Origin of the sequence: Corynebacterium sp. 212_CJEI (genome assembly GCF_001055915.1) — a bacterium.
Lineage (GTDB): Bacteria > Actinomycetota > Actinomycetes > Mycobacteriales > Mycobacteriaceae > Corynebacterium > Corynebacterium jeikeium_D.
Genome location: NZ_JVPT01000065.1, coordinates 1 through 57,671, shown reverse-complemented (window position 1 = coordinate 57,671; position 57,671 = coordinate 1). Strand labels below are relative to the sequence as shown.

The following is a 57,671-nucleotide window of genomic DNA, read 5'->3' as shown; positions in this document are numbered from 1 at the left end:
CGGCATCAACGTTACCGGCCTTGCCCTTGTTGGTGAAGGTGAACTTCGCCTTGTCGACGTCCTTGGACTCGCCATCCCAGCCTTCGACATCGATGAAGACGGTCTCGCCGAGACCAACCTCACCGTAGAGAATCTTCTCGGAGAGCTGATCCTCAATCTCGCGCTGGATCGTGCGACGCAGCGGACGGGCACCGAGCACTGGATCAAAGCCACGCTTGGCCAGCAGGTTCTTGGCGCGGTCGGAAATCTCCATGGTGATGCGCTTCTCGTCGAGCTGGTCGCTGACGCGGGCCAGCATGAGGTCGACCATCTGGACAATCTCAGCCTGGCTCAGCTGCCTGAAGACCACAATCTCGTCGATACGGTTCAGGAACTCCGGACGGAAGTGCTTCTTCAGCTCGTCGTGGACCTTGTCCTTCATCCGCTCGTACTTGCCATCTTCATCGGCCTCGCCGACACCCGAGAAGCCCATACCAACAGCCTTGGAAATGTCGCTGGTACCCAGGTTCGAGGTGAAGATCAGAACCGTGTTCTTGAAGTCCACCACTCGACCCTGCGAGTCAGTCAGACGACCGTCTTCCAGGACCTGCAGCAAGGTGTTGTAAATCTCCTTGTGGGCCTTCTCAATCTCGTCGAAAAGCACGACGGAGAACGGCTTGCGGCGCACCTTCTCGGTGAGCTGGCCGCCCTCTTCGTAGCCGACGTATCCGGGAGGAGCACCGAAGAGACGAGAAGCAGTGAAGCGGTCGTGGAACTCACCCATATCAATCTGAATGAGTGCGTCTTCCTCACCAAAGAGGAACTCGGCCAGAGCCTTCGACAGCTCGGTCTTACCAACACCGGACGGACCAGCGAAGATGAACGAACCGGACGGACGCTTCGGGTCCTTCAGGCCAGCACGGGTACGACGAATAGCGCGGGAGACAGCACTGACAGCCTCTTCCTGACCGATGATGCGCTTGTGCAGCTCATCCTCCATGCGCAGCAGACGCGAGGACTCTTCCTCGGTGAGCTTGAACACCGGAATGCCAGTCCAGGAAGCCAGGACCTCCGCAATCTGTTCCTCGCCAATCTCAGCGATGGTGTCGGACTCGCCCGCACGCCACTTCTTCTCGCGCTCGCGGCGCTCTTCGCCCAGCTTGCGCTCCTTGTCGCGCAGACCAGCTGCCTTCTCGAAGTCCTGCTCGTCGATGGCGGCTTCCTTCTGGCGGCGCACATCGGCAATCTTGGAGTCAATCTCCTGCAGGTCAGCCGGGGCAGTCATGCGCTTGATGCGCATACGAGCACCGGCCTCGTCAATAAGGTCAACAGCCTTATCCGGCAGGAAGCGGTCGTTGATGTAACGATCCGAGAGGGTAGCTGCCGCAACCAGCGCCTTGTCCGAGATGGATACGCGGTGGTGAGCCTCGTACTTATCGCGAACACCACGCAGAATCTCGATAGTGAGATCCACGCTCGGCTCCGGCACGTTCACCGGCTGGAAACGACGCTCGAGAGCGGCGTCCTTCTCGATGTGCTTACGGTACTCATCCAAAGTGGTAGCACCGATGGTCTGCAGCTCACCGCGAGCCAGCTTCGGCTTCAGAATCGAGGCTGCATCAATTGCGCCCTCGGCGGCACCGGCACCAACCAGCGTGTGAATCTCGTCAATAAACAGGATGATGTCACCGCGCTGGTTAATCTCCTTGAGCACCTTCTTCAGACGCTCCTCGAAGTCACCGCGGTAACGGGAACCCGCAACCAGCGAGCCCAGGTCGAGAGAGTAAAGCTGCTTATCCTTCAGCGTCTCCGGCACACGACCGTTGACAATGTCCAGTGCAAGCCCCTCCACGACGGCGGTCTTACCAACACCAGGCTCACCAATCAGCACAGGGTTGTTCTTGGTGCGACGAGAAAGAACCTGCATAATGCGCTCGATTTCTTTCTCGCGGCCAATAACCGGATCCAGCTTGCCCTCACGTGCAGCAACGGTCAGGTTACGACCGAACTGATCAAGCACCAGCGAACCCGACTGGTGGTTACCCTCCTGCACACGAGCGCCGGAAGTAGCACCGACCGGACGCTGCTCCGGAGAACCATCGGACTCATCGCCCTGGAAACCGCTGAGCAGCTGAATAACCTGCTGACGTACGCGCGGCAGGTCAGCGCCGAGCTTAACCAGGACCTGAGCAGCAACACCTTCGCCCTCACGAATCAGGCCGAGCAGCAGGTGCTCAGTACCGATGTACTTGTGACCCAGCTGCAGAGCCTCGCGCAGAGAGTACTCCAGCACCTTCTTTGCACGCGGGGTAAACGGCACGTGACCGCTCGGCGGCTGGGAGCCACGACCAATAATGTCGACTACCTCAGAGCGCACAGCATCCAGGGAAATACCCATGGACTCCAGCGCCTTGGCAGCTACACCGTCGCCTTCACTAATCAGGCCGAGCAGGATGTGCTCCGTGCCGATGTAATTGTGATTGAGCTCGCGTGCCTCATCCTGTGCCAGGACGACAACGCGACGTGCTCGGTCCGTAAACCTCTCGAACATCACTGCCCTTTCAAGTGTCTATTTTTGCCGTAATTCAATAAAGGTTGTTTCACCTAGCTTAAACGCGACGCGACACAGATTAATCCCTATAGCCGTACGCCAGTAGCGAACAGCCTGGTCGAGAGAGGTATCACTGCTCGTACGGCAGCAAAAGCTCCCGGCGGCAATGCCACCGGGAGGAAACGAATGTTGGAATGAATTACTCCTGCGCGTTAAGCCAAACGCCAGACAAGAAGGAGTATTTGCACGGGATATCAGTCAGTCTCCATAATCTCCCACTCATACGGAGTCACTTCACCGCGCACCTCGTGGTACGGAGAACTGAAGTACAGGGTGCCATTCTTATTCAGGACCACGATCCCGTGGAAGCTGTACTTCTTCCCTTCCTTCAGTCGGAATGGCGGGCGCGAGGCATCCCAATTTCCACCGCTCATTCCGGCTTCCCAACTTCCAGATGCATCCTCGAGATCAAAGGTGACCAGATTGTGGGCGTTCTTCTTGTTACCCCACTTAGCTGTGGTCTGGCAGCGGAACATGTCCTGATTTACCGACCCACCACAGACTACGGTTTCTCCGTCTGTGGAATAGCTGACATAGTCACGGTTGATCTTGGGGTAGTTCGTAGCTGCATCGGCGACGGACGGATTGACAACAGCAAGCGCAGTGGCGGCAGTGATTGCGGCGGCTACAGCGGAAATCTTCTTGGTGAACATGATCTCAGATTAAAAACTCTCGGACACAAAAGAAACGGGAGTTCTCCCCGGGGAGTTCTCCCCTAGCTAAACCATGCTGGACTGCCCAAATCTGGACAGTGGTGCCATCAAACGCACCACGATTTATCCGCTTATGTCACCGGCACAATGCAGTCAGAGAGCGATGCTGTCCAAAGCAGCACGGTCAGAGCGCATGGCAGTCTGTGACGCACCGAGAATGGATTTATATCAATGGCTTTCAAACTATTCAGCTTCCGAAAGACCTTCCGCCCCACCCGCAACTCCCGGGTTACGCTATCGCGTTCTGGCCTCGGATATTCCTATCGCATGGGGCCCGTTCGGTGGACGAAGAATGCCCGTGGCGGCCGAACCACTACTGTGAACACGCCAATTAAAGGATTGACTTATCGCAAGTACCGTCGTTAAGCGAGCAGTTTCAAGTCGTCTGCAGTGACCAATCGTGCTTCGATTGCAGCGACAACTACCAGCTGCAGACGGCTCTTTTGATTAACCCGTTGCCACTCCTTGCTTGAGACCAGCCCCTTGCTCAAAGCGGATTCAAAAAGTGCGGTGCGGTAATGCTCGACTGCCTTTGCGGTCTTGCCTCCCAGCTTTCGGCCGGCCTCGGCATCGGTGCATGAAACCATAATGGTGTCGATTCGGCCGCGCAGATAATCCTCCGCATATGCAGCGATCAGAGCACGCTGGCGCTCCGGCAGCTCCCCAACCGAGATGGTTTCAGTCCCGTCAGTTGGCAGCACGACCTTCGCATCGGCGTGCTCAATATCCTGTTTAATCTGAATTTCGTACTGGTCATCCTTGACGGAAAAGCGGATGAAATACTCCGGGTAGCTCAAATCAAAACGCTGTTGCGGAGCCAGCCGGAATGACCGCGACACCTCCGGAATGTGCACCATTGCAGTCACGTGCTCGCAGTTATTGAGCAGAAACCACATTCCGGATTCCGCATACACATACATTGCTATGCGGTGCATGTAGCGGTTATCTTCGCCCACTTTGAGGTCGGCGTCACGCCCGATGGTCAATCCCTCACTCGGATTGGCAACAATCGCATCCCCACACAAATTATCAACCACAAGTGTTGGGAGCGATGTCACGTTGACCAGGCCTTTCTCTCGCACCACCAGCCACCAACCGCGAATCAGGAACCCTACCCAACGCTCCTGGGGGAATCGCCCAACGACGGCTGAAGTGACTGGCATTCATGATAGTTATCCGAAATATAACAAATATTCTCGGCGTTATCGCTTAATTCGTCGTGGTTTGCATTGCCCACGCCGCCACCGTGTCATAGGCAGCAGGACAAGGATCGCCTTCACTCAAAACGACAAATACCGGACGAAGCACTTCGGGACTGGATGGCGCAGAACTTTCCGCCGGCTGAACCAAGCAGTAATTAATCGGCCGTGTTGCCTCGGAACCTTCGCTGTTCACAGCTTGAAATGAGCCTGACGTTTGTAGGACATCCAGCCGGCGACCATCGGGCTCCATTCGCAGTTTCACCACTTCAGAGCCAGCTGGTTCAGCCACTGACCGGTTCTTGCTCACGGCATCCAGAATTTCACCCCGCCATTTGTCATTTTCAGCCTCTGCAATCGGCTTCTTCTCATCAATACCGTGGCGAAATGGCAGCAAGAATTCATCTGCCGAAGCAAACTGCGTCGCGTGATATGCAGCACCGTTGAATGTTCCCATCCGCTGAATCCCCTGCCAGCTCTTCTCACCGATGGGGACGTCGCTTAACGACGTAAGGGTCCATCGGTCACCCACCGGAATCCGAGGCCCCTTCGCCAAATCGGGAGCGCGAAGTCGCATCGGTTCCGCAGAACCTCCGATAGCTACTGGCTGTGCCAAGTGCTTGGCACTAAAGAGACCGCCATCTCCAATGCCGCTACGTTCGGCAACAACAATGCCACCACCAATAAGGCCTAGACATGCCACTACGGAGAACGCTGCAAGGGCTTTCTTCCGGTTCTTCGGATTGCGAACCTCGACGGCACCACCATTTAGCGCAGCAATGAGATCGCTAATAAACGCATTGCAGGATTCGTAGCGTTCATCGGCGTCAACCGCCAACGCCTTGGCGAAGACCGAATCAACTACCGCACCGAGGTTGGTAACCGGTCGCTTACCGCAGTGCAATTGCCGCGCACTGGCCGCGTCAGTAGCTGGAAATGCCTTATATCCCTGCAACAGCTCGAATATCGTGCACGCAAACGCATACTCGTCACTAGCTGCACTAATGCAACCCTTAGTGAAGATCTCTGGCGCCATGTAGGGCAATGAGCCGGCAACACGATTGGTCACGCCAACACTGTCGATTTCAGTGGCGGTTGATACACCGAAATCCACAAGCGTCGCGCTTAACACAAGCCCCGACGAATCTCGCTCTACGACGATATTTGATGGTTTTACATCACCATGAATCACCGCTGGTTCGTGCTTTGCTAGCCGATCTAGCGCGGTAGCAATCTCCACACCAATCGACATGACCTCGCTCTTATCGAAAGTGCGCGGCGGATATTCGGCCAGTTCAGCGCCCAACGAATTACCGCTAATAAGAGTCATGGTGAACCAAAGCAGGTTCCCGGCTCGCCCGCCATCGAACACGGTCACAACGTTGGGAACGTGAACAGTGGCTGCGATAGAAACCTCGTTCTGGAACAGTGCCTCCATTCGCTTAGAAGCACTGGCCTCTTCCGGCAGTGGGACGATTTTCAGTGCTTCGTTTCGGCCCAGCTTGGGATTTCGTACTCGAAAAACAGTCCCCATATTGCCGGCACCGATGAGAGCTTCAACCTCGTAGCCCTCAAAAATATCGCCTACCTGGGGAAGATTAGTCATCGGTTCCGTTGCCCAGACCCATCGAGATTACCCACCATAATCTGAATCCCAGACTCAGAGCGGCAATCATAATTAGGCGAAACTTCTTGGCATTCCATCGTCAGTGGCTGACCGTCATACTCAATCTCGATTGTCGTCTGCTTTGGCAGTGTTCCTTGCTCTTGCCGCTGTTTACTGAGCGCCCGCACTACCTCGTAATATGCTTCACAGTCCATATCGGAGCCCTGGTTTGACCAGGCACTCTGCAGCATCGGGCACGTCGGATCAACGGTCGACGCTAAGACCTCTGGGTCTACGAACCGATCGTCGGCAGGCGGTGCGATTGTAGTCGAGGTTGGTTCCTGATCATCGCCCACATAGTAGGACGGCGAGACTTCCACTTCGGTGCTTTCAGTGGTTTCAAACAACCCGTCGGCGTTATCCTGCTGGTTAGAGCGGAAATTTAGGATCCAGACCACCATTGCCAGGATGACGACAACCAGAATGGCGAGCACGAACAGCAGAATCTTCCGATTTCGACCATCAGTATCGGAATTTGCACCGCTGTCAATGTCATCGACGCCCGGGATTAGAGTGCGATCGTCGGTCATCAGTTATCTCCTTGGCTGACAGAAACCTTCATCATCGTCGTGCGAGCAGCCGAAATCTCTTCCTCATTCATCACACCAATGCGCACGTGGGATTCGATTGAGCGACCCGATGGAACGTGAGTGCCTTCCACGGTAATCATGCCGTCTGCTGCTACAAAGAACTTAACCTGAATTGGCTGACCCTTGGGCAACGGCGGGATACCTGTCAGCATAGATTCCGATCCACTAATGATGTCATTGAGAGCGACATCTTCGGATGGAACGTCACTGGCCTGCTGATACAGCGTCAAATCTACTTCCTCTTGGCCATCAGCTACGGTCGAATACTCCCGGACCACCGGCTCAGACAGGGGAATCATGTCATTCTGGTTGACCAGATAGTCGATGTACGGGTTGTTCAGATGATCGACAACTCGAATGCCAATCGACTTTGGCAATACATTTGCCACCTTCTTCTCCGACAGCGCGGCTAGCTGCCCGGCGTCAATCCCTGTCTCAGCCGCGATCTGCGCAATTGACTGCTGTTGGACAGCAGGGCTGGACTCAGCATTAACCACTCCCCCGAGCTTGCTGATCATCGCAGCAAGGGCAGCACCCTTAGCAACGGCTAGATCAGGCTCAACCAACAGTGGCTTCTTACCCGTCAGACGCTCCACCAGTTTGGTTACGGCGGTCATTCGCGAAGATCCACCCACCAGGATGACCTCATCAATTGTCAGTCCCGGCTCCTTTTCCTTTGCCGTCTCCAATACACGGGTCAAAGGAATCTCCGTCTGCTCGAGCAATGGCGCCGTGACACGCTCCAAGTCTTCGCGGGTAACGGCAATCTTGGCGCGGGAACCAGAGTCACTGGCAAGTCGCACAGTGGCGCTTTCCGCATTACTCAGCGCCTCTTTACAGTTCACCGTCTGCTCATGCAACTTAGCGACGAAGGTCTCATCGTTTTCCGCCTCCTCGTCACCAGTCTGCTCAATGAATTTATCCAGGATAAATTCACCAAGCGCCTTATCCCAGTCAGCACCGCCCAGTCGAGCATCACCGTCGGTGGCAATAACCCGGAAGGTGTTGTCAATCCCCTGCACAATCGTGGCATCGAATGTACCGCCTCCGAGGTCATACACCAGCAAGGTCTTGTCCTTTAGAGGCTGCTTGGAGTCGTAGTAGAGGGCCGCAGCAACCGGTTCTGCTACCAGCTCCAACACATTGAAATTAGCAATCTGCCCTGCGTTGCGAGTTGCCTCGCGCTCCTTCGCACCAAAATATGCCGGCACAGTAATAACTGCCGAAATCTCGTCGTCAGCTGCTTCGTCTGGAACCAACGAGCGCAAAATCAATGAAGAAATCTCCTCCGGGGTATACGCCTTCCCGCTGAAATTCCATTTCTTATCGGTGCCGATGCTCCGCTTCACCAGCTCGATGACGTCATTGGGGCTGAAGAGCTTCTCTTCACGTGCCAGCTTTCCGACAACGGTATTGGCCTTCGATTCAAACCACACCACACTTGGTGTCGACAGATCTCCGTCGAGGTTTTCTTGAATGACAGGAACACCCAGTGAGTCCACGTAGGAAATTGCGCTATTGGATGTGCCCAGATCGATGCCGTAAATACGTTCAGCCATGATTTTTCTCCTTATTCTGAAATCTGTTGGATTCTTGACTTCTTTTGCCGTGTCAGCGCTCTAGTTGTGTGCTGGCCGGACTCGAGCTGTGCTCTGTTCAGACTCGAGTTTTGGCCTAGTTGCCGCTGTGCCGGTACACCGTGACCGGCGCCTTGGCCACCACAATTGGACTGGTAGAACTGGTGAAGGTGTAGTAGTGCGAGATTCGTCGTGATGGCGCCAGCGTGCGGTGCAGCGCGGGGTTATCCGAATCCGCGAATTTGGTACGACGGTGAATTGAAGAATCAAAGGCATCGCCCACCTTCGCCTCTGTAATTGCCACTCCCATGGACTGAAGCGCATCTGCGATCGAGTCCTGCAGGAAATCCAGGGTCGAATACAGGTCACTGCCATCAGTTTCGGTAGTTTCTTCGAGCCGCGAAAGGTCAGCGCAAATCCCGTCATGGATGGCCGCCAACTTTTCCGCCAGCGGCATCAACTGGGCGTACCAACGACGATCAGTCAGCGCTTCCAACTCTTCACTTTGAGAGCGCAATACTGCGTTCATTGTGTCCAGCCGTGTTTGAATCAAATCCAACTGCTTTACGACGTTCCCGGCCGCAACACCTGCGGTACTTTCAGCATCCGTTTCTGGGAGCTCTTCCACTGTCGCGGGAGGAAAATCCTGCTGGGCTGGAACTCCTTCCGCGGTGTCTTCATCATGGCCAAACTCGGCACCACCAAATTCAACACCGTCAAATTCGACGTTCTCAACCTTGGACCATGCAGCTTCGTCGGTGTCTAGTTTTGGATCTCCGGAATACTCGACCGGCTCCTGACCTGTGGTATCACCATTGTCGACCGTGCCCCGGGGGCCGAAGGACTCATCAAAATTCGGCAGCGGGGCGAAATTATGCGCTCCACCGAAGTCAACCTCCGGATACTTAGGATCTCGTTCCTGATACTCATCAACACGACCGTCTGAATGTTTAACCGACCTTTTATTTTCATCCTTTTTGTTATTAAAGAACCCCATTTTTATATTCCTTCCCCTTAGCGAATAGATAGGCAATCGACACAAATGTAATGATAAATATAGAAAATAGAACCCATCCTAATTCATAGAAATTATCATTTATAACCCCCATGGCAATGAAATATACGATTCCAAAAACAGCAATCCATCGTTTTGCCACTCGCTTCTTTACCAACGCCCACAAGATACCGACAAAAATAGCCAGAACCGGTACAGCAATAAATCCATTACCCTCCTGCATGAACTGCACTATTAAACCGAGCACAACAAATGGAGAAAGAAATCGTAATAACTCCTTGGCAATCGCATCCCCTTCACCGGCATGGGGCGTCTTAAAATCCGATTTTCCCCTTCCGGTATCAGCCTTCAAGACATCGTCTCGATTGACGTTTTGAAGGACGCGATTCTCAATTGTCGAATCGGAACTAGAACAGTAGGCTCCCTCAGCAATTTGCAATTCTTTACGAAGTCTCGTTGGGTCCAGCGACGATTCGTCGTTAAGCAGACCGAAAGTATGTCGAGTCACTAAATCCGCTGGATCATCGACTGCTTGCAACCTTCGAATAAGACCGGTGCGGGTTTCAGCCTCTGGCGAGCCGGTACGAAAACTCGCACCGATGGATTTAGTTGCACTCTTCAGCATGTCGCTATCGATCGGTTTGCCGTCAATAAAGCCTTCGGACTGTTCACGAAAACCGTTCGCAATGACATCTGCAATCGACCGAATGTCGGTATTTGCACTACTGGCCTCATCAAAGGCCGCCCAGACTCGTTTCTCCGCGTTGTTCGTCGGACCAGTCTCAATTTCCTGGCTATCTTCAACGTCGACGTATTCACGGAGCTCCATGCGGTTAGACGTTGGAACCAATATCCGATCAAAGAACTCTTCAAGCCCGTGCTCGGTAATCGCTTTTCCGCTGCCCTTTGCATACGGCTTCAAGAACCCCTCTTTAACTGCCTTCATCTGCACATCAGTGAAGAAGTACTGAGGACGCTGTACTCGTTTGAGAACAAGTCGAAAAGAAACACCGAACTTCTTTCGCACTGCGTCGACAAAATCTTCGGTGTGCAGCTCATCGATAATGTCCAGTGCGCGCTGGGACTGCTTACCGAAGAACAACAGGTCTCGAATTAAACGGACACGCGCTTCCCAAAAATCCGAGGAAGAGGCATCTCCGCCCATGGGAATGTCAGCAATCAGCTGAGCTAACTTGGCGCCCGTTGGCACTGCGCCTGGTGAAAATAGATTTCCAGCTAGGTTGTCTCGAACTGCGGGATTCAGACTCACATCTGCTCCTGAATCTCACTGATGCGAACACGCTGTTCTGGAGATAGGCCTGTCATAAACCGCCTGGCGGGATCTACTGCGATAAGCCATCCGGGGTCTACATGCTCCGGCAACAGTCGAATCATTGCCCTAGCAGGGCGTCCCGAATCAAGCGCGGAGACAGTTGTCAGAGTCTCTCCGTTGACGTTGGTGTCCTCTCGTTCTTCAAGCTCATAGGCAGTGCCGTACGTGGAAAGCGCCTGCTTCATCTCTTCAAACGCCGCGGCAGTGTTGTAGTCGAATGCGGCGCGAGCGTAGATGTATTCCACTAGGACTACGAGAGCGAAAAGGATTAATGCTTCGAGCGAAATAAGGACGCTTTTAGACATAAGCGATGCTGCGGTGACTGCCAGCACCGTGATAATGAGGCCGGGAATCCAACTAGTCTGATTTCGCAAGAACCACATCGCAAACCCCATGGCGAATGGAATCAACATCGCCGTATCTGGATATGGCCCACTATTGGTGGATTCCAAAATTCCGCCAATTATGAATCCGGCGATAATGAGTACGACTCGAAACATCCAGGGTGCCCACCAAACAAAAAATGGCGGAATGATACGACCTTCTTGATCTACACCAACACGGTTTGGAATAATTCCTTGATCCTCCAAATCACCGCGCCAACCTTTAGTACGATCTGGAACACCCTTCACAATATCTGTGGTTTTTGAGAAGTAGCTTTTGGCCACATCTTTCAGCTGTTGGAGGTTCATTAAACGGTTCTTTCCCTCAATCTTTTGTCCAACGATTAATTCGCTGAACCCGACAGGATTTAGTTAAACCTGCACGGGTAGTGAAAGTCACCGGGAGAACTCCCGTACCGCTTCTGAGGCCTCCGCTATAGCGTCGTCAAGCAGATGAAGAAAACGCTTATTCGGCGCTTAACTCGGAGGTTTTTAACGCCCATGACATCCCAGTTTCATTCAAAGCACGTTTTAGCTGTGGCAGCCGCCGCTGCTACCCTGACTCTGGTTGGCTGCTCAGGTATGCCCACTAACAACGCTGTCCCGGAGTCCCCCGCGGTGGTGACAGTTACAGAAACGTCCCCTGCTTCTGATGCACAATCCGAAACTCCTAGCTCGATTGAGAGCTCGACCGGGTCGGAAGAGCCAGAGCAGGAATATGCCAACAGTTCGCAGGATAAGAATTCTCCCAACAGCGAACTTTCAGACTCGGATGCCGACTCCGGTGCAGTAACGCTGAATAGCTCGATGGAGCTGACCAAAATTGGCGGCATGGAGCCCGGCAGTGCCAAGCGCCAAAACGTCAAGATTGACGCAACTGCTCACCAGAAAGAATTGGGCGGCTTCGACACTGCTCGGATCACGCTTCCCTTCGAGGGGGCCAATAGCCTGTTGACCTATCCCCTGGTTGATGGCGAAGCAAACGCGAGGTTGCTGTGGAATTTCAGCCAGTCTGGTGGTACGGAAACCTGTGAAAACAAGGTGGATGTCTACGATTCTGAGGGCAAACCGACTGCAAGTGCCAGCGCAGGTGTGACTGGACAACATACTCCTTGCCAGATCGTTCGCCGGTTTGGGGAGAAGGCCTACGCAACATTTACAGAACCCGGTGAATACATCGTTGCTGTGACAGCTCAGCAGCCAGGATTCGAACCAATCACAATCGCACAGAAGGTGAAGGTAGTCGGTTAAAAATGAACGCTCACGAACCCATCGATCCGTGGAATAGCAACCAGTCGGGCACTTCCGAGAAAGTGTCGGAGAGAGCTTCCGGCACTAAGTCCGGAAAGAGTAAACCTTTGACGCTGCCGCTCATCCTCGGCGCAGTCGGAGTGATTGTTGCCGGCGCGGCGGGGTTTGCCATGGGCGGTAAGAATGCTGAGTCCGAACTTGCAAGCGCGAGTGAAGAGATTTACTCGTTTCAACAGCAGGCAGAGGAGCGGGAAAGCGAGCTGCAAGCAAAGATTGATGAGCTGGAAGAAGCAAACTCGGAATTGGAAGACAAGAACACCAATTCCGACCAGGCCTCCATAGCCTCCTATTACTACAAAATGGCGCTCAGCTGGCTTAACGTCTGTGATGCTGGCGACTACATGCCGGAAGAGACTCACGCTGTGCCGACTAGCGTGAAGGACTTAGGTATTGGCTGTGGCTACAACTTTGAAGATTCCAATGGAACAATTCTCATTCTTGTTGGTGGAGCAGACGAAGACGCCCAGTCTCGTGCATCTACCATTAACGACCAGGACGGATACCTAGAAACCATCCGAACCGGGCATATACAGCTCAATGTGTGGGTATCCAATTCTGGCCCGTGGGATGATGCCGAACAACTGTCAACAGATATCGCCGACAATGTCAGCCATGCCGCTAAGCAGAATATGGCACAGGACACCGCAGGACAATAAATAGCGTCCCTGCCATAAACGCCCATGAACCCCCGCTCACTAGTGAGCGGGGGTTCATGGGTTACGTGGGGGGCCGATGATTCACAAAATCTACGGTGCCGATTAGAAAACTAATTGTTCACGCGGTCATCGTCATCGTCGTCATCAAAGTCATCGTGATCATCGTCGTCCATGCCATCGTCACGGTCATCATCCGTGTCATCAATGTCATCGCGATCATCGTCCAGCTCCTCAGTCGACGTCACCATAGTGGTCTGGACTGGAGTCGTATCGGATAGGTTCGCCCTTCGCCACCGAGTCGAGAGCGCAACTGGATAAGAACAGGTTTCAGGAGCTTTCCCCAAAAGAATCAGATCCAAACCAGAACCCCTCCCCGGCTAAGGTCAGCACCCATTGAGCTGCGAAAGAGAACTGATACTTGACTATCTTCACTGGTCACGCCACATATCTTCACAACTATTCGTTTCTGATAAAAAAATTTTGCAAAAAGCTACGCAAAAGTGACCTAGGACACTTATTCTTACTGTAAAAGAAACTAAATCGGCAGTCCTACCGATGAGGTTTCGCCTGATTAGGCCTCTCCGAAGACCACAGGACATGAACCACGGAAGATGAGTGACTATGACATCTAATCCACAGACCTCGATTCTCAATAAGGTGCGCAAAGCTTCGCGAGCTACCTCGGACCTCGTTCTCGGACTCGCACCGGTGACTCAGGCTGGCGTCCTCGGCTCGATGGGGCCCGGCGCGGCTGGTAAGGCATTAAGTTCCATCTACCGCTGGGACTTCCTGCCAGCTGGTCTCCTCGGCATTGCAGCCGGCCGCGATCCGCACCACACTGCGATTATTGATGATGGCGGCTCGCTGACCTACGAGGAGCTGCACGAGCGCTCCACTGCCCTGGCGCGAGCACTCCGTCACGGCGATATTCAGCAGCGCGACCGCATCGGTGTGCTGGCTCGCAACCACCGCGGTTTCATTATGGCTCTGTGTGCCCACGGTCGTCTCGGCACCGACCTGGTGCTGCTCAATACCGGCGCCTCCGCCGAGCAGACTCTGGCCGTAATTCGTGAACAGAAGATTGACTTCCTGTTCATTGATGAGGAATTCACTCACATGCTGCCGGAGGACTTCGATGAGTGCCCGGTCGCCGTGTCGTGGTTTGAAAACTACGGTGACACCTCCTGCGTTCGCGAGGGCTGGACCTCCATGCAGGAGATGCTGAAGACAGCACCGCCGGCAAAGTGGCCGACCGCCGAGCTGCCAACCCGCCCGCGCCGTGGCCGCGTTATTATTCTGACTTCCGGAACCACCGGCACTCCAAAGGGTGCCAAGCGTCCGGAGCCGCGCAGCTGGATGCCGGCATCTTCCATCATGAGCCGAATTCCTCTGCGTCAGCGTCGCCCGGCTTACCTTGCGGCTCCGCTGTTCCACACCTGGGGATTCGCGACTGCGCAGCTGTGCATCGCACTGCGTTCCACCATGATTATGCGCCGCAAGTTCGATCCAGCCGACAGCCTGCGCATTATCGAGCAGCACTCTCCGCACACCATCTTCCTGGTGCCGACCATGCTGCAGCGCATGATTGAGATTCTCCCGGACAACTACGACATCGGCGCGACATCGCTAAAGGTCATCGCATCCTGCGGTTCGGCTATTCCAGAGGGAATTGTCACCAAGACCCTCGAGCGCTTCGGGCCGGTTCTCTACAACCAGTACGGTTCCACGGAGGTCAGCTGGGCAACCATTGCTAACCCGGATGAGCTCAAGGCAAACCCAACCACAGCTGGTCGCGCACCGCTGGGCACTCGTGTCCAGATTCTCGACGAAGACGGCAACCGCGTCGCCGACGGCGAGACCGGTCGAATCTTCGTCGGCAACAACATGTTGTACGAGGGCTACACCCGCCCGGGCGCGGACAAGCAGGTCATTGACGGCATGGTCTGTACCGGTGACCTGGGTCGCATGGAAAACGGCTTGCTCTACATCTCCGGTCGCGAGGACGACATGATTGTCTCCGGTGGCGAGAACGTCTTCCCACGCCAGACCGAAGATGCACTCAGCCAGCTCGAGGGTATCCGCGAGTGCGCAGTCGCAGGTGTCCCGGATGAGCGCTTCGGTCAGGCCCTGGTCGCCTGGGTTGTCCGCGACGACTCCCCTGAGGGCCGCGCCCTGACCAATGAGCAGATTCGCACATACGTCAAGCAGCGCCTCAGCCGATTCGCCGTTCCGCGCGAGACCGTGTTCCTCGATGAACTGCCACGCAACGCAGTCGGCAAGGTGGTTCCTCGCCACCTGCCGAAGCCGTGGGAGAATGTCACCGAGGAGAAGGTGGCTTAGGGCGCAGGGACCGTCGTAAAGCGAACGGCAGACACGAAAAGGACGCGGTAAAAACTTCCGTTATGGAAGTTACCGCGTCCTTTTTGCGTGTCCTAGGAAGAACTAGAGCTGATTAGCCAGCGTTCAAAACACCGTAGTCCGTGACGGGCTCACGGAAAATCTCTTCGCCGTCCTGGGTCACGGTTACCGCATTCGGAGTGACGGTATACGTGTAGCCACCATTTTTCGCGACAGCACGGTTCCCGGAGAAACTATCTACTGTGTACGCATCCGGGGTATCCGAAATCTCACCGAAGTCACCAATGTAATGGCGCTGCTGGCGGTTATTGGAGTTCTCACAAATCACGGCCTTACCCGAAGAAGTCTCCGCCAACACACGCGCGTAATACCCACCCGAGCAGCGAGCGGTACTGCCAACCCAACCTTTGGCATCGATATCATCGCGATTCATACCGAACGCGCGAAGACCAAAATCTCCCCGCTGCGTAGTGGTAGGAGCGCTGCTCTCCGGCTGCTTCGTCGTTTCCGGCTCGACGGTCTGGGTATAGGTTTCCGTGTACGTCTCCACCGGCGCCGGGGACGCAGTGCTTGACGACGAGTCCCCTGCCGCAACCGTATCGGGAGACTGCGGGGAATTATCGGAGGAATTATTCAGGTAGTACGCGCCACCGATACCGGCGACCGCTGCAAGTGCGACACCGACGATGCCCAAAACCACGTACAGACCGTTGTTGCTCTTCTGCTCAGGTACCGGAGCCTGCTGATAAGCCGGATACTGCTGGGGTGAACCTCCCTGGTTCGGCCCCTGCGACTGGTACTGGTACTGAGGCTGGTACTCGTCTTGAGCCCCACCCTGCGGCTGCTCCCAGGCAGATGTTGCATAACCGTCCTGCTCCCAATCCTGCGGGGAGGACGAACGCGGGTTGTACTGGTCGGTCATCGCTAAATTCCTTATTACTTCAGAGCCACACTTGTGCTCGGCCAATAACGTGGTGGCTTGCGACTTCGCCCACAGCGGAACTTGCCACTACGTATTTTCCATTAACACTATGCGTTGCCCAGCGTACCCTGCTAGAAGCTAGCACTAGCTCAGAGTGGCACTTTGTTCTTGAAGAAATTGACGTAGTTCCGATCGGAGATCTTTCCCAGCATAAACTCTGGCTCCAACCCGAACATCGACCAACGAGTCTTCGTTGACCAGGACAGAGACTGAGGTGTCGTAGTGCGGTGGTAGCTAATTTGGTAACCGTCAGTGTGAACTCGAATCTGTGTGTATCCACCCGGATAGCCGAGTGCCGCACCCCGCTCACAGAAGTCCGTATCCCCGTAGTCAGCGATACCACGGCGGCTGCGGTGCGTATGACCAGCGAACACGCCTTTGGCACCCGGCGTGGCGGCCAGAATCTCCTGAAAAATCTTGGCCTGCTGCGCCTCGACCATGAATGCCTCACCACCGAAATGCGAACGCACCGCATCCTGAGTAAACGGGTGATGCGCAAACAAAATTGTCGGACGCTCTGGATCGTCTGCGAGTTCGGCACGCAATGCACGCATCTGCCGCTCATTAATACGTCCACCTGCATAACCAAACTCGGCGGTATCAACACCGATGAGGCGCACTTCGCCGACGCGAGTCGACCAGTGCTGCTGCGTCGGCACAAGACGCTGGCTGAAGTAATCCGGAACCGCGGTCTTGCCTTTGCGGATTCCGCGTCCCCGGAAACCATTGATATTGGGTAGCCCGGGCGGGTGCACATCGTGATTACCACGGGTGACAAACCAGTTTTTCCCAAACTCACCGAAAGTATCCAAAACCCTGATGAGTTCGTCATACTCCTCAGGGCGGTTGCTATCCGTGCAATCGCCATTGATGACGAGAGTGTCTAACCCGGCAGCCTTTACCGTGTCCACCAGACCCTGCAATTGCATAGAGGCAAAAGGCTGCTCTCCCGGACCGGAGGAAAGACCGAGGTTGCCAATGCGAATGCCGTCATGATTGGGCTTACCAATGTGTGTGTCATTCGTCAGCGCGAACGTCGCCAAATGTGCACCCTCCAGCGCTGGCAGAGTGCTTACGACGCCTGTCTTCTCCGGTGCCGTTTTGCTCATGGTGATATTCAGCGACGGAACCGCGCGACAGTTGTGTGACCAGCACTCAAAGCGGTACTCCCGTCCCGGCTCCAACCCGTCAATGACCACATGGTGGTAGCCCGACTCTGAGTACCCCTCGTGCACGAGCTCTAACTGCGTTGAATCCGCAGGACCAAGCAGCACCCGCTCATCCGAAGGAACGGTCGGCTTAATGAAGCCATACGCTGTCTGCACTCCCGGAGCATATGTTGCCCATGTAAATGCCACTGACGTGTCTGTGACAGTGATGACCTCCAAGTCGCTAGCCAGTACCTGCCACGACTTGGAATCCGACTGGGTAAGCCCCAGACCCGACGTGACGTACTCAAGGCCGTACGCTCCCGAGGTTTTCGCGACGGCCATTGAACTTGCAGCAAGAGTTGCAACAGAGAGGTAGGCCCGGCGGGAAATGCTCATGGCAAATAAGCCTAGAACCTAAAGATGAAAATTAGATGAACTCTCCCTCTAATCTCAGAAAAATAGGAACGCAACGACAAGAGACACACGGCCAAAACAGCGCAAAATAAAACACCGCCTACCAAGTCATGGCAGGACGGTGTTTTAGGAAAATGTGGCTTGAGCATCTTTGTGAGCTTTTACCGGCTCACCAGTATGTAGATTGCTCTGAAACTGTAACTACTTCAGTTCCTTGGAGGACAGGCCCAGGGTGCGGCGAGCAACGACCAGCTGCTGAATCTGCTGGGTACCTTCGAAGATGTCCAGGATCTTGACGTCGCGGGACCACTTCTCCAGCAGGTTACGCTCAGAGTAACCGAAGGTACCTGCCAGCTGAACGGCACGGAGGCAAATCTCGGTGCCTGCACGGCCGGCCTTGGCCTTACACTCGGAAGCTTCCAGAGTGTTCGGCTGCTTGTTGTCAGCCATCCACGCAGCGCGCAGAGCCAGGAGGTATGCAGCCTCCCAATCGGACTCCAGCTTCAGGTACTCAGCTGCAGCAGCGCTCTGGGTGTGTGCCGGTGCATCGTAGTCAATCTCGATGCCAGCCTCTTCCAGGATGCGACGCAGCTCTTCCAGCGAAGCACGGGAGACGCCGATGGCCATACCCGCAACCAGCGGACGAGTGTTGTCGAAGGTCGCCATTGCGCCGGCGAAGGACTTCTTAACATCAATGTCCGGGGAACCCAGCAGGTTCTCCTTCGGAACGCGGACATTGTCCAGGCGGAGCACTGCGGTATCCGAGGAACGAATACCCAGCTTCTCCTCCAGGCGCTCAACGGTGAAGCCCGGAGTGCCCTTCTTCACCAGGAAGGACTTGATGGCAGCACGGCCCTTGGACTTGTCCAGGGTCGCCCACACAACGACGGAGTCGGAACGCTCACCAGCAGTGACGAAGATCTTCTCACCGTTGATGACGTACTCATCACCATCGAGCTTGGCGGTGGTGGAAACTGCGGAGGAGTCAGAACCGAAGGACGGCTCGGTAATTGCCATGGAAGCCCAGGTCTTACCGAAAGCCTCCAGCTGCTCATCGGTAGCAACAGCTGCGATAGCTGCGTTACCTAGACCCTGGTACGGCAGGGACAGGGTCAGACCCACGTCACCCCAGCAGGTCTCAATAACGTTGAGCAGCGAAGCCATGTTGCCACCGTTTTTTACACCGGTGCGCTTCGGCTTCTTATCGTCACCACGTCCACCGGAAGCACCGGAGAAGCCACGGCCACCATCTGCCATGCCGTCCATCATGGAGGCAAGGGTGTCGAGTTCCTTCGGGTACTCGTGCTCAGCGAGATCGTACTTACGGGAAATCGGTCGGAAGATCTCAGCGGCGGCCTGATGCGACTGGGACGCGCCCGCCTTGAGGAACTTCGGCAGTTCGAGGTTAATCATTTTCTTTCCTCTTAATTCTTTTCGGCTGAAGTATCTAGCGGTTTACAGAACGACGATGCCTTCGGCGACACCAATTGCGCGGAGGTCACGGTACCAACGCTCAACCGGGTGCTCCTTGGTGAAGCCGTGGCCACCGAGCAGCTGCACACCGTCGGAACCAATCTTCATACCCTTTTCAGTGGCGAAGGTCTTAGCCAGAGCTGCCTCGCGAGCGAAGCCGCGACCCTGGTCAGCGCGGGAAGCACCGCGGAGAGTAATCATGCGGAGACCATCGAGCTCAATCTTGATGTCGGCGACCATGAAGGCCACTGCCTGGCGGTGGGAAATCGGCTCGCCGAATGCCTGACGCTCATTGACGTAAGGAATGACGTAGTCGAGAACTGCCTGAGAAGTACCCATTGCAAGAGCTGCCCAGCCGAGGCGGGAACGACGCAGAATGTCGAGGTATGCCTCTTCACGGTCTGCAGCCGAGGTGCTAGCGCCGCCGAGAATGTTCTCGGCCGGAACCTTGACATCCTTCAGGATGACGCGACCCATTGCGGCACCGCGCAGACCCATGGACGGGTCAGCCTCAACGTGGAGACCTTCAGTGTCGGACTCAACGATAACCAGAGCCGGCTTACCCTCGAGCTCAACACCGATGATGAACAGCTCAGCTGCGCCGGCGTTCGGAACGAAGGACTTAACACCGTTGAGGACCAGCGAATCGCCCTCGCGCTTTGCGGTGGTTTCAGGCTTGCGTGCGTCGAAAAGCGGGCGCGGCTCTGCGAGAACAACAGCGGCGGCCGGGACGTTCTCGCCAGCGAATGCCGGCAGGTAGGTCTTCTGCTGCGAGTCGGAGCCGTGAGCGGTCAGGGTGGCAGCGACACCGGCCGGAGCCAGCACTGCCAGAGCCAGACCCATGTCACCGTAGGACAGAGCCTCCGCGACCAGCGCGTTGGTGGTGACGTCCTCGCCGGTAGCGATGCCCTCGAAAGCCTCCGGGACGTTGATCATAGTGACGCCCAGCTCAGAAGCCTCAGAGACGAGATTCTCCGGGGGAGTTGCCTCGTGGTCGGACTTGTAAGCAGCCTCGCGCAAGCGCGACTCAGCAAACTCCTTAACCGTCTCGACGATCATCTGCTGATCCTCGGTCGGGGTGAGGTCGAAGAGCTTCTTTGCCTTCTCCTCGGCTGCGGCCTCCTGTGCAGCCTGGGCTTCCTCAGCCGGACGCTCCGGCTTACCGGAACCGGAAATCTTCTTAAACTGACGGTTCGCGGCACCAAGGGTCTTAAAACCGGACTTGGTGGACTGGTACACCACGCGGTCGATCTTTGGCTGAAGGTCGTACTTCTGGGCGAAGTCCGAACCAGTAATCGACGTGATGAACCGCATTGCCGCTCCGATAGCGTCGCGACCAGGGTTATTGCGGCCGACAGTCGAATCTTCGCGGTTCTTCTTCTCGCTCATGTGATCATGGCCTTTCGAGTCAGAACTATTACTGGCATAACAATAAATGAATCACGTGACCGTTGTCACAGGAATTGAAAAAACATTGCCAAGCAACAGAAAACTTTCAGGTTTCTAACTTGTCAGGCGATAACGCGGTTAACAACGTAGTTGCGATCAGCGAGCTCACCAAGCAGCGCCTCGGGCTCGAAGCCGTACATCGCCCAACGGGCACGCGCAGTCCATGCAAGCGCATCTTCGCTGCTCAAACGATGGAAATTAACCTGGTAACCACCGGAGTAGACATGCAGCAGTGTGTAGCCACCGGGGTATGCCTTGCACGCGCCGGTCTCCAAATAATCAACGCCGGCACCAAAATCACCGCGAGTACGCTTTGCACGGTGGGTGTGACCTGCCCCCGCAAAGAATACACCCGGAGCGTCGTTAAGCATCTGCTGCAAGCGTCGTGCATCAGCGCTGTTGAGAATGAAGGTGGGCCCGGCAGCATGTGTCCAACCAGCCTCGGAGGTAATTGGGTGATGAGCCAGCACAACTGTCGGCTTACTGGGGTCACGCTGCAATTCCCGCTCCAGTGCATCGAACTGTTCCGGGCTAATTTCGCCGCCGGACTCATCCAACTTCGATGAATCCAGCCCTATGACACGGACCGGCCCCTGCTGAGTGACCCACAGTTCCTGCCGCGGACGCCCCAGGAGAACACCGAAGGGATCGCGATGATTCTCGGTACCCTCCAAAACCGGGAATTCGTCGTAGCCAGCAGATGGATCGGCATCCGGCTTATGCGGACGATCATGATTGCCGCGGGTGACAAACCACTGCCGCTCCTGAGCACCAAAAGTATTCATAATCTCGGCAAATCGACGCACCTCCGCCGGACGTGCTTCCGACGTGGCATCACCGTTGACGAAAACCTTTTCAATCCCCATCCCCCGCAGCTCGGCGAGCGCAGCCGTCAGCATGACCTCGGGATACGGCGCGGCACCCGGTTCAGAAAAGATAGGAGCGGGGAAATCGCCGGTGATAATACCGTGCCCATTTTCGCCAATATGCGTGTCATTGAGGATGGCAATCGTGGTCAGGTACTCCCCTTCCGGAGCGACCAACGTCGTGAACTGTCCAGTTTGCTCGGGTGCATTGGGGAGGTTTCGGGTAATTAATCCCGGCTCGGCGACCAGTCCATTCGATCGACATTCGAAACGGTACGTGGTTCCAGGGCGCAGCTTATCGACGGTCACAAAGTGGTAGCCAACCTGCGTCTCGTCCTTATGTACCACGGGTAGCTCGCCGCCCTCATCGGCATCGACTGGCACTAGCGCAACTTCAGTGTCGGCTGGCGCCAGTGGAGCCAGCTTCCCCCACGCTGGATGTGGGCCTGCATACGTCGCCCACGAAAATGTCACCGACGTATCGGTCACGGTCACGACTTCCAGGTCCGTCACAACAAGGCCGCTGGTCAACCCGGTGAATGGAAACGGCGACTGGTTCGGGGCCGCCGATGCAACTGCTCGCGTCCCGACGCTATTGACGGCAACCGCTACAGCCCCCGCACCCGCTACTGCTCCCAAGCGCAATACGGATCGCCGATCAATTTTCTTATTCCCATTTACCGAATTCACGGGTGAAGAAATTACGGGATAAAAATAATCCCGGTGATAACACCGGGATAACTACACATGAATTCAGTCGCTTACGCTTCCGGCTTCACGATCGGGAACAGCACGGTTTCGCGAATGCCAAGGCCGGTCAGGGCCATCAGCAGGCGGTCAATGCCCATGCCCACACCGGTCGTCGGCGGCATGCCCTGCTCCATTGCGTGCAGGAAGTCCTCATCCAGAACCATGGCCTCGTCGTCGCCGCCAGCGGCCAGTCGCGCCTGATCCTCAAAGCGCTCACGCTGGACAACCGGGTCAACCAGCTCGGAGTAGCCGGTAGCCAGCTCGAAGCCACGGACGTAAAGATCCCACTTCTCGGTCACGCCAGGCTTGGAGCGGTGCTGACGAGTCAGCGGAGAGGTCTCGACCGGGAAGTCGCGGACAAAGATAGGACCGTCGAGCTGGTCTTCACAGAGCAGCTCCCAGATTTCCTCAACCAGCTTGCCGTGGCCCCAGCCGCCCTTCTCCGGAACCTCAAGGCCAATCACATCGGCGATTGCCTTTAGCTCCTCGACGGTCGAGTCAATAGTGACTTCCGGCTGACCAGGGAACTTGCGAGCAAGTGCCTCGTTCAGCGACGGGTACATCTCAATCTGCTTCCACTCGCCGCCGAAGTCGAACTCCGTACCGTCGGCAAGCGTGACGGTCGTCGAACCGAAGACCGCGACGCAGATTTCCTGAATGACCTCGCGGACGGTGCGGGCGGAGTCATCGTAGGTGCCGAATGCCTCGTAGTACTCCAGCATCGCGAACTCCGGGCTGTGCGAGGAGTCGATACCCTCGTTGCGGAAGTTACGGTTGATCTCAAAGACTCGCTCCATACCGCCGACGACGCAGCGCTTGAGGAAAAGCTCCGGCGCGATACGCAGGTAGAGATCGATGTCCAAAGCGTTGGAATGCGTCACGAATGGACGTGCAGCTGCACCGCCGTGCAGAGTCTGCAGCATCGGGGTTTCGACCTCGAGGAAACCGCGACGCTCAAGGGCGTGGCGCAGCTCGCGGATGACCTTGATACGAGTCAGTGCGTTAGTACGAGCCTGCTCACGCATAATCAGGTCCGTGTAGCGGTGACGCACGCGGCTGTCCTCGGACAGATCAGCGAACGACACCGGCAGCGGACGCAGAGCCTTCGAGGCCATCTGCCACTCGGTAGCCATCACAGACAACTCGCCGCGGCGCGAAGAAATTACGCGGCCAGTAATGAGGACGAAGTCGCCCATATCTACGTCCGACTTCCAAGCAGCCAGGGCGTCCTCGCCGACCTCAGCCTTGGAAAGCATGGCCTGCAGGGTCGTGCCGTCACCCTCCTGCAGAGCGGCAAAGCAGAGCTTGCCGGTGTTACGAATAAACATGACACGACCAATGACGGTCACGACATCCTGAGTCTCCTCGCCAGCCTCGAGGTGGCCCCACTCTTCACGGACATCCTTGAGAGAGTGAGTACGGGGAACCTCAACCGGGTACGGCTGAATTCCAGCCTCGAGCAGGCGGTCACGCTTCTCGCGGCGAATGCGCAGCTGCTCAGGAACGGTGGCGGTGTTTTCAGGGGTCTTCTTCGCGTCAGTCACGGCTATAAAGGTTAGCCGACTACACCGCCGACCTGCTAGTTGAGTGCCCTTTAGACGCCAATCTTCTTGCCATCAGTGCGTACAACCTGAACGACGGCCGGGCGTGGCTGCTCCTTGCCGCCGTCCGGCCAGTGCGAGGTCGGGTTGGTGGTCGGGTCCGGGTTGTCGCCGACTGGATGACCCTGATCCGTCTCGATTTCGCCCGGGTGCTGGACGTTGACCATCACGCGGTTGGAGAAGATCTGCGGACCACAGGTCTCTGCAGCAACCGGAACAGTCAGGAAGCACTTGGTCTCACCACGACGCTCGCCTTCGACGGCAACGGCGAAAAGGCCGTCGTTGGAGTCCAGCGCGTTGCCGTCGGTGGAAACCCACAGGTTGCCGTACTCGTCAAAGGCGACGTTGTCCGGGCAGGAAATTGGCGAGACCGATTCCTTGTCGAAGCCACCGAAGTAGGTGTAAGCCTCGTTCGGGTCACCACAGACCAGCAGGAGGTTCCACTTGCCCTTGGTACCGGCGTGGTCATCTTCCATCTCCAGAACAAGGCCATTCTTGTTCTCGGTGATTGGTGCGACCTCGACGGCGTCGGCAAGCGGGCGCCCTGCACCATCCTTGCGTTCCTTGCCCTTGTCGTCCTTCGCGCCCGCCTTACCGCGGTACTTGTTGTTGGTCAGCGCCGCGTAGACCTTACCGGTCTTCGGAGACGGCTCGATATCCTCCGGGCGGTCCATACGGGTCGCACCGACCTTGTCACCGGCGATGCGGGTGTAGATGCAGACCTCTTCGGCGGTCATGCCATCAACGTGGGACTCGTGCTTGCCGTCTGCCTTGGCGGTCATCAGCGGAAGCCACTCAATGTCACCGTCGAAACGGCCGTCCTTCGGCAGCTCACCGGAGCCGTCAATCTCGGACTCGGAATTACCGTTGAACTTACCGACGTAGAGAGTGCCCTCGGACAGAATGCCCATGTTGTGCTTGAGGTCCCCCTCCTTAATCTTGCGGGAGGAGACGAACTTGTAGATGTATTCGAAACGCTCGTCGTCGCCGGAGTAGCACACGACCGTGCCGTCGTCGGTGACGTAAATCTGACCGGCTTCATGCTTGAAACGGCCCACTGCGGTGTGCTTGACCGGGGTGGAGTTCGGGTCAGATGGGTCAATCTCTACCAGCCAGAAGAAGCGGTTCGGCTCGTTCGGCTCCTTGGAGACATCGAAGCGGTCGTAGTACTTCTCCCACGCGCGGTCGGACAGCTCTTCATTCTTGACCGAGTAGCGCTTGAGCTTCTTAACTGCGTCCTCGTCCTTGAGCTTGCCAACGTTGCCGAAGTACTGGTCAACGTTCTCCTCACCGGACAGGTAGGTACCCCACGGAGTAACACCACCGGAGCAGTTGTTCAAAGTTCCCTCGACCTTCATACCGGTCGGGTCAGCCTTGGTCTTCAGCAGATCGTGACCAGCAGCCGGGCCGTCAACTGTGAATTCGGTGAAGCCAGTGATGCGACGGTTACGCTTGTCGCTGAGAATTGGCTTCAGGAATCCCTTGTCATCCTCTTCCACAGCAAGGATGGTCTGGCCGTGGGCAGCCAGTCCGATGTCGACCTGCTCCTTAGTGGCATCTTCTTTCTTGTAGGCACGGAACATCATCGGCTCGGTGGTGTACTCGTGCGAGCAAACGTACAGCAGTGTGCCGTCTTCAGCCTTAATCAGGCCAGCGAAGTCATTGTTGAAGCCGAACTGCTTCAGCTGGTTTTCCGGAGTCTGCTTGTCAAAGTCGAACTCCGGGCCACCCTCGTGGATTGGGTCGCCCCAGCGAATCAGAACATTCTGCTCGTAGCCGTCCGGGATAACGACTGCGTCTTCCGTGTTCGGCTTGACGGCTTCGAAACGCATACCCTCCGGCGATTCGTCCTTGCTACCGTCACCGGCAGCAGCGGTACCGGAGGCGTCGGAGCCACCTGCGGCGCTGCCCGAATCATCAGAGGAGCAAGCGGCCAGCACGGCGCCACCGCCGACCGCAAGAGCACTAGCACCAGTGACCTTCAGTGCCGCGCGACGGGAGAATGCGCGCTGGGAGAACGCCTCCTTCGCAACATCACCGAAGTACTGGTTGTCCGAGAACTCGTTCGGAGCATCGTCAGCACAGGCATTACCACACTTGTAAGTGCAGGTCAGAGAGCTGCGAGAGGTAGCAAAAGGATTTGTCAGCAGATTCTTGCCAATACGAACCATGGGGAGACCGCCTTTGTATAGCTTCGACTAGGTGAGGAAATGGAAAACTAAAACTTTTAGATCCTCTAAGAAGCTAAGGACGTTGCGTTACCTTTCGGTTTCTAAAAATCAACTCGCCAATGAGCTTTAGCTGACGGTCTAATGACTTGCGCTTTAACGCAAAGTGAACACCCTGGTGTTGCGGTTCTCCGGCTCGACTCTTCTCTCCAACTACGCAGTCGAGCCCCAGCTCTGCGGGCTACGTGGACTAGCCCTGGTTCTCCGGGCTACGCGGATTCTTCAAATCAGAACCCTCCGGCACATCCGCCGGGTCATTGCCACTTTCCAGAATCTTGTTGTCCTCATCGACGAAGATGACATTCGGCTTGTACGTACGCGCCTCAGCGTCATCCATCATTCCGTAGCCGATGATAATAACCAGATCACCCGGCGATATCAGACGAGCGGCGGCACCATTGATAGAAATGATGCCCGAGCCGCGCTCTCCGGTAATGCAGTAAGTAGTAAGCCGGTTGCCATTATTGATATCGACGATGTCGACGGCTTCACCTTCAAGCAGGTCGGCCGCTTCCATCAAATCAGCGTCAATCGTGCACGATCCAACGTAGTGAAGATCAGCCTGAGTCACCGTGGCACGGTGAATCTTGGACTTCAACATAGTGCGAAACATGAAAAAGGTAGGTCCCTTCCTGGATTCGTCCCCTGGATGCTTGCCTACCGCGGCACCCCTTAGCGTGGCAGGTTGTTAGTCGGCACACTATAATACGACAACTTCCCAGCCACGAAAAACTACTTCGAAAAGCCGTCCTACTCGCTGTCCTGCTCAACGCCAAAGCCGGCGTTCTTCAGGTTTTCTTTGCTGGACTCATCTTTCAGGCGGGCATCCCGAGCAGCGCGGACCTTTTCCTGCAGCTCAGCCAACTCAGCAGCCTCTTGCTCAGTCAGCTCGCCGTCCAGCCCCGCAGCCGACAGGGCCGCTGACGCAATTTCGGCGTCCTTCTGCCCGAGCTGACCGAAACCGTTTGCCGAATCCGGGCGCGGCGCACCCAGAATCAAGCCAACATTATCAATGAGACGAGTAGTGCCGACCTTCGCAGCAACCAGTAGGCGAGCTTCAGTCTCCTGGCCGTCGCCGCGCAACACCTCGTCGGAAAGCGGGGCGAGCGCAGCGTCACGCAGCTCCAAATAATCCAACTCGACCTCAGGCTGGCTGGCGAGCACGCCACGCGCGGTTTCCAGCACAGCATCCGCACCACGGTCCGCGACAAAAGCGCCGGCAGTCAGCGCAGCGGACAGGGTTACTGCGAGATTGCGCTGCTCCTCGGAAAGATAGCGGTTGCGGGAGCTCATAGCCAGCCCATCGGCCTCGCGAATCACCGGTACACCGTGCAACTGCACCGGCATATTCAGGTCAGTGACCATCTGCTGCATCAGGCACAGCTGCTGGTAGTCCTTCTCACCAAAAACGGCATCAGTGCAGTTGGTGATGTTGAAAAGCTTGTTGACCACCGTCAACGCACCGGCAAAGTGCCCCGGGCGAGTAGCACCTTCGAGCTCCGAAGCCAGCGGCCCCGGCTGCACCGTCGTGCGGAAACCGTTGGGGTACATCTCCTTCGCGTTCGGCGCAAAGACCAGCTCAGCACCGACAGCGCGGAGCTTCTCAACGTCTTCCTCCAGAGTCCGCGGGTAGGCGTCAAAGTCCTCCCCCTCACCGAACTGCAGCGGATTGACGAAAATCGACACCACCACAACAGCGCGCGGCAGCGTCTTCGCGGCCTGTACTAGTTCAAGGTGCCCCTGGTGTAGCGCACCCATCGTAGGTACGAGCACCACCGGCCGCCCGGTCTTCCGCAACGCACGGGTGACCTGCGCGATTCCCGCAATAGTCTTGTGAACAGTTGTCTCTCCGGCGGTATAACCCGTCATGTTTCCTCCGCGTTCAGATCTACCGGACCAAACTTTTCGCCCGACGGCAATACCTTACGCCACATCCCGGATGACCAGAACAGCCAGTCCGCTCAGCTCATCGGCGTAGGTACCGCAAAACCTCGTTGGCACCGCGCAGCTCGGCGATGCGCTCGGCAAGAGCCAGGTAGGCGGTTCCCATTTCCGGTGCCACCGCTTCAATTTCACGTTCGTGCTTGACGACGGTCCCAAGGTCGTCCCGCGTCACCGGGCCAGTCAGCCCCCGGGAACCCCACCTCAAGGCATTGTCCAATGAAGCTTCCAGCAGTGGGCGGAGCAGCTCGGCGGCCTGGCCTCGACGCAGCTCAGCTATGTCGGTGTCTTCGGCTGCTGCATCTCCGCCGATAGTGGTTGCCAGCATTTCTACTGCATCGACCACAACTGCGCCCAGACCGTTTGAGCCATGGGCCATAGCCGCGTGATAGAGACCGCGGTGACGTTCGTTGATGAACACCGGACGACCGCCGAGTTCACCAATGAGCAGTTCACTGACTGTTTTCGCGAGCTCATCCCCAACAGTGATGCCCCATGGGCAGCCGGTCAGGAGCTCGGAGTCGTCGTCAAGCCCTGCGAATGTCATTGCGGGATGGGCGGCGATGGTCAGCGCGCCGGTGAGTGCGACCGGATCGAGCACGGCACGCCCGAGGGAACCAGAAGTATGCATGACGATGCGTCCGGGGCCGACATGGCGGGCGACGTCCTCCGCGACCTCTGCGATGGCGCGATCCGGCACGGCGATGACGATGAGCTCGCAGGTGGAAGCTGTGTCGGCAATGCTACTAACCTGTGCGTTCGGGAGACGTAGATGCGCTCGTGTGACAGATTCTGGTGAGCGCGCGACCACGTGAGTGACACGATGCCCACAGTGCTCTAACGCCTGGCCGAGCGCGACCCCGACTTTTCCGGCAGAAATAATCCCCACCGCCAACCGCGGAGCGGTTGTCCGATGGGGATGGGAATCATGCTGGCTTTGCGTCATGACTGACTAGGTTAGACCAAACCAGCTATGTGCAGTGAGTAGGCCGCGCATACTCGGTAAGCGACTAGGCCTCTTCGTCCTCGCGCTGCTCCCTCTTCTTGCGCATCTGCGCCATCAGCTCGGCAACCGTCAGGCTGCCCTTGTTGTCCTCAGCACGGCGCCGACCGTGGCTTGCAGGCTCCTGCTCAGGAGCCTGAGCCGGTTTCTGAGCTGGCTCTTCTGCGAGGTCCTCATCGCGAATGGCCTGCAGCTGGCGAGTCGGAGAGTCCGAGGCATCGTCCGATTCCGGCGCAGCGAATGGGTGCCGTGCACCGTGTGCCTCGTGAGCACCGCCCTGAGAATCGTCCTCTGCGGCGTCCTCGGCCGGGGTTTCCTGCCAGTTGATGGCGCGGAAAGAGTTAGTGGAGAACTTCTCCTTGGAAACGGCTTCGTCATCCTTGGAATCGGCGACTTCGTGGACGTCAACCGGCTGGCCAGACGGCGAGAATGTACGGCGCATGTCGGTGGCCTCGGCGTCTTCCACCGGCGAAGCGGAGGAAGCGGAGCCCGTGCCGCCGTGCTGGGTATGAACGCCAACAGTGCCGTTAGCGGTCATCTCAGCGCGGTGGGAAGTCGCGCGTGGTGTCGGCCGGTCGTGACCGGTCGGATCCTTCATCGGCGAGGCCTGCTGTGGCGAGTCGAGCTCACGCAGACGCTCGGCCTGGGCGCGAAGAGCAACCTGCTCGTCGTCGAAATCCTCCCCCATGAACTCAGCAAGCTGGGCACGCAGTGCAAAGACCTCAGCGCGCAGCGCCGCAATGTTGTCATCGTTGTTACCCTCAAGCGAGTCCAGGTAGTTCTGCTCGAGAATCAGCTCCTGCTCACGGTGAGTAGCCAGCTCGCGGTCAAGCTCCACCTTGTGCAGTTCCTCGATTGTCTCCAACCGCTTGCGCTCCAACGCAATGGTCTTGCGGTATCGAGTCACCAGCACAGCCCCGATAACTGCCGACCACAACGCCAGCAGCACGGCAACCTTCATCCACCCGGCAGAGGAGGCAAAGAGCATGACGATACTGGCAATCACCGCGAGCACCAGCAGCACAACCATGAGAATGACGGCGGTTTTCTCCGTCATACCATCGGTAGAACTGAATTTCGTCACATCATTGCTCTGCTCATCTGCATATGCCGCATCAGCCCCGGAGTTAGCCCCAGCGGAGTAGCTTTCGAAAGCCGAAGAAGGCGACGGAGACGGAGACTCGGCCATATCCGACGAAGTAGCTGCCGCGTCGCCCTGAAAATATGCGGCATCAACCGAGCGCTTCGGGTCATTACCGGCGTTGGAGAGGTCAGTCATAACTCCCACCCTACCGAGTTAGTTCCCATTTCCCCGCTAGGAGGCGAAGAATTTTCGCCATCAGTTGGCAATTGGCAAACTTTTTCCAGCCACAGCCCCGCCGCAGCGAGCAAAATGCCGGATACTGTGCCGACAATCATGATCGGCCCGTCGGCCTGTGCAGCCGCAAGCTCCGTCCACTTCGGCAAAGCCCACAGCACGCCACCGGCGTACAAACCTCCGAGAATCGCACCCAACCACGCGGATGCCGTACCGACCACCAGCCATCGCGACAACGTTAACGGCTGCACCTGGCTGCGATCCTGCCCGACCTTCCCCTCTTTCAGCACCGACTTAATCCACCGCGCTGCCGCCACACAGACAGCTGTGAGCAACCAGGGAAACCCCAGGTCCCACCAACTTCGTGGCCCGAGCGCACCGAAAAACTGTGCCACGATCATCCATGACGCCAGTGCGAGAACCAGCGCAGATGCAGCCAACGTAATCGGTGAGGTCGGTTTCATCTCTAGGCCTCTTCTCCATCTGCGCTGTCTGCTAGACGCACTGCGTTTACGTCTTCAGGTGCCAGCTTATCGACGAGTGCCGCGACCCGAACTCCCCCCAATTCGGCATCCGGGTCGGCATCGAGCCACGGCACCAGTACAAAGGCACGCTCGGTTGCCCACGGATGCGGCAGGGTCAGAGTCGAATCGTCAGAGATGATCTCCTCGCCGGTGTCCTTGTCAGTGACCTGCACAATGTCCACGTCGAGCGCCCGTGGTCCCCAGTGAATTTCGCGCACTCGACCAGCGTCATTTTCCAGTTTCCAACCAGCTTCCAGCAGCTCCATTGGTGTCCGGGACGTATCGACAATGAGCACGGCATTGAGGAAGTCACCCTGCTCTACCCCACCCCAAGGTGGGGTGGCATAAATTTTTGAGGCTGCGACCAATTCATCGGCGAAGAAGGCCTGCACACCAGTTAGGTTTTCTCGCGCGCGGTCCATGTTCGCGCCGATAGAAAGAACGGCGCGAATCATGCCAACCGCTTCTTCCGCGAACGGCGGGCTGTTACCGCAGCGTCATCAAAGTCGAGCGGAATGGGCGCATGCGGTTTGTGAATGGTCACTTCCACCGCATGTAACAGCGGGGACAATCCGCGTTCGGCGCGGCCATCGTCGTCGGCAAGCACTGCTTCGGCAATCTCGGTCGCGACGGTTTCGATGAGGTTGCGCGGAGTGCCGGTCAAAATTCCGTGCGCTGTGGCTGCGATGTCGGCGTAGTTGACGGTGTCGTCCAGCTCGTCGCTGGCAGCGGCACCGGAGAAATCCAGCCACAGGGTGACGTCACAGATGAAGTCCTGGCCATCACGGCGCTCGAAGTCGAGACAGCCGTGGTAGCCGCGGGCTTTCAGACCTTTGAGTTCAATGCGATCAGCCACTGTTTCTACTCGTCTCCTTCCAGAGCCGCCTCGGCTGGCGATTCAGCAGGAGACTCATCGTGCTGTGCAGCGCGGTTAGAGCCACCTTCCGGATAGTCGCCGGCCGCGGTGTAACCGGTCAGTGAGCGGCCAAGGTTCCATGCCTGCGCCACCCGCACTGCGTCGAGGTTGTCGGCCACATTGTGAACTCGAACCGCCCATGCGCCCGCCGCTGCGGACAGCGCGGAAATTGCGGTAGTCGCAGCATCAGCCTGCTTTGGCGCGCGAGCCTCACTGCCGACGGCGGCGGCGAAACGCTTGCGGGAGGCACCGACCAATACGGGGAAACCGAGGTCAATAAGCTCCGGCAGGCCGTGGAGGAGCGCCCAATTGTCATCGGCGTTTTTGGCAAAGCCCAGGCCTGGATCCAGGACAATATTTTCCTCGACGATGCCGGCGCCCATGGCACCGTCGACAAGCTGAAGCAGGTGCTCACGGACATCGGCGACAATGCCGTCCGGGTGAGTCTCGGCGCGTCCAGAAGCGGAGCCGAAGCGATCGGTCTTCCAGTGCATCAGGCAGATGGGCACATCGGCATCGGCGCAGACTGCGTACATGTTGGGGTCTGCGAGACCGCCGGAGACATCGTTGATGAACACCGCGCCCTCGGCGATTGCTGCCTCTGCGACACTTGCGCGCATAGTATCGACGCTGATCAGGTGCCCGTCTGCCGCGAGCTCACGGACCACCGGTACGACTCGGGCAATTTCCTCATCCTCGGAAACGCGGTGTGCGCCGGGGCGAGTGGACTCGCCACCGATGTCGAGAATATGTGCGCCTTCAGCGAGCAGCTCGTGCGCATGGGCAATCGCCGCGTCGAAGGTCTTGTACAGGCCGCCATCGGAAAAGCTGTCCTCGGTGACGTTGACAATGCCCATCACTTTGCAGAGCTGATTCTCGATACCCATCTCCGCCGGCTGTCCTGCCTGCGCTTGCAAGGGGGATTCAGTCACCTTGTTGTCCAGCCTTTCCAATCGACCATTTAACTGTTGCGTTAGCTCTTGCGGATGAGCGCCATTGCCTCTGCGCGCGAACGGGCATCCGTCTTGAAGCCACCGCGGACGGCTGAGGTCACCGTGCGCGCACCCGGTTTGCGGATACCGCGCATGGCCATGCAGAGATGCTCCGCTTCAATGACGACGATCGCCGAGGCCGGATCCAGCCGCTCCACCAAGGCATCCGCAACCTGACTGGTCAGCCGCTCCTGCACCTGCGGGCGCTTCGCATAGCCATCGACTAGACGAGCGAGCTTGGACAAGCCCGTCACGCGACCGTCCTTGCCCGGGATGTAGCCAATGTGGGCAACGCCGAAGAACGGCACCAAGTGATGCTCACAGGTGGAGTAAATCGGGATGTCCTTGACCAAAACGAGTTCCTGGTGATCCTCGTTGAAGGTCTTTGCCAGCACCTCAGACGGATCTTCAAACAGGCCCGCGAAAACCTCACGGTAGGCTCGCGCCACTCGCGCCGGTGTCTCTTTCAGGCCTTCCCTGTCGGGATCCTCACCGACGGCAATCAACAGTTCACGCACCGCAGCCTCGGCCCGCCCCTGATCGAATTCGCGCTCCATGATGTGTACTTATCGCTCCTCGTTGGTGTCCGGCTTGTCCTGCCAGGCGCTGTTGTCTTCGTTTCGCTTGACGACGCCGTCCTTATCCGAATCGTGCATCTGTGCACCCTTGTCATCGGAGTTGTCGGCGTTCTTCGCGTTTTCCGGACGTTCTGTGTGTTCCGGCTGCTCGTTATCCGGCAGGCGGAATCCGCGCAGCTCCTGCTGTTGTCCTGCCGACGGCATCACCGTAGTCGGGGTGGCATCGCTGCCAGAGTTGTTCTGGCGGTGACGTCCCCCCTGCCTGTCCCACGGCATCTTCGGAGGGGCAGGGATATTCGCGGGGCCGTTGCCACCGTTGCTACCAATACCGGTTGCCTTCGAGCCGAAGTCCGGCGCACCTGCCGGGTAGTTAGCAGTGCCCGGGTGCTGGCCACGCGCGTTGCCCTGGCCTTCCTGTGAACCCGGCTGATTCTGCCCCTCAGGGCGAGGAGTCGGCGCAGGCGCCGGTGCCGGTGCGGGAGCCGAACCGTGCGTGCTGCCGGTATCCTTCGGCGGCCAACCTGGAGCGGTCCAACCAGCCGGCGGTGGGGTGCCACCGTAAACCGGAACATTCGGTCGGTCCTGCTGGGCGCCCGGCAGACCCGGGACACTAGCATTACCGGCACCAGCGGAGCCTGCCGGCCCCTGACCATTGCCGTTGTTGCCCGCGTCCTGGTTCTCTGGTTCGCGGCGGCGCACCGGCGCGAAGATGTTGACACGCTTCGGCGGTTCCTCGCCGCGCTCGATTGCCAACTCCACCGGTGTCTTCACCGGCTCGCGGCCATCGGCCGGGTGCTTGGTGTCGCTATCGAAGAAGTTCAGGCGCTCACGCGGAACGACATCGGTGAAGATAACTTCCAGATCCGGACGACGCAGGGTCTCCTTCTCCAGCAGTTTCTCAGCCAGAACATCGAGAGTGTCGCGGTTTTCCTTCAGGATGGCGTAGGCCTCGTCGTGAGCCTTATTGATCAGCAAACGAACCTGCTGATCAATGGTTGCTGCCACCTCTGGCGAGTAGTCCAAAGAGCCGCTGCCACCGCGGCCGACGAACGGGTCGCCCTGCTCCTCCCCGTACTTCACCGGGCCGAGCTCCGGCGACATGCCGTACTCGGTCACCATGGCGCGAGCAATCTTGGTGGCCTGCTCAATATCGGCAGAAGCACCGGTAGTCGGCAGTCCGAAAACCAGCTCCTCGGCAGCGCGACCACCCATGGCGAAGACCAGACGGGCAAAGAGCTCTGGCAGGTTATACATGCCCTTGTCGTCCTCGGGGACGGTCAGCGCATGTCCACCAGTGCGACCGCGAGCCAAGATGGTGACCTTGTAAACACGCTCAATGTCCTTCAGCGCCCATGCGGCCAAGGTGTGACCACCCTCGTGGTAGGCGGTGACCTTCTTCTCCTGCTCGGAAATCACCTTGGAGGTACGACGCGGACCACCGATAACTCGGTCGACTGCCTCTTCCAACGCATCCGCAGTAATGATGTTGCCGTTGACGCGAGCGGTCAGCAACGCCGCTTCATTCAGCACGTTCTGCAGATCAGCACCGCTCATACCGGCGGTGCGCTTCGCCAGCGACGTCAGATCCGCATCCGGACCCAGCGGCTTGTTCCGGGCGTGGACCTTCAGAATTGCCTCACGGCCCTTCAGGTCTGGCGCACCCACCGGAATCTGTCGGTCAAAACGGCCCGGACGCAGCAGCGCCGGGTCGAGAATATCCGGACGGTTGGTCGCAGCCATGATGATTACGCCCTGACGATCACCAAAACCATCCATCTCCACCAGCAGCTGGTTCAGGGTTTGCTCACGCTCATCATGGCCGCCGCCCATACCGGCACCACGCTGGCGACCGACGGCGTCAATCTCGTCGATGAAGATAATGCACGGGCTGTTTTCCTTGGCCTGATTAAACAGGTCACGGACACGAGAGGCACCGACACCGACGAACATTTCAACGAAGTCCGAACCCGAGATGGTGTAGAAAGGCACTCCTGCCTCACCGGCGACGGCGCGGGCCAGCAAGGTCTTACCGGTACCGGGAGGACCGTAGAGCAGAACACCACGCGGAATCTTCGCGCCGAGCTCCTCGTAGCGAGCTGGGTGCTGCAGGAAATCCCTAATCTCGTCGAGCTCCTGGACGGCCTCATCGGCACCAGCAACATCCTCGAACGTATTGGTCGGGGTCTCCTTGTTCAGCAGCTTGGCGCGGTTGCCACCAAAGCCGAACATGCCGTTCTTGCCGCCTTGCATGCGGCTGAAGAAGTACATGATGACGAAGAAGAAGATCACCATCGGCAGCAGGAAGCCCAAGGTGGACATCAGGAAGGAATCCTGCGTGACCTTGGTATCGAACTTCTCCATACCCTTGGCGGCGGTGACCTTGTCAAAGACTTGGTCGGTCGCACGCGCTGGGTACTTGGTCATCACCTTCGTGACGTCCTCAGTACCCTCGACCTCCACGCCCTTCTTCAGGGTGAGGCGAATTCGCTGTTCACGATCGTCAATCTGAGCTTCCGTGACATTGCCCTTATCCAACTGGGTCAGGGCAACGGACGTATCCACCTCGCGGTATTCCCGGGAATCATCCGCCAGCTGAGTAATAGCAAAGAGGATAATCAGGATGATGCCGGCAACGGTGGCAAACCGGAACACCTTTTTCTTGTCCATACAGTGGGTTCGCTTTTCGCTCTCTACATCTATTAGTTGCTTTTATTAATTGTACGCATCAACGAGTTCTTCTCGAAGACACATCAATGTCACAACGTGGGGCCAGGGCTCATGGCACCTGACCCCACAGTAGGCATAACGCATCGCAACCGAAAAAAGTTTCCAACTCCCACTTTTCATAGCTAGAAGACAGCTAGAACTGCGGGAGGGTACGCGCGCAATGCCCGTCGTAAAGCATCGGCACTGTGCAATAAGCGCCGAAGACAGACCTAGCCCTGGTAAACGCGCGGGTGAAGCGTGCCGACGTACGGCAGGTCGCGGTAGCGCTCGGCGTAATCCAGGCCGTAACCGATGACGAACTCGTTCGGAATGTCGAAGCCAACATCCGCAACATCCAGGCTGGTGCGCACAGCCTCTGGCTTACGCAAAAGCGTAATGACCTCCAGGGAGCGCGGATTACGGTTGCGCAGGTTCTTCATCAACCAGGACAGGGTCAGGCCGGAGTCAATGATGTCCTCGACGATCACAACATCGCGTCCCTCAATATCGCGATCCAGGTCCTTCAAAATACGCACCACGCCTGACGACGAGGTGGAGTTTCCGTAACTGGAAACCGCCATGAACTCCATCTGGCTGGGAATGCTGAGCTGACGAGCGAAGTCAGTCAGGAAGAACACCGCACCCTTGAGCACTGCGACCAGAATCAGATCGTTGTCGGCATCCTTGTACTTCTCATTCACACGATGCGCCATCTCGGCAATGCGAGCATGCAGCTCCTCTTCGCCAATGAGAACTGCCTCTACCTCATCGCCGTAGGGGTTTGCGGGGACGTTGAAATCCTTCACATCATGCATCGCATTTCCTTTCCGCACTTCTATGGCGGCGTGTCGATGGAGCGTAACTGCCCCAGTGCAAGTTCAGGGTTATGGCAACCGATTGTTCTCAGCCGCCGGAAGTTGGATTGCGGCACCCTTCTTAAGGCACCGCGGGACGATTCATTACCAATTGTAGAGTGCCATCTTTTCGCTCAACGACCAACCTGGCATTTCTGTCAGCACCATCGCGACCGCGGGTCACCGGCACTTCGCCCTGGCCGTGATAGCGGTGCACGAGCGCCATCACCATGTCGATCTGTTTACTGCTGGGCTCCGCACCCGCCTGCCGCAACCAACGTGCGAGGACACGCACCGCGATGGCGTCGTCAAGCTCAGCCACCCCTCGCACAGACAGGCTCCCGCTTGCCGACGCCTCTTCCTCCCCCAGCAGCGCATGCAGAGCCGAATCGGCGTGAGCGTCCAAAAAGTCATTGTCGACTGCTGCAATCGCCGCAGTCTTAGCGAGATTTTCCGCAACTCCCGGACCCAGCTCCTGCTCCAGCAGCGGCAAAATCGTCTTTCGAACCCGGACGCGGGCGTAATGGTCGTCATGGTTGTGCGGGTCGTGCCACACCTTCAAGCCCAGCTCTTCGCAGCAGAGCTGAGTATCTGAGCGTCGCACACCGAGCAGCGGGCGCAGAATCCGAGTCCCGTCAGACCACGTGAGGTTGTCGCGGATGGCGGACAGCGCTTGCGGACCGCCTCCCCTGGCCAGCCGCAGCAAAACTGTTTCCGCCTGGTCGTCCAAGGTGTGGGCGAGCATCAGCGCCGCACCTCGAGATTGGGCGACCTCCCGTAGCACTGCGTGTCGTGCCAAACGCGCCTCATATTCGGGACCACGGTCGGAATTGTTGTTGATATCGACCGCGATAACCTCGGCCGTAGCCCCCATCCCCCGAGCAATGTGGGCGGCGCGCTCGGCAACTTTTGCAGAGCCCTGCTGAAGCTGATGATTAACTACGACGGCGTGGACTTTGCGGCCGGCCAGCGCACCCTTGGGCCCGAGAGCTTCCGCACAGGCCCCGGCGGTCAGGGCCAGCGAATCCGCACCACCGGAAAGCCCAATGACGACACCGCTGCCCAATTCCTGCCCCACCTGCTGCACTATCGCGCGGACAGCTTGCCGAATGATGAGGAAATGAGGGCTGCGGTCCGGCCAAAAAGGTCTAGCCAACGCGCCCACCACTTGCGATGGTTTCCATCGCGGTAAGCAGAATTCGCTCCTGGGTCGGGCGCGCAATCAGTTGCACCGGCAACCCAGAGGTCGGTTCCACAACGATGCCAGCCGGGAATCCCAGGTAATTCCACGTCGAGACGTAGGGAGTGAAGCGCAGATTGGACAGCAGGTTCACAATCCAGGGCATGCGATGCCATGCGCGAATTCGCGGTGGGTTCTTGGCCAGAGCCGGGGTAATCAAGATGGTGTCACCCGGTAGCTCACGCTCGATGCGAGCGCCATCGCGTGCCACTTGGCGGCCATTGATTGTGAAACGCAGCAAGCGTCCAATGCCGGCGTGGACTCGATTGCGCCACTCCAGGTGATCGGGGCGCGGCTCGTCGCGAAGCTGATCCGCCACCCCCGCAGTCCAGCGCGCGAGCATCGGCAGTGGGTTCAGCGGGTACGGCATGTTCTTTTCCGTGACGGCAAATCCCTTGTCCGCGAATACTCTCGCCGCCTGTTGTGCCGCATCGACGTACTCCGGTGCAGCCTTCAAACCGAATACGGGCGCAGTGGTGTCCACGCTGACGGCGAAGTTTTCAGGCAGGGTCTTCGCCGGATCCTCCGCATCCACCATGCCATTTGTGAGGATCTTGGTGATCAGGCGCAAGTCCTCGTTATTGACTGTGAGCACCCCTTGGACAGACATTCCGTACCAGTCATTGCCGCCCACGCGCCCCGGCATTGTTCCCGGGGTCGCCTTCAGGGTCGAAAGCCCGCAGCACGCTGCAGGGATACGAAGTGACCCCATGCCGTCGTTGCCCTGCGCAAACGGAACCATCCCAGCGGCGACAGCCGCTGCGGATCCACCGGATGACCCACCGGGAGTGTGCCCCGGCAGAATCGGATTGTCGACGGCCAGTCCCGGCAGCGTCGTCGTCCCCCACGTACAGAACTGCGGATTCACCGTAGTTCCCACCGCGATTGCACCGGCACTAGTCAACTGCTGGACAAACGGGTTCTCTAGAGCGGTGTTTTCCTTCAGCGCAAATGGCACACCTGCAAGCGGCAACTCCGAGAGTTTCTCGCTTTGCTCGAGTTCCCGCGCAGCCTGCAGAGCCCTATCCGCCCACACTTCGCGGAAGGCATGAATCCCTCCATCCAGTCTGGCGATAGCGTCGAGACTGCGCTGCACGCTGTCCACCGGGCTTAGCTTTCCCTCGCGGACCTGTGCGGCAATCTCGCGAACGGTTGGCAAGTTCCTAATCGCGGAAGTGTGAGAGGCCATTGCAGATTCATCTCCTCAAATTATTTTCAGTGGAAAATAAATCTCAGTTTAGATATCCGCAAGGGCGCTCGCTGCCTTATCGGACGCAGCTCTTGCCGGCAACAGGCTCGCCTCGTTGGAAATCAGTGCGAACGTCAGCACCTGTCCCGACTTCGTCACCACATATCCCGCCAACGCCGAGGCTTTATTCAGCGTGCCTGTCTTCGCACGGACGATGCCCGCCCCGGACTGACCAGCAAAGCGCGTCGCCAGAGTGCCGGACACCGCCGCCACCGGCAGGCTATCCAGCAGTGGGCGCAACCGCAACGCAGCGCTTTCCGACGACTCCTGCGACTCCGCCAGTCCCCCCTGCTCGGCCGATTCCACCGGACCCGCGGCCGAATTGAGCACCTCGGAGAGATGCTGCGGAGAAATACGGTTATCCGTGCTCAGGCCGCTGGAGTCCGACAGCACGGCGCCATCGAGAGGAAAACCGTGCTCCGCGAGAGTGTCGCGCACGGCACGTGCGGCCCCCTCAAAGGTCGGCGGCAGACCGCGAGAGATAGCCACCTCACGGGCAATGGACTCGGCAAGCACGTTGTCGCTGTAGTTCATCATCTCGTGCACACGGGTAACCAGCGGGGCCGACTGCACGAGCGCGACGGGGTCTGGATCCAGAGGCAGTGACTGACCATCCTTGGCCGCATCCCTCAAGCTGCCTCCGTTTTCCGCACCAAGCGCCTTGGCCAGTGCATCAGCGGCATCCGCGGCGGGCGTGGCGCTGCGCTGCGATTCTTCATTCGTCGGATCGATACGACCGGCGTCCATCATCACCGACTCCACCGGTGCGATGTAGCCGTCCTCCAGCCCCGCACGCTCCCAGGTCTCGTGGAAACTCTCGGTGAATAGAGAGTTGTCGAGATAAACCTTGCCGACCCCCTCCGGAATGACCACGGAAATCTTTTTCGCCAACTCAGCGAGTGAAGCCGAGTCCTGGAAGAACCCTTCCCCGTCCTTGCTTAAGGTGGGGTCGCCCCCGCCGTGCAAAACGATGTCGTTAGTCCCCGTAACCCGGGAGACACGGGTGGAAACCCGATGATCTTCACCTAAGTCCAACAGTGCGGCAGACGCAGTGAGAATCTTCATGCTGGACGCCGGCATGGCCACCGCGGTGTCATTGACCCCCCACAGCTTCTGGCCGGTCGAAGCATCGCTGACAATTCCATGCAGCTCACCGAAGGCTGGATCGGCCGCAGCAGCGTCCATGATGGCGCTGACTTTTTGAGCCAGAGCGCCGTCGTCAAGCGAAGACTGCGCCGCCGTCACAGGAGCAGAGACATGACTGACCGCGGGCGGTGCATCGACAACAATCTGACGATTGTTATTGACGACAACCGCTACGCCGCTGCCCGCTGCGATAACGAGAACACCGGCGATGGCACCGCCGATTTTCAGTCCGCGCGACTTCTTGGATTTGCCGGATTTTACGGAACTGGGCGATTTTTGCGTGCCCTTAGCGGCGGTTTTGGAGCTGTCAGAGTCGGTACTACCCACGGTCACAAACACCTTCTTCCTGAAAACAAAACCTCACTTAAGGTGCACAAATAAACGGTTTTGAGCGGGTTTCGCATAAGATAGCCGTCAGAGAAGTGTACACCGATTATAAGGAGTCATCGCCGTGAGCGTTGAGGTCACTATTGAGATCCCGAAGGGTCAGCGCAACAAGTACGAAGTCGACCACGAGACCGGCAAGGTCTACCTCGACCGCTACCTGTTCACCCCAATGGCCTACCCGGCCGACTACGGCTTCATCGATGAAACCCTCGGCGAGGATGGCGACCCGTTGGACGCTCTCGTGATCCTGCCGGAGCCGGTTTTCCCGGGCGTTATTGTCAAGGCTCGTCCGCTCGGCGTTTTCAAGATGACCGACGAGGCCGGCGGCGACGACAAGCTGCTGTGCGTCCTGGATGATGTCCGCTTCGACCACTACCAGGACATCGACGATGTTTCCCAGTTCACCAAGGACGAGATTGAGCACTTCTTCGTCCACTACAAGGACCTGGAGCCGGGCAAGGAAGTTTCCGGTTCGGGCTGGGGCGACAAGGCTGAGGCTGAGCGCATCCTGGCTGAGGCTATCGAGCGCCACAAGTAAGAGCCACAAGTAAGAATTGCGCTAGCCAATCTCCCTTTCTGGGGCTCGCACCTTTGACGCAGTTCCTGTGATTCAGCGCTACGGCCGTCGGAGTTTTCCTCCGGCGGCCTTTGTGCTTCCGGCGATAAGGCCAGATTGCGTATAGTGCGCACTATGGAAACCGTAAACGTATCTGAAGTACCCGAAGACGCACAGATCATTGATGTCCGCTCACAGATGGAGTGGGATGACGGCCACGCCACCGGCGCCGTTCACATCCCCATGGAAGAGATTCCGTCCCGCTACGGCGAGCTGGATTTGGATTCCGACATTTACCTGATGTGCCGCTCCGGTGGACGTGCCGCTCAGGTTTCTTCCTGGTTGGAGAAGAACGGTATCGACACCATCGTCATCACCGGCGGCATGATCGACTGGGAGCACTTCGGCCGCCCAATGGAGAAGGCCAACTAAACCAACTACAACTGCCCTGCCTACCCGCAGGGCAGTTTTTCTTTTATCTACCCACCCCAAAGCACAGACCTTCTAACAATCCGCAGGCAAACAGGGACATTATTAGTTGGCCATGTCCCATTATTGACGGTTCCCCAGATTGTCTAGTATGGGAAGTATGTCTGATTCATCCGTACTTTCCTCGGCGGACTCAGCCGACACCAGCGGTGGTGTGGCAGCCGACGTAGACGCGAAGGTGTCTGCTGTCGACGCACAGAGCGGCACCAAGGCGAAGAAGGCTCGCAAGGGAGCGAAAGCCAAAAACAAGGCCAGCGCTAAGTCCAAGTGCAAGCCCGGCTCCGCAAGCGAACCCGCCGTCGCACCGGCCGCCCTGCGCAAATCCGCGTCCTGGTGCCTGGCACAGCTCGATGCGGCTGTCCGTGCCAGCGTCAACGCGGCTCTTGGCCGCACTCAGATTGAGTCGATTTCCATCCGCGGTTATTGGGTTCTGGAGGCCATCGCCGATGGCGGCGACATGGCTCAAACCGAGCTGAGCGCGCTGCTCGGCATGGACCGCTCGGACATGGTTCGCCTGATTGACTCTCTGGAGTCGGCAAATCTAGTCGAGCGCACCCGAGACTCCAAGGATCGTCGCCGCCAGCTCATCGCACTGACAGAAACGGGCAACACTACCCGCGCATCTCTGCGACGCTCACTCCGCAGAGCCGAGCGCGCCGCCGTCGCCGAATGCGCACCCGAGGTACGCGCGCTGCTTGCATCGCTTGCCGACGACTCCGCTGCAAGCCCCGAAACTGACTCCGGCGCGAAGAACCCCGAGGCCGCTACCCCAGAGGTCACGGCCACTGAGACAGACACCAAGGACATGGCGGAGAATAAGACGCAGGCGACGTCGTCAAGCGATGCCCCGCGTCCTAAACGTAAGAAGTCGAAGAAGAAAAAGCGCAAGAAGAAGAATAAGAAGGGGTCTTCTAAGTGACAACCACTGAAGCGAAGTTCCTACGCGCTACGGAACAGCCGCTTGAGCGCACACTCATTGACATTGTCCGGGCGACCGCGCGAAGGTTCCCCGAGGCTGAGGCCATCGATGACGGCGAGGTTGTCGTCACGTATGCGGAGTTGATCAACGAGATTGATTCCACAGCTACGTGGCTCTACGAACAGGGCATCCGTCGCGGCGACCGCATTGGTGTGCGGATGCCGTCGGGAAGCCGCGAGCTCTACCTGGCAATTTTGTCCATCATGGCCGCCGGTGCCGCCTACGTTCCGGTGGACGCGGATGACCCCGACGAGCGTGCAGAAATGGTCTTCGGCGAGGCCGGTATCGCCGGTTACTTCGATGCTGAAGGCCTGCATTTGGCTGGCTCCACGGCACGTAATCGCCCCCGCCCGCTGGACTCCGACGCCGACTCCGACGAGGAAGAGACGGAACCGACGCCGCCGAGCGCACGCGAGATCATCTCGCAGGAGCCCACTCCTGACGATGACTGCTGGATTATTTTCACCTCTGGCTCCACCGGCAAGCCCAAGGGCGTGGCGGTCACCCACCGCAGCGCCGCCGCTTTTGTCGATGCGGAGGCCCGCTGGTTCTTGGCCAACCACCCGGAAGGACCGCTCGGCCCGGATGACCGCGTTCTCGCCGGCTTGTCCGTCGCCTTCGACGCCTCCTGTGAGGAAATGTGGCTGGCCTGGCGAAATGGTGCCTGCCTGGTGCCGGCTCCGCGTTCGCTGGTGCGCTCCGGCGTGGACCTGGGCCCATGGCTGATTTCCCGCCACATCACCGCTGTTTCCACAGTTCCGACGCTGGCCGGCCTGTGGCCCGCCGAGGCGCTCGACAGCGTGCGCCTGCTCATCGTTGGCGGCGAGGCCTGCCCGCAAGAGCTGGTCGAGCGCCTGTCCACCCCAGAGCGCGAAATGTGGAACACCTACGGCCCCACCGAGGCCACCGTCGTGGCCTCCGGCATCGAGCTGAGGCCCGGCAAGCCCGTGACCATCGGTTTTCCTCTGGACGGCTGGGACCTCACCGTCATCGACGAAGAGGGCAACCCCGTCCCACCGGGCACCAAGGGCGAGCTGGTCATCGGCGGCGTGGGACTCGCACGCTACCTGGACCCGGAGAAGGACGCCGAGAAGTACGCACCGCTGCCAGCTCTCGGTTGGGAGCGCGCGTACCGCACCGGCGACCACGTCATCATGGACGAGGACGGACTGTACTTCACCGGCCGCGTCGACGATCAGGTGAAAATCGGCGGTCGGCGAATTGAGCTCGGCGAGGTCGAGGCGCACCTGGCTGCCCTCCCCGGCGCTACTCAGGCGACTGTCGTGGTGCAGAAGACCGGTGCTGGCGACTCCATCCTGGTCGGCTACGTCGGCGCCGGTGGCGACGCCGCAGCCATGGACTACGACAAGTGCATGGACACCCTCCGCGATGCCATGCCAGCCGCGATGGTGCCACGCCTGCACATCATGGATGAGCTGCCGGTTCGCACCTCCGGCAAGGTCGACAAGGCGGCGTTGCCGTGGCCACTGCCTGCACGTGCGGGTGAGGGCGACGTCGACAAGCTGAGCCCTGTGGAGAAATGGCTGTCCGATATCTGGGCCGACGTGCTGTCCGTACCTGCGCCCGGCGCAGCCTCGGACTTCTTCGCCCTGGGCGGCACGTCGCTGGCGGCGGCGAGCGTCATCGCGCGCATTCGTCAGCGCGCCCCACAGGTCGCCGTGCGCGATCTCTACGACCACCCACGCCTGGGAAACCTCGCCGAGGAATTGGTCGCTCGCGGTTTCATCAGCGACGACATGCTTGCCGACGCGCCAGACCCCACCGCCCACCTGGAAAAGGTGCCCGAGCCGACGCCTGTCTCCCGCAAGACCCGTTGGGCGCAGGTCGGCCTCATGGTGCCTCTGCAGTGGGCACGTGGCATGCGCTGGGTAACGTGGCTTGCGATTATCAACTGGGTTATCGGCGGGCCGCTGGCACTACCAGGCTGGTTGGTGGCTGTACTGGCCGTGTTGTTCCTGACCCCGCTGGGGGTTATGCCCATCAACGCGGCGACGACACGCCTGCTCACGCGCAACATCGCCCCGGGTGATTACCCGCGTGGCGGCTCGGTGCATCTGCGCCTATGGGCGGCTGAACGCCTGGCAGAGAGCTCCGGCGCCCACTCAGTGGCGGGCGCTCCGTTCGTGCTGTGGTATGCCCGCATGCTGGGTGCCCGCATTGGTAAGGGCGTGAATCTGCACGCGCTGCCGCCGGTGACGGGTCTGGTCAAACTGGATGATTACTGCTCGATCGAGCCGGAGGTAGACCTGTCCGGATACTGGGTCGATGGTGATGTCGTCCACGTCGGCGAGGTCACTATTGGCAAGCACGCCCGCATCGGTGCCCGTTCCACGCTGCTGCCCGGCGCGCGTATCGGCAATGACGCTCACATCGAGGCGGGTTCCACCGTCACCGGTGAAAAGAAGGTCAAGGCTGGTGCGCGCTGGTCGGGTTCCCCGGCTCGCAAGGTCGGCCGGTCCAAGCACCGCTTCCCGGAGGAAGTCCCGCCGGCGCGTCGCCACTGGGTGGCTATCTACGGTCTTACTGCTGTGTTACTGACGCTGGTGCCGCTGTCCGCTGCGGTCGCGATGGCTGCTGTCATCGGTTGGGGCACGGGGCTTATCGACGGCACCACCGAGCTAACCACCTCGAATCTCTGGCCAACGCTGGGTAGCGCCGTGCTGTGGGCTATTCCCGCCACCTTCGTCGGTGTTGCGGTGTATGCCCTGCTGACGCTGATTCTCGTGCGCCTGTTCAGCATCGGCCTGAAGCCGGGAGTGTTCCCGGTGCGTTCGCGCGTGGGTTGGCAGTCGTGGGCGACAATTCGCCTGATGGACGCTGCCCGTCACGACCTATTTTTCATCTACGCCTCCATGTTGACGCCGCTGTGGCTGCGTGCACTGGGCGCCCAAATTGGTCACGACAGCGAAGTCTCCACCGCGATCGGTATTCCGAAGTTCTTGCACGTCAAGGACGAGTCCTTCTTGGCTGACGACACCATGGTCGGCAGCTACGAGCTCGGCGGCGGTTGGCTGCTGGTGGGTGACTCCCGCATCGGCAAGCGCGCCTTCCTGGGCAACTCCGGCATCACGCTTCCAGAACGCAAGCTGGCGAAGAACTCGCTGGTGGCCGTGCTGTCCTCTACCCCGAAGAAGACCAAGTCCGGCTCCAACTGGTGGGGTTCGCCGCCAGAGCGCATGCGCCGCGTGGGCACCGTCTCCAGCGATGAGTCGGCGCAGACCTACCGTCCGACTACGGGATTGAAGGTCGCCCGCGGCATCGTCGAGACACTGCGCGTCCTGGCACCGATGGTCTCTCTCATGTTGGCTACGGTCACGCTGTTTATCTTGCAGGCCCTTGGCATGTTCACCGCGGAGTTGGTCACTGCAGGTGGCGTTGGCGCTGCCCTGCTCGGCCTGCTGGTCGCGTGGCTGCTCTCCCCTGCCGTGCTACTGATTGTTGGTGTGCTGGGGCTGCTCATCACGGTCGTGGCCAAGTGGGTGTGCGTCGGCAAGCACAAGCCCGGTGATCACCCACTGTGGAGCAAGTTCGTCTGGCTCAATGAGCTGCAGGATGCATTCGTCGAAATGGTTGCCGCACCGTGGTACCTGAACCCGGCGATGGCCACCGGCGGTATCGCACGCGCGATGCGTCTGCTCGGCGCGAACGTTGGCCACGGGGTGTGGCTGGAGACGTACTGGCTGCCCGAGACCGACCTTGTCAAAATCGAGCGGGGCGCTTCTGTCGGCCGTGGTTGTGTCGTTCAGACGCACCTGTTCACCGACCGCGTGATGACGCTCGACACCGTCCACATCGGACACGGCTCCGTCCTAGGACCGCACTCAGTCGCACTGCCGGCATCTGTGCTTGACGACGGCTGCCGCGTCGAACCCGGTTCTCTCGTCATGCGCGGTGACCATGTTCCTGCGCACACCTCCTGGCGAGGTAACCCAATTGAGCCAGTGGTGGCCAAGAAGTAGCCCGGATTGAGTGGGGGGCTTAGGTAGGAGCCTGGTAGGCACAACGGGCTGCAAATGTGAAACTGTGAGAGTTTATGACACTTTCAAGCCATTTTTCGGACAATTTTTGCTATAAACGCGGTCAGTAACTCCATTGGCCCGCTGCCAGCCATAACCGAGGTCACTAACTCGCATTGGGGCTAAGTAGGGCTAAGTAGCAAAAGGTGCCCACCCGGCGACACGCCGAGCGGACACACTTTTTGCTACTTAACCCACTATTTATTTTGCGGCTATGCAGTTCGCGACTTACTCTGCTAGCTGCAACCGAGCCTGCTGAGCTGCGGCTACCAATACTTTCAGTGAAGCCGTAACCTCTTCCCAACCTCGGGTCTTTAGACCACAGTCCGGATTAATCCACAGCAGGTTGGGGTCAACGCTTTCAAGCGCATCTTCCACGAGCTGGTTGACTTCTCCGTCCGTCGGCACGCGAGGCGAGTGGATGTCCCAGACACCTGGACCAATCCCGCGAACGTATCCCTCATCTTTCAGCGCTGCGAGCACCTGCATACCGTTGCGAGCTGCTTCGATGGACGTGACATCGGCGTTGAGATCATCGACGGTGTCGATAAGCTCATTGAAGTCCGAGTAGCACATATGCGTGTGAATCTGAATGTCGTCAGCCACACCAGAGGTAGCCAGACGGAAGGAACCTACGGCCCACTTCAGGTAGGCGGGCTGGTCCGCTTCATTCAGGGGCAGCAACTCGCGAATGGCTGGCTCATCGACCTGCACGATTTGCGCTCCAGCGGCCACGAGATCTGCAATCTCATCGCGCAAAACCAGCGCAACGTTATCCGCAGTGTCACCGATGGGCTGGTCATCACGGACAAACGACCATGCCAACATGGTCACCGGCCCGGTGAGCATTCCCTTGACGGGAAGGTCAGTCATGTTTGCCGCTGCCTTGTACCACTGCACCGTCATTGGCTCTGGCCTGGTGATATCACCGTAGAGAATCGGCGGCCGCACGCAGCGGGAACCATAGCTTTGGACCCAGCCATTGGCGGTCGCGAGGTAGCCGTCCAGCTGCTCCGAGAAGTACTGCACCATGTCATTGCGCTCAGGTTCGCCGTGAACCAGCACATCGAGTCCCAATTCTTCCTGCTGCTCAATGGAGCATCGAATTTCAGCGAGCATTGCTGATTCGTAGTCGACTGGGGTGAGCTCTCCCGCGCGCAACTGCGCACGTGCACGACGAATGCTATTGGTCTGCGGGAAGGAACCGATTGTGGTGGTCGGCAGCGGAGGCAGGTTAAGGGCCTCAGCCTGAGCCGCCTGGCGAGCCGCAAACGGGGAACGGTTACGGTCGCTATCCTCGATTGCCGCCAAAGCTTCACGAACTTCAGGCTTAACAATCCGCTTCGACTCTGCCCTCGATGCCAGTGCTGCCCGGGACTCCCTCAACACCTTCAAATCCGCGGCATCGAGTTGGCGGTCATTCAACTTGGCATCAAGCGCCCTCGCCAAAAGGGTCACCTCGGCAATTTTCTCATCGCCGAAGGCCAGCCACTGCAGCACCTCGGCATCTTCTTCGCTCGGGTTTTCCGAGGTCAGGGAGTACGGGACATGTAGCAGCGAACAGCTAGTCGACACCGCGATGGGGCCTCGGGCTGCCAGCTTCTCCAGCGTCGCCAGAGCTGCATCCAAGTCGGTGCGCCACACATTACGCCCATCAACAATGCCCGCAACCAGCAGTTCCTTGCCGGTCCAATGCGGCAACTCAAAGCTACCTGCTACCAGGTCGCAACCAATGGCCTGCACGCCTGTGCCAGAAAGGGTTTCCAGCGCCTGATCACCATCACCAAAGTAGGTCTGCACCCACAACTTGGTATTCGCAGACTCCGCCACGCCGGCCAACTTCTCGTAGGCCTGGCGAATCCTAGCAAGAGTCACTTCATCGAGGTCAGTGACCAATACTGGCTCATCGAGCTGAATCCACTCAAAGCCCTTATCCCCCAGTTGAGCGATGATTTCCGCGTACGCATCGGTCAACTTTTCCAAAAGGCCAAGTGGGTTCGAATCATCGTCGGTACGCGACAGGCTCAAGTAGGTCACAGGACCAATCAAATGAGGGCGCAGCATGGTGGTGGCGCCATTGTTTAAGCTGCAGGAATCATCCAACCAGTCAGTGAGGTCAGAGGTAAATTCAGTATCGGCTGACAGCTCCGGAACAATGTAGTGGTAATTGGTGTCGAACCACTTGGTCATTGCGGATGCCGGTTGCGTCTTCGTACCGCGAGCGGCGGCGAAGTAGTGGTTGATCCATTCCGGTAGGTTGGAACCGTCCGTTTTCGGGACATTCTGGAAGCGGGCTGGAAGCACTCCGAGCAGCGCCGATGTATCCAGCATAGAGTCGTAGAACGAGCGCCCAATTGTCGGAACCGAGTCGATTCCTGCCTTCAGCGCTGCGCCAATGTAGCTATTGACAGTGTTGCGCGCCGTCGCGGCCAGCAGGCCGCCGGTCGCCGGGTCGCGCCAGTAGTTTTCCAGAGCTCTTTTGAGCTCACGATTACGCCCTATCCGCGGAATGCCCGCGAGGGTTGCGTGAATTGCCATGATCTCGTGATTTCCTCGTCAGTCGTGATCAGCATCGGGTATGAAATTGCACAACCGGCAGGCATTCGGACTTGTCATCACTGAAAAGATTGGTTATCAACGCGTCGGATAAACCAAAGCTCTGGCAGTGATGCTTACCGTTGCGGGACAGTTCCGGACTTGCACCGGGATTCCCCTGCATAACTCGAAGGCCTTATGCGCGCTAGGCTCAAAACACACCTTGCGCGGAAAACGTGCGATATGCAGCACTTTCCTTAATGAACACCTTCGAGGCGGCTGTGGATGTGAAGTATATCGCAATATACAAATATCTCATTCACTTAGCCCCCTCCCCGAGCCTTTGCTTTGATGCTCTCCTGCTGGGACCAAAGTGATTAAGCTCGTAGTCATAAAAGCTATTTATTCTACCTCTTTTCAAGGAGTGACCTCGAGTGACACAGGCTTCCGGACCTTCCCTGAGGGGCGCCAAGATTCCGTTCGATGGCCCGGTCCAGTCAGGCGTTGAACAGCCCGGCCAAGCACATCTCCGCCTCGTCGCATTCGATTTGAAGGACGGCATCGACGCAGCAGATTTGAAGGAACTGTTCTCCTCGCTTACCGACGTTGCCCGCCGCCTCACCCAAGGCCAGGACATCGAGGGGTATCTGGAACCGGAAATGGTTGCAGCCACTGCAAACCTGACTATCACAGCCGGTTTCGGTGAGCGCATCTTCGACGTCCTCGGCAAACCAGGGCGCAAGCCGGCTGGTCTGCACGATATCCCGTCATTCCAGCATGACATGCTCCGCCCTGAGTGGGGTCAGTCTGACTTCGCTCTGCAGTTGTGTGGTGATGACCTCGTCACCGTTTCGGCCGCGTCCCGTCTACTGGAAAAGAAGGCGGCTCCGTGGGCTCGCGTGAAGTGGTTCCAGAAGGGCTTTTCCTACGCCTGGGGTTCGCAGCCTCACGGCGCTACCCCACGCAACCCGCTGGGCCAGCTCGACGGCACCGTCAACCCGTCCACTCCGGAGGAATGGTCCGAACAGGTGTGGATTGACTCCAAGGACAAGGCGATTAACAACTCGTGCGTGATGGTTGTTCGCCGTATTGCGCTCGACTTGAACAATTGGGATGAGCTCAGCACCGACGATCGTTCCATCGTTATCGGTCGTGACTTCCACACCGGTGCTCCTCTTTCCGGCGGCAATGACGAGTTCGATGAAGAGGACATGGACGCCGTCGATGACCAGGGCGAGTACCTCATCCACCGCCAGTCTCACTTGGCGCTTTCCCGTGAGCAGGATGGTCAGCCTGACGACGCCCTGCGTCGCCGCGCCTATGCCTACGAAGACCAGCCCGGTGAGCCGGCCTTCCCGTTCGAAGGACCGAACGTTGGCCTGGTCTGGGTTGCATTCCAGAAGAACCCGGACAACCAATTCAGTGCAATCCAGGCCCGTTTGGATCGCGGCGATTTGCTCAATGAGTGGAACCGTCACATCGGCTCCGCTGTGTATTGGATCGCCCCTGGCACTACCCCTGATTCTTACTGGGGACAGGAGTTGATTGAGGGGTAGAGGCTGCAAGCTGGCGGCGAAAAACTGACTTGGCGGGCTAAGGCCTGACGGACTAAAAGCTGACGGGCTGCAAATGTGAAACTGACCCAGTTTATGACACTTTCGAGCAAAATTTCTGGCCGTTTTTGTCATAAACTCAGTCACTAACTCGCGGTGGTCCCGGGTCCCCAGCCACAGGAGGATTGGCCCGCCGCCGCCCGCCATAAGAAAACGCCCGCCGAGTGCCTGAGCACTCATGCGGGCGTTACCTCTAGACAAGAATTTTGTCAGTTACGAGCCACCGAATTAGTCACCAATCTGGTCGCGGCCACGCTTAACAATCTTCGGATCCGGAGTACCGACCAGCTCGTGGTCCTTCTCCGTGTACTCAAACTTGCTCAGCACATAACGCATCGCGTTGATGCGGGCACGCTTCTTGTCGTTGGACTTAATGGTAATCCACGGGGACTCATCGGTATCCGTGTAACGGAACTGCTCTTCCTTCGCGCGGGTGTAGTCACCCCAACGGTCCAGCGATGCGAGGTCCATCGGAGAGAGCTTCCACTGACGTACCGGGTCGACCTGGCGAATAGCGAAGCGAGTGCGCTGCTCCTTCTGGGTCACCGAGAACCACAGCTTGGTCAGCGAAATACCGGAGCCCAGAATCATGTTCTCCAGCATCGGAACCTCACGCAGGAACTCTGCATGCTGAGACTCAGTACAGAAACCCATCACGCGCTCAACGCCCGAACGGTTGTACCAAGAACGGTCGAAGAAGACGATTTCGCCAGCGCACGGAAAATGCTCAATATAGCGCTGGAAGTACCACGAGGTGGACTCACGCGGCGACGGCTTTTCCAGAGCCACAGTTCGAGCACCACGCGGATTCAGGTGCTCGTTAAAGCGCTTAATGGTACCGCCCTTACCAGCGGCGTCACGGCCTTCGAAGAGGATGATGTGCTTCTGACCAGTTTCCTTGGTCCAGTTCTGCCACTTCAGAAGCTCAATCTGCAGCTTCCTCTTAATAGACTCGTATTCCTTGCGCGTCATGCGCTCCTCGTACGGGTAGCCATCGCGCCAGGTATCAACCCGCTCACCGTCTGGAGTGACCAGTACCGGATCGTCCTCATCAGAATCATCGACGACGTAACCTTCGGTCTTCGCCAAATCGACGATGTGGAATTCCTCTTCATTCTTGTCAGCCATACCCCTTATCCTACTGAATTTCTCTACCACACGTCCCCCATGCGGGTGCCCTTACCTGCAATTTCCCAGCAGTTAACGTTCCGTCTTACCGAAATTGAGGGGGTGGGACTGCACGCAGCGACCGTCGATAAGCACTGCGCGTACAATAAATGCCATGTTGTTATCCGAGGCTCTTGCCGCACGATCCGAAGTTTCCGACCGGCTGGCTGAGATTAATCGCCGTCTCGCGCTGGTGGCGCAGGTGCAGGAAGGCGATACGCCTGATGAAGATCCGCAAGCGCTTATTGCCGAAGCCGAGCGTCTGATGGCGCGCTTCGAATGGCTGGTGCGCTCGATTAACGCAACGAATTCCGCTACTGCCTTCGAGGACGGAACGCTTAGCGACGCACTTGCGAAGCGCGACCACCTGCTAACACGGCGGCGGTTCTACACCTCCGCAGCCGATCAGGGCTCGGGTCGGCGGGATCGATACTCAGCTTCGGAGATTCGCTATGTCGCCACTGTGGATATCCGGTCGCTGCGCCAGAAAGCCGACAAGGCGGCGAAGGAATACCGGGACTTGGATACCCGTATTCAGCAGGCGAACTGGTCAACCGAGCTTATCGAGGCCGCGAATAAGCCGGCCGAATAGCAAGCAGGGTTCGGTAGCGAGACCAGAAGAATTTCACACTTTGATAAGTCGGTAGTTGCATCCAGATTGTCGGCGAGCGCGACGGCCTGTCTCTGGCCTTAAAGGGACACCTAAAGATCTCACCTGTACTGAGGCAGCAGGATTAATAACAGACAGTCCTCGGCATTGCGTACATGGGTACAGATCATCGGTTATTTTTCACTACCAAGCGCTGAGGCATCTGATGCGACGAGGGTGGGTTCGGGGACTTAAACTTTCTCAAGTTACAGAGCAAAATCGCCGCTGAGGGACACCCCTCAGCGGCGATTTTTAAGGCTAACTCAAGCAGTTGGGACCTCTTTTAGAAGCCCATGCCGCCCATCTCGTCGCCACCCGGCATTGCCGGCATAGCCGGTTCCGGCTTGTCAGCGACAACAGCCTCGGTGGTCAGGAACAGAGCCGCAATGGAAGCAGCGTTCTGCAGTGCGGAGCGGGTAACCTTCACCGGATCGTTGATGCCGGCTTCCATCAGGTCGATGTACTCACCGGTAGCAGCGTTCAGACCCTCGCCCTGCGGCAGGGAAGCAACCTTCTCGGTGACGACGCCAGCCTCGAGACCAGCGTTCAGAGCTATCTGGCGCAGCGGAGCTGCGAGAGCCGCACGCACGATGCGGACACCGGTTGCCTCGTCGCCGGTCAGACCCAGCTCGTCGTCAAGCACGTGCGAGACCTGCAGCAGTGCGGAACCGCCACCAGCGACGATGCCCTCTTCCACAGCAGCCTTTGCGTTGCGGACGGCATCCTCGATGCGGTGCTTGCGCTCCTTGAGCTCGACCTCGGTTGCGGCGCCAGCCTTGATGACTGCGACACCGCCGGCGAGCTTAGCCAGGCGCTCCTGCAGCTTCTCCTTGTCGTAATCGGAGTCGGAGTTCTCGATCTCAGCGCGAATCTGGTTGACGCGGCCCTCGATAGCGGACTGTTCGCCAGCGCCCTCGACGATGGTGGTCTCGTCCTTGGTGACGACGACCTTGCGAGCGCGACCCAGCAGCGGCAGGTCAGCGGTCTCGAGCGACAGGCCGACCTCCTCAGAGATGACCTGGCCATCGGTCAGGATAGCCATGTCCTGCAGCATTGCCTTACGACGGTCACCGAAGCCCGGAGCCTTCACAGCGACAGACTTGAAGGTGCCGCGGATCTTGTTGACGACCAGGGTGGACAGAGCCTCACCCTCGACGTCCTCAGCAATGATCAGCAGCGGCTTGCCGGACTGCATGACCTTCTCCAGCAGCGGCAGCAGGTCCTTGATGTTGGAGATCTTGCCGGAAACCAGGAGGATGTACGGATCCTCCAGAACGGCCTCCTGGCGCTCCATGTCGGTGGCGAAGTAACCGGAGATGTAGCCCTTGTCGAAGCGCATACCCTCGGTCAGCTCCAGGTCGAGACCAAAGGTGTTGGCCTCTTCCACGGTAATGACGCCTTCCTTGCCGACCTTGTCCATAGCGGTGGCAATCAGCTCACCGATAGCCGGGTCAGCAGCGGAGATACCAGCGGTAGCAGCAATCTGCTCCTTGGTCTCGATGTCCTTAGCGGACTCCAGCAGCTTCTCGGTAACAGCCGCGACAGCCTTCTCGATGCCGCGCTTGATGCCCATCGGGTTGGAGCCAGCAGCAACGTTGCGCAGACCCTCGGAAACCAGAGCCTGAGCCAGAACGGTAGCGGTAGTAGTACCGTCACCAGCGACGTCGTCGGTCTTCTTGGCAACTTCCTTGACCAGCTCAGCGCCGATCTTCTCGTAAGGATCCTCAAGTTCGATTTCACGTGCAATGGAGACACCGTCATTGGTGATCAGCGGTGCGCCCCACTTGCGCTCGAGGACTACGTTGCGACCCTTCGGGCCCAGCGTGACCTTGACAGCGTCTGCCAGGGTATTCAGACCCGTTTCGAGACCGCGGCGGGCCTCCTCGTCAAATGCAATCATCTTAGCCATGAGGTTTGAAGAATCCTCCGTCTATTTATGTGGCACTTACATTGGAAGTTGACCCAGGCGCCCGCGACGGCATGTGATTCGAGGGAAGCGCCGCCCTCTCCATCACCGGAGTCAACACTGTACTTTTTAACGACTTTTCAACACTTGTTTCAGCACACGCATACACAAGGTGTGAAGTTGTTTTTATTAGCACTCAATTAGAGCAAGTGCTAATTCACTTTTCTAGCACTCAACCCCATCGAGTGCAAGGTTAAGCATTGTCACTCCTGGCGTCACTCCTTATGCCACTTCCAACGCCATCATGGTTGTGCGCCTACACTGTCGCACATGAGCATTATTAATAAGGAACTCACGGAGACCCTGCGAGACCACATCTCCAGCCAACGCGAGACCATCCGCACTCAGCTGACCGAGCTGGTCGCTTTCCCATCCGTACACGGCACCGAAGAAACCAAGCAGGCCTGCATCGACGCAGCCCAGGCGGTTACTGACATGTACGCAGAGCTGGGTATCGAGCTAGAGGCGCATCACACCATCGACGGTTCGATTGCACTGTCGGGTTTCATCCCCGGGTCGTCGGAAAGCGCGAAGACCGTACTGCTCTACTCCCATTACGACGTCCAGCCGGCGGGCGACGAATCCGCTTGGACCGCGGATCCGTGGACGCTCGATGAGCGCGACGGTCGCTGGTACGGACGCGGTACTGCCGACTGCAAGGGCAACGTGGTCATGCACCTGGCTGCGCTGCGCGCGCTGCGCGACGACGCTCTTGCGGGCCACGTCGACATGCCAAACATCAAACTCATCGTGGAGGGCTCCGAGGAGCGCGGGTCGGCGGGCCTGAACAACCTCATCGCCACACAGCCAGAGCTTTTCGACGCCGACGTCATCCTCATTGCGGATGTCGGCAATGCCGAGGTTGGCCAGCCGACGCTCGTGACCACTCTGCGCGGCACCGCCGATGTGGAAGTACGCGTCGATGCGCTGGAGCAGCCGGTTCACTCGGGCATGTTCGGCGGCGCAGCCCCGGATGCGCTGGCGGCACTGATTCGCATGCTCGACAGCCTGCGCGATGAAAATGGCTTTACTTCTATTGATGGACTGGACTGCTCGCAGCGGTGGGAGGGCCTGGACTACTCGCCAGAGACTTTCCGCGCTGACGCCGGCGTGCTCAATGGAGTGGGCCTGATTAGCAACGAGGACACTTCCGTCTCCGATCTGACCTGGGCGCGCCCGTCGGTGATTGTGACCGGCATCGACTGCCCACCGGCAACCAATGCTGTCAACGCGATTTCGTCGACCGCCATGGCGCACATTAACTTCCGCATCCCAGGCGGCGTTGATCCGGCTGAGGCGCAGGACGCGCTGGAAAATCACCTGCGCGCACATGCTCCGTGGGGCGTGAAGGTGACGGTCGAACGCGACGAGCTGGCTAACCCGTTCCGGGCCAACGTTGAGGGCAAGGTTGTGCAACTGGTCGCTGACAGCCTGTCGGCCGCCTATGGCAAGGAGACCGCAAGCATGGGCGAGGGCGCCTCAATTCCGCTGTGCGCCACCCTGCTGGACGCCGTACCAGGTGCTGACATCGCGCTTTACGGCGTGGAGGAGCCACAGGCTCGCATCCACTCGGCTGATGAATCGGTCGACCCGAACGAGATTCGCGACATCGCTATTGGCGAGGCGGTTTTCCTGGCCTCTGTCAACGGAATTTAACGGGGACAGCAAAGAATCCACCAAAGATATTGATTGAATGACTTGTGTCACATCTTTTACCTGTAGTAAGGTTCCACCCATGCAGCAGAACATTCTTATTCGAGTAGCGAAGGCTACGAACCCCGGTGGAGGCCGACAGGACTGACCCCTCCACACGGGGTCTCTGGCCGCAACTTCTCAAAGCACTTGGTTGGTCCGCCACTCACAGCAAAAGCAACTAAGCAAAGGACCAGAAAAGAATGTTTCCCACTCGCACCCAGAAGAACATGTCCACTTCGACGACGTTCACGGGCAAGCGCCCTTCGTTGGAGCACCAGGACAATGGCAATGTGCGAACTTATTCCGACGATCCGTTTAGGGCTCGATTCGGACATCGCCTGCCTCGTGGCTTGAGGCAGGAAGCCCGTGGCATGAACTGGCAGAAGTTCAAGGACACTTACTCCCCCACGAGCGGCCCGGTTCAGATCAAGAATTTCGACGCAACCCGTGGCACCCTGGGGCGCTGGAATTTCAACGCTGACTTAACACTGACCGACAAGGACGACCACACTCGCACTTTCACCCAGGAAATCACCGCTATGGGGCCGGTGTCGGCTTGCACCAACTTGCTGGCTGATGCAGGTTACCGCGTTGAAATCGTGGAGTTCCACCAGTTCGAGATTTTCGAGGCTACGGCTACCTTTGTCTATGCAGGTCACAACAATGACCATGTGTGGACCATGGGCTTCGGCCAGACTCCGGAGGCTTCCGTGCTCTCCGCTTTGGTCTGTGCTGCTAACCGCCTGCATGGGTAGGACGCGGATGCTGCTCGTTTAGTAAACGGGGGGTGTCCCTATGTTTTTGTCAAGTGCCAGACCGATGTTGA

General features: G+C 58.2%; 45 protein-coding genes, 1 pseudogene and 1 riboswitch (1 of these 47 running past the window's edge). Of the genes and pseudogenes, 12 read left to right on the top strand and 34 right to left on the bottom strand.

Annotation, left to right across the window (positions count from 1 at the left end; all coding sequences use genetic code 11):
- Both ADB02_RS08885 and ADB02_RS08880 read right to left on the bottom strand, forming a co-directional pair.
- Positions 1 to 2,530: part of an ATP-dependent Clp protease ATP-binding subunit coding region (locus ADB02_RS08885; RefSeq protein WP_049190679.1), annotated on the bottom strand (this coding region is incomplete at its 3' end). 59 nt of the annotated region lie to the left of the window's left edge; the window shows 2,530 of its 2,589 annotated nt.
- Between the two features lie 254 nt (positions 2,531 to 2,784).
- A complete protein-coding gene (locus ADB02_RS08880) occupies positions 2,785 to 3,243 on the bottom strand; it encodes a hypothetical protein (RefSeq protein ID WP_038626607.1) in 459 nt (152 codons plus the stop codon).
- A 231-nt stretch (positions 3,244 to 3,474) separates the two neighbouring features.
- On the opposite strand from ADB02_RS08880, the gene ADB02_RS11365 reads away from it, so the two are divergent.
- Entirely contained in the window at positions 3,475 to 3,669 is a 195-nt protein-coding gene (locus ADB02_RS11365; protein WP_016421461.1) for a DUF4236 domain-containing protein, read from the top strand.
- Here the strand turns inward: ADB02_RS11365 and ADB02_RS08875 are convergent.
- The 7 genes from ADB02_RS08875 to ADB02_RS08845 all read right to left on the bottom strand — a co-directional run bounded on the left by ADB02_RS08875 (position 3,666) and on the right by ADB02_RS08845 (position 11,375).
- A complete protein-coding gene (locus tag ADB02_RS08875) occupies positions 3,666 to 4,466 on the bottom strand; it encodes a hypothetical protein (RefSeq protein ID WP_224433510.1) in 801 nt (266 codons plus the stop codon). The two genes, ADB02_RS11365 and ADB02_RS08875, sit on opposite strands and share 4 nt — an antisense overlap.
- A gap of 46 nt (positions 4,467 to 4,512) precedes the next feature.
- Positions 4,513 to 6,108 carry a serine/threonine-protein kinase gene (locus ADB02_RS08870; RefSeq protein WP_016421463.1) on the bottom strand — a complete coding sequence of 532 codons (1,596 nt, stop codon included), beginning with the start codon at positions 6,106 to 6,108 and terminating at the stop codon, positions 4,513 to 4,515.
- Positions 6,105 to 6,698, bottom strand: coding sequence for a hypothetical protein (locus ADB02_RS08865; RefSeq protein ID WP_016421464.1), 594 nt, complete (start codon positions 6,696 to 6,698; stop codon positions 6,105 to 6,107). Before ADB02_RS08865 ends, ADB02_RS08870 begins: the two co-directional genes overlap by 4 nt.
- Positions 6,698 to 8,317, bottom strand: coding sequence for an Hsp70 family protein (locus ADB02_RS08860; protein WP_016421465.1), 1,620 nt, complete (start codon positions 8,315 to 8,317; stop codon positions 6,698 to 6,700). The genes ADB02_RS08865 and ADB02_RS08860 overlap by 1 nt, the downstream gene beginning before the upstream one ends.
- Before the next feature lie 115 nt (positions 8,318 to 8,432).
- On the bottom strand, positions 8,433 to 9,332 hold the full coding sequence (locus ADB02_RS08855) for a hypothetical protein (RefSeq protein ID WP_049190678.1): 900 nt from the start codon (positions 9,330 to 9,332) through the stop codon (positions 8,433 to 8,435).
- Positions 9,319 to 10,620: a hypothetical protein gene (locus ADB02_RS08850; RefSeq protein WP_049171882.1), complete on the bottom strand. Its 1,302-nt coding sequence runs from the start codon at positions 10,618 to 10,620 to the stop codon at positions 9,319 to 9,321. Before ADB02_RS08850 ends, ADB02_RS08855 begins: the two co-directional genes overlap by 14 nt.
- Complete coding sequence (locus ADB02_RS08845) at positions 10,617 to 11,375, bottom strand: hypothetical protein (protein ID WP_049190676.1); 759 nt, start codon at positions 11,373 to 11,375, stop codon at positions 10,617 to 10,619. Before ADB02_RS08845 ends, ADB02_RS08850 begins: the two co-directional genes overlap by 4 nt.
- A 192-nt stretch (positions 11,376 to 11,567) precedes the next feature.
- Between ADB02_RS08845 and ADB02_RS08840 the strand changes: the two genes are divergently transcribed.
- Together ADB02_RS08840 and ADB02_RS08835 are read left to right on the top strand one after the other, a co-directional pair.
- Positions 11,568 to 12,317: a hypothetical protein gene (locus ADB02_RS08840; RefSeq protein WP_222865188.1), complete on the top strand. Its 750-nt coding sequence runs from the start codon at positions 11,568 to 11,570 to the stop codon at positions 12,315 to 12,317.
- 2 nt (positions 12,318 to 12,319) lie between these two features.
- Positions 12,320 to 13,033, top strand: a complete 714-nt coding sequence (locus tag ADB02_RS08835; protein WP_049171884.1) for a hypothetical protein — start codon at positions 12,320 to 12,322, stop codon at positions 13,031 to 13,033.
- Between the two features lie 110 nt (positions 13,034 to 13,143).
- On the opposite strand, the gene ADB02_RS11560 is transcribed toward ADB02_RS08835, so the two are convergent.
- Positions 13,144 to 13,281: a hypothetical protein gene (locus tag ADB02_RS11560; protein WP_160310025.1), complete on the bottom strand. Its 138-nt coding sequence runs from the start codon at positions 13,279 to 13,281 to the stop codon at positions 13,144 to 13,146.
- Between the two features lie 373 nt (positions 13,282 to 13,654).
- Between ADB02_RS11560 and ADB02_RS08830 the strand changes: the two genes are divergently transcribed.
- Positions 13,655 to 15,373, top strand: coding sequence for an AMP-binding protein (locus ADB02_RS08830; protein ID WP_038626623.1), 1,719 nt, complete (start codon positions 13,655 to 13,657; stop codon positions 15,371 to 15,373).
- Positions 15,374 to 15,485: 112 nt separating this feature from the next.
- On the opposite strand, the gene ADB02_RS08825 is transcribed toward ADB02_RS08830, so the two are convergent.
- The 21 genes and pseudogenes from ADB02_RS08825 to dacB form a co-directional block, all read right to left on the bottom strand.
- Positions 15,486 to 16,313: a hypothetical protein gene (locus ADB02_RS08825; RefSeq protein ID WP_049190674.1), complete on the bottom strand. Its 828-nt coding sequence runs from the start codon at positions 16,311 to 16,313 to the stop codon at positions 15,486 to 15,488.
- A 149-nt stretch (positions 16,314 to 16,462) separates the two neighbouring features.
- Positions 16,463 to 17,920 (bottom strand): purple acid phosphatase family protein, encoded by a 1,458-nt coding sequence (locus ADB02_RS08820; RefSeq protein WP_048731772.1) that lies wholly within the window; start codon positions 17,918 to 17,920, stop codon positions 16,463 to 16,465.
- Between the two features lie 219 nt (positions 17,921 to 18,139).
- The gene (locus tag ADB02_RS08815; RefSeq protein ID WP_016421475.1) at positions 18,140 to 19,351 is read right to left on the bottom strand and encodes an acyl-CoA dehydrogenase family protein; all 1,212 of its coding nucleotides are present in this window, start codon (positions 19,349 to 19,351) and stop codon (positions 18,140 to 18,142) included.
- 42 nt (positions 19,352 to 19,393) lie between these two features.
- Positions 19,394 to 20,800 carry an acyl-CoA dehydrogenase family protein gene (locus ADB02_RS08810; RefSeq protein ID WP_048731769.1) on the bottom strand — a complete coding sequence of 469 codons (1,407 nt, stop codon included), beginning with the start codon at positions 20,798 to 20,800 and terminating at the stop codon, positions 19,394 to 19,396.
- A gap of 122 nt (positions 20,801 to 20,922) precedes the next feature.
- On the bottom strand, positions 20,923 to 22,416 hold the full coding sequence (locus tag ADB02_RS08805) for a metallophosphoesterase family protein (RefSeq protein WP_049190673.1): 1,494 nt from the start codon (positions 22,414 to 22,416) through the stop codon (positions 20,923 to 20,925).
- Between the two features lie 71 nt (positions 22,417 to 22,487).
- Entirely contained in the window at positions 22,488 to 24,020 is a 1,533-nt protein-coding gene (gene lysS, locus ADB02_RS08800) for a lysine--tRNA ligase (RefSeq protein ID WP_016421478.1), read from the bottom strand.
- A 50-nt stretch (positions 24,021 to 24,070) separates the two neighbouring features.
- Positions 24,071 to 26,248, bottom strand: coding sequence for a PhoX family protein (locus tag ADB02_RS08795; protein ID WP_049171890.1), 2,178 nt, complete (start codon positions 26,246 to 26,248; stop codon positions 24,071 to 24,073).
- Positions 26,249 to 26,495: 247 nt separating this feature from the next.
- The gene (gene panD / locus ADB02_RS08790; RefSeq protein WP_016421480.1) at positions 26,496 to 26,918 is read right to left on the bottom strand and encodes an aspartate 1-decarboxylase; all 423 of its coding nucleotides are present in this window, start codon (positions 26,916 to 26,918) and stop codon (positions 26,496 to 26,498) included.
- 314 nt (positions 26,919 to 27,232) lie between these two features.
- Positions 27,233 to 28,174, bottom strand: a pseudogene (gene panC / locus ADB02_RS08785) (pantoate--beta-alanine ligase); the annotation flags it as partial.
- A 97-nt stretch (positions 28,175 to 28,271) separates the two neighbouring features.
- Entirely contained in the window at positions 28,272 to 29,192 is a 921-nt protein-coding gene (locus ADB02_RS08780; RefSeq protein WP_049190670.1) for a Rossmann-like and DUF2520 domain-containing protein, read from the bottom strand.
- Positions 29,193 to 29,256: 64 nt separating this feature from the next.
- Positions 29,257 to 30,528: a DUF6779 domain-containing protein gene (locus ADB02_RS08775; RefSeq protein ID WP_049190668.1), complete on the bottom strand. Its 1,272-nt coding sequence runs from the start codon at positions 30,526 to 30,528 to the stop codon at positions 29,257 to 29,259.
- Positions 30,525 to 31,031, bottom strand: a complete 507-nt coding sequence (locus ADB02_RS08770; RefSeq protein WP_049190665.1) for a DUF3180 domain-containing protein — start codon at positions 31,029 to 31,031, stop codon at positions 30,525 to 30,527. Before ADB02_RS08770 ends, ADB02_RS08775 begins: the two co-directional genes overlap by 4 nt.
- Before the next feature lie 2 nt (positions 31,032 to 31,033).
- Positions 31,034 to 31,546, bottom strand: coding sequence for a 2-amino-4-hydroxy-6-hydroxymethyldihydropteridine diphosphokinase (gene folK, locus ADB02_RS08765; RefSeq protein ID WP_016421485.1), 513 nt, complete (start codon positions 31,544 to 31,546; stop codon positions 31,034 to 31,036).
- The gene (gene folB / locus ADB02_RS08760; protein ID WP_016421486.1) at positions 31,543 to 31,947 is read right to left on the bottom strand and encodes a dihydroneopterin aldolase; all 405 of its coding nucleotides are present in this window, start codon (positions 31,945 to 31,947) and stop codon (positions 31,543 to 31,545) included. The genes folK and folB overlap by 4 nt, the downstream gene beginning before the upstream one ends.
- A 5-nt stretch (positions 31,948 to 31,952) precedes the next feature.
- On the bottom strand, positions 31,953 to 32,894 hold the full coding sequence (gene folP / locus ADB02_RS08755) for a dihydropteroate synthase (protein ID WP_016421487.1): 942 nt from the start codon (positions 32,892 to 32,894) through the stop codon (positions 31,953 to 31,955).
- 86 nt (positions 32,895 to 32,980) lie between these two features.
- On the bottom strand, positions 32,981 to 33,556 hold the full coding sequence (gene folE / locus ADB02_RS08750) for a GTP cyclohydrolase I FolE (RefSeq protein ID WP_016421488.1): 576 nt from the start codon (positions 33,554 to 33,556) through the stop codon (positions 32,981 to 32,983).
- Positions 33,557 to 33,565: 9 nt separating this feature from the next.
- Complete coding sequence (gene ftsH, locus ADB02_RS08745) at positions 33,566 to 36,244, bottom strand: ATP-dependent zinc metalloprotease FtsH (RefSeq protein WP_049190662.1); 2,679 nt, start codon at positions 36,242 to 36,244, stop codon at positions 33,566 to 33,568.
- Between the two features lie 269 nt (positions 36,245 to 36,513).
- The gene (hpt, locus tag ADB02_RS08740) at positions 36,514 to 37,098 is read right to left on the bottom strand and encodes a hypoxanthine phosphoribosyltransferase (protein WP_049190659.1); all 585 of its coding nucleotides are present in this window, start codon (positions 37,096 to 37,098) and stop codon (positions 36,514 to 36,516) included.
- 121 nt (positions 37,099 to 37,219) lie between these two features.
- Complete coding sequence (gene tilS, locus ADB02_RS08735) at positions 37,220 to 38,302, bottom strand: tRNA lysidine(34) synthetase TilS (protein ID WP_224784274.1); 1,083 nt, start codon at positions 38,300 to 38,302, stop codon at positions 37,220 to 37,222.
- Complete coding sequence (locus ADB02_RS08730; RefSeq protein WP_049190655.1) at positions 38,286 to 39,566, bottom strand: amidase family protein; 1,281 nt, start codon at positions 39,564 to 39,566, stop codon at positions 38,286 to 38,288. The genes tilS and ADB02_RS08730 overlap by 17 nt, the downstream gene beginning before the upstream one ends.
- Before the next feature lie 48 nt (positions 39,567 to 39,614).
- The gene (gene dacB / locus ADB02_RS08725) at positions 39,615 to 41,099 is read right to left on the bottom strand and encodes a D-alanyl-D-alanine carboxypeptidase/D-alanyl-D-alanine endopeptidase (protein WP_241482445.1); all 1,485 of its coding nucleotides are present in this window, start codon (positions 41,097 to 41,099) and stop codon (positions 39,615 to 39,617) included.
- Between the two features lie 124 nt (positions 41,100 to 41,223).
- Between dacB and ADB02_RS08720 the strand changes: the two genes are divergently transcribed.
- From ADB02_RS08720 to ADB02_RS08705, 4 genes are all read left to right on the top strand, one after another.
- Positions 41,224 to 41,697, top strand: a complete 474-nt coding sequence (locus ADB02_RS08720; RefSeq protein ID WP_005510088.1) for an inorganic diphosphatase — start codon at positions 41,224 to 41,226, stop codon at positions 41,695 to 41,697.
- A 153-nt stretch (positions 41,698 to 41,850) separates the two neighbouring features.
- Positions 41,851 to 42,147, top strand: coding sequence for a rhodanese-like domain-containing protein (locus ADB02_RS08715; RefSeq protein ID WP_016421494.1), 297 nt, complete (start codon positions 41,851 to 41,853; stop codon positions 42,145 to 42,147).
- A 157-nt stretch (positions 42,148 to 42,304) separates the two neighbouring features.
- Positions 42,305 to 43,123, top strand: coding sequence for a MarR family winged helix-turn-helix transcriptional regulator (locus tag ADB02_RS08710; RefSeq protein ID WP_049190651.1), 819 nt, complete (start codon positions 42,305 to 42,307; stop codon positions 43,121 to 43,123).
- Entirely contained in the window at positions 43,120 to 47,163 is a 4,044-nt protein-coding gene (locus ADB02_RS08705) for a Pls/PosA family non-ribosomal peptide synthetase (RefSeq protein WP_049190649.1), read from the top strand. Before ADB02_RS08710 ends, ADB02_RS08705 begins: the two co-directional genes overlap by 4 nt.
- A 285-nt stretch (positions 47,164 to 47,448) precedes the next feature.
- On the opposite strand, the gene metE is transcribed toward ADB02_RS08705, so the two are convergent.
- Entirely contained in the window at positions 47,449 to 49,758 is a 2,310-nt protein-coding gene (gene metE, locus ADB02_RS08700) for a 5-methyltetrahydropteroyltriglutamate--homocysteine S-methyltransferase (RefSeq protein WP_049190647.1), read from the bottom strand.
- A 39-nt stretch (positions 49,759 to 49,797) separates the two neighbouring features.
- A riboswitch (cobalamin riboswitch) is annotated at positions 49,798 to 49,996 on the bottom strand.
- A 193-nt stretch (positions 49,997 to 50,189) separates the two neighbouring features.
- Here metE and ADB02_RS08695 point away from each other — a divergent pair.
- On the top strand, positions 50,190 to 51,311 hold the full coding sequence (locus tag ADB02_RS08695) for a Dyp-type peroxidase (protein ID WP_049190646.1): 1,122 nt from the start codon (positions 50,190 to 50,192) through the stop codon (positions 51,309 to 51,311).
- A 285-nt stretch (positions 51,312 to 51,596) separates the two neighbouring features.
- Here ADB02_RS08695 and ppk2 read toward each other — a convergent pair whose 3' ends face one another.
- Entirely contained in the window at positions 51,597 to 52,496 is a 900-nt protein-coding gene (gene ppk2 / locus ADB02_RS08690; protein WP_005510168.1) for a polyphosphate kinase 2, read from the bottom strand.
- A gap of 154 nt (positions 52,497 to 52,650) precedes the next feature.
- On the opposite strand from ppk2, the gene ADB02_RS08685 reads away from it, so the two are divergent.
- Positions 52,651 to 53,127, top strand: a complete 477-nt coding sequence (locus tag ADB02_RS08685; RefSeq protein ID WP_049190643.1) for a DIP1984 family protein — start codon at positions 52,651 to 52,653, stop codon at positions 53,125 to 53,127.
- A 340-nt stretch (positions 53,128 to 53,467) separates the two neighbouring features.
- Here the strand turns inward: ADB02_RS08685 and groL are convergent, their stop codons facing one another.
- Positions 53,468 to 55,093, bottom strand: coding sequence for a chaperonin GroEL (gene groL / locus ADB02_RS08680; protein ID WP_016421501.1), 1,626 nt, complete (start codon positions 55,091 to 55,093; stop codon positions 53,468 to 53,470).
- A gap of 327 nt (positions 55,094 to 55,420) precedes the next feature.
- Here groL and ADB02_RS08675 point away from each other — a divergent pair, with 327 nt between their 5' ends.
- Together ADB02_RS08675 and ADB02_RS08670 are read left to right on the top strand one after the other, a co-directional pair.
- A complete protein-coding gene (locus tag ADB02_RS08675) occupies positions 55,421 to 56,806 on the top strand; it encodes a dipeptidase (RefSeq protein ID WP_049190641.1) in 1,386 nt (461 codons plus the stop codon).
- A gap of 239 nt (positions 56,807 to 57,045) precedes the next feature.
- A complete protein-coding gene (locus tag ADB02_RS08670; RefSeq protein ID WP_049190639.1) occupies positions 57,046 to 57,600 on the top strand; it encodes a hypothetical protein in 555 nt (184 codons plus the stop codon).
- Positions 57,601 to 57,671: the final 71 nt, after the last annotated feature.

What these genes read in the sequence shown, in the direction of transcription:
- ADB02_RS08880 (WP_038626607.1), bottom strand. Translation starts at nt 3,243, where the DNA reads ATGTTCACCAAGAAGATTTCCGCTGTAGCCGCCGCAATCACTGCCGCC.
- ADB02_RS11365 (WP_016421461.1), top strand. Translation starts at nt 3,475, where the DNA reads ATGGCTTTCAAACTATTCAGCTTCCGAAAGACCTTCCGCCCCACCCGC.
- ADB02_RS08875 (WP_224433510.1), bottom strand. Translation starts at nt 4,466, where the DNA reads ATGCCAGTCACTTCAGCCGTCGTTGGGCGATTCCCCCAGGAGCGTTGG.
- ADB02_RS08870 (WP_016421463.1), bottom strand. Translation starts at nt 6,108, where the DNA reads ATGACTAATCTTCCCCAGGTAGGCGATATTTTTGAGGGCTACGAGGTT.
- ADB02_RS08865 (WP_016421464.1), bottom strand. Translation starts at nt 6,698, where the DNA reads ATGACCGACGATCGCACTCTAATCCCGGGCGTCGATGACATTGACAGC.
- ADB02_RS08860 (WP_016421465.1), bottom strand. Translation starts at nt 8,317, where the DNA reads ATGGCTGAACGTATTTACGGCATCGATCTGGGCACATCCAATAGCGCA.
- ADB02_RS08855 (WP_049190678.1), bottom strand. Translation starts at nt 9,332, where the DNA reads ATGGGGTTCTTTAATAACAAAAAGGATGAAAATAAAAGGTCGGTTAAA.
- ADB02_RS08845 (WP_049190676.1), bottom strand. Translation starts at nt 11,375, where the DNA reads ATGAACCTCCAACAGCTGAAAGATGTGGCCAAAAGCTACTTCTCAAAA.
- ADB02_RS08840 (WP_222865188.1), top strand. Translation starts at nt 11,568, where the DNA reads ATGACATCCCAGTTTCATTCAAAGCACGTTTTAGCTGTGGCAGCCGCC.
- ADB02_RS08835 (WP_049171884.1), top strand. Translation starts at nt 12,320, where the DNA reads ATGAACGCTCACGAACCCATCGATCCGTGGAATAGCAACCAGTCGGGC.
- ADB02_RS11560 (WP_160310025.1), bottom strand. Translation starts at nt 13,281, where the DNA reads ATGGTGACGTCGACTGAGGAGCTGGACGATGATCGCGATGACATTGAT.
- ADB02_RS08830 (WP_038626623.1), top strand. Translation starts at nt 13,655, where the DNA reads ATGACATCTAATCCACAGACCTCGATTCTCAATAAGGTGCGCAAAGCT.
- ADB02_RS08825 (WP_049190674.1), bottom strand. Translation starts at nt 16,313, where the DNA reads ATGACCGACCAGTACAACCCGCGTTCGTCCTCCCCGCAGGATTGGGAG.
- ADB02_RS08820 (WP_048731772.1), bottom strand. Translation starts at nt 17,920, where the DNA reads ATGAGCATTTCCCGCCGGGCCTACCTCTCTGTTGCAACTCTTGCTGCA.
- ADB02_RS08815 (WP_016421475.1), bottom strand. Translation starts at nt 19,351, where the DNA reads ATGATTAACCTCGAACTGCCGAAGTTCCTCAAGGCGGGCGCGTCCCAG.
- ADB02_RS08810 (WP_048731769.1), bottom strand. Translation starts at nt 20,800, where the DNA reads ATGAGCGAGAAGAAGAACCGCGAAGATTCGACTGTCGGCCGCAATAAC.
- ADB02_RS08795 (WP_049171890.1), bottom strand. Translation starts at nt 26,248, where the DNA reads ATGGTTCGTATTGGCAAGAATCTGCTGACAAATCCTTTTGCTACCTCT.
- panD (WP_016421480.1), bottom strand. Translation starts at nt 26,918, where the DNA reads ATGTTTCGCACTATGTTGAAGTCCAAGATTCACCGTGCCACGGTGACT.
- ADB02_RS08780 (WP_049190670.1), bottom strand. Translation starts at nt 29,192, where the DNA reads ATGACGCAAAGCCAGCATGATTCCCATCCCCATCGGACAACCGCTCCG.
- ADB02_RS08775 (WP_049190668.1), bottom strand. Translation starts at nt 30,528, where the DNA reads ATGACTGACCTCTCCAACGCCGGTAATGACCCGAAGCGCTCGGTTGAT.
- ADB02_RS08770 (WP_049190665.1), bottom strand. Translation starts at nt 31,031, where the DNA reads ATGAAACCGACCTCACCGATTACGTTGGCTGCATCTGCGCTGGTTCTC.
- folK (WP_016421485.1), bottom strand. Translation starts at nt 31,546, where the DNA reads ATGATTCGCGCCGTTCTTTCTATCGGCGCGAACATGGACCGCGCGCGA.
- folP (WP_016421487.1), bottom strand. Translation starts at nt 32,894, where the DNA reads ATGGGTATCGAGAATCAGCTCTGCAAAGTGATGGGCATTGTCAACGTC.
- folE (WP_016421488.1), bottom strand. Translation starts at nt 33,556, where the DNA reads ATGGAGCGCGAATTCGATCAGGGGCGGGCCGAGGCTGCGGTGCGTGAA.
- ftsH (WP_049190662.1), bottom strand. Translation starts at nt 36,244, where the DNA reads ATGGACAAGAAAAAGGTGTTCCGGTTTGCCACCGTTGCCGGCATCATC.
- hpt (WP_049190659.1), bottom strand. Translation starts at nt 37,098, where the DNA reads ATGCATGATGTGAAGGATTTCAACGTCCCCGCAAACCCCTACGGCGAT.
- ADB02_RS08730 (WP_049190655.1), bottom strand. Translation starts at nt 39,566, where the DNA reads ATGGCCTCTCACACTTCCGCGATTAGGAACTTGCCAACCGTTCGCGAG.
- ADB02_RS08715 (WP_016421494.1), top strand. Translation starts at nt 41,851, where the DNA reads ATGGAAACCGTAAACGTATCTGAAGTACCCGAAGACGCACAGATCATT.
- ADB02_RS08710 (WP_049190651.1), top strand. Translation starts at nt 42,305, where the DNA reads ATGTCTGATTCATCCGTACTTTCCTCGGCGGACTCAGCCGACACCAGC.
- metE (WP_049190647.1), bottom strand. Translation starts at nt 49,758, where the DNA reads ATGGCAATTCACGCAACCCTCGCGGGCATTCCGCGGATAGGGCGTAAT.
- ppk2 (WP_005510168.1), bottom strand. Translation starts at nt 52,496, where the DNA reads ATGGCTGACAAGAATGAAGAGGAATTCCACATCGTCGATTTGGCGAAG.
- ADB02_RS08685 (WP_049190643.1), top strand. Translation starts at nt 52,651, where the DNA reads ATGTTGTTATCCGAGGCTCTTGCCGCACGATCCGAAGTTTCCGACCGG.
- groL (WP_016421501.1), bottom strand. Translation starts at nt 55,093, where the DNA reads ATGGCTAAGATGATTGCATTTGACGAGGAGGCCCGCCGCGGTCTCGAA.
- ADB02_RS08675 (WP_049190641.1), top strand. Translation starts at nt 55,421, where the DNA reads ATGAGCATTATTAATAAGGAACTCACGGAGACCCTGCGAGACCACATC.
- ADB02_RS08670 (WP_049190639.1), top strand. Translation starts at nt 57,046, where the DNA reads ATGTTTCCCACTCGCACCCAGAAGAACATGTCCACTTCGACGACGTTC.